The organism is Mesorhizobium sp. M0894, assembly GCF_040319725.1.
Taxonomy (GTDB): domain Bacteria; phylum Pseudomonadota; class Alphaproteobacteria; order Rhizobiales; family Rhizobiaceae; genus Mesorhizobium.
Genome location: NZ_JAMYOG010000001.1, coordinates 502630 through 556215 on the forward strand (window position 1 = coordinate 502630; position 53586 = coordinate 556215).

At 62.4% G+C, this 53586-nt stretch carries 64 protein-coding genes and 1 tRNA gene (2 of these 65 cut by a window edge); 40 read left to right on the forward strand and 25 right to left on the reverse strand.

Annotation, left to right across the window (positions count from 1 at the left end; genetic code table 11):
• Positions 1 to 304, reverse strand: the 5' portion of a protein-coding gene (locus tag NKH91_RS02460; protein ID WP_352845519.1) for an ABC transporter ATP-binding protein. Its footprint begins 1229 nt before the window's first position; the window shows 304 of its 1533 coding nt (coding positions 1-304); its start codon is at positions 302 to 304; its stop codon lies off the left edge, out of view.
• Positions 305 to 485: 181 nt separating this feature from the next.
• On the opposite strand from NKH91_RS02460, the gene NKH91_RS02465 reads away from it, so the two are divergent.
• The gene (locus NKH91_RS02465) at positions 486 to 695 is read left to right on the forward strand and encodes a SlyX family protein (protein WP_031194007.1); all 210 of its coding nucleotides are present in this window, start codon (positions 486 to 488) and stop codon (positions 693 to 695) included.
• A 67-nt stretch (positions 696 to 762) separates the two neighbouring features.
• Here the strand turns inward: NKH91_RS02465 and NKH91_RS02470 are convergent, their stop codons facing one another.
• The 3 genes from NKH91_RS02470 to NKH91_RS02480 all read right to left on the reverse strand — a co-directional run bounded on the left by NKH91_RS02470 (position 763) and on the right by NKH91_RS02480 (position 3026).
• Positions 763 to 1752: a BMP family lipoprotein gene (locus NKH91_RS02470; protein ID WP_023719004.1), complete on the reverse strand. Its 990-nt coding sequence runs from the start codon at positions 1750 to 1752 to the stop codon at positions 763 to 765.
• 215 nt (positions 1753 to 1967) lie between these two features.
• Complete coding sequence (msrA, locus tag NKH91_RS02475) at positions 1968 to 2630, reverse strand: peptide-methionine (S)-S-oxide reductase MsrA (RefSeq protein WP_023719003.1); 663 nt, start codon at positions 2628 to 2630, stop codon at positions 1968 to 1970.
• A 72-nt stretch (positions 2631 to 2702) separates the two neighbouring features.
• Entirely contained in the window at positions 2703 to 3026 is a 324-nt protein-coding gene (locus NKH91_RS02480; RefSeq protein ID WP_352847449.1) for a hypothetical protein, read from the reverse strand.
• A 420-nt stretch (positions 3027 to 3446) separates the two neighbouring features.
• Between NKH91_RS02480 and NKH91_RS02485 the strand changes: the two genes are divergently transcribed.
• The 3 genes from NKH91_RS02485 (at position 3447) to NKH91_RS02495 (ending at position 4208) form a co-directional block, all read left to right on the forward strand.
• Positions 3447 to 3536: transfer RNA gene (locus tag NKH91_RS02485), tRNA-Ser, on the forward strand.
• A gap of 183 nt (positions 3537 to 3719) precedes the next feature.
• A complete protein-coding gene (locus tag NKH91_RS02490) occupies positions 3720 to 3995 on the forward strand; it encodes a GNAT family N-acetyltransferase (RefSeq protein ID WP_352847446.1) in 276 nt (91 codons plus the stop codon).
• A gap of 57 nt (positions 3996 to 4052) precedes the next feature.
• On the forward strand, positions 4053 to 4208 hold the full coding sequence (locus NKH91_RS02495) for a hypothetical protein (protein WP_352950953.1): 156 nt from the start codon (positions 4053 to 4055) through the stop codon (positions 4206 to 4208).
• A gap of 414 nt (positions 4209 to 4622) precedes the next feature.
• Here NKH91_RS02495 and NKH91_RS02500 read toward each other — a convergent pair whose 3' ends face one another.
• From NKH91_RS02500 to NKH91_RS02515, 4 genes are all read right to left on the reverse strand, one after another.
• Positions 4623 to 5030 (reverse strand): heme-copper oxidase family protein, encoded by a 408-nt coding sequence (locus NKH91_RS02500; protein WP_023719001.1) that lies wholly within the window; start codon positions 5028 to 5030, stop codon positions 4623 to 4625.
• Between the two features lie 272 nt (positions 5031 to 5302).
• Positions 5303 to 5575, reverse strand: coding sequence for a hypothetical protein (locus NKH91_RS02505; protein ID WP_031194005.1), 273 nt, complete (start codon positions 5573 to 5575; stop codon positions 5303 to 5305).
• 442 nt (positions 5576 to 6017) lie between these two features.
• Positions 6018 to 6626 (reverse strand): YdeI/OmpD-associated family protein, encoded by a 609-nt coding sequence (locus NKH91_RS02510; RefSeq protein ID WP_352847440.1) that lies wholly within the window; start codon positions 6624 to 6626, stop codon positions 6018 to 6020.
• A 120-nt stretch (positions 6627 to 6746) separates the two neighbouring features.
• Positions 6747 to 7172: a cupin domain-containing protein gene (locus NKH91_RS02515; protein ID WP_031194003.1), complete on the reverse strand. Its 426-nt coding sequence runs from the start codon at positions 7170 to 7172 to the stop codon at positions 6747 to 6749.
• A gap of 319 nt (positions 7173 to 7491) precedes the next feature.
• Here NKH91_RS02515 and NKH91_RS02520 point away from each other — a divergent pair, with 319 nt between their 5' ends.
• The 13 genes from NKH91_RS02520 to NKH91_RS02580 all read left to right on the forward strand — a co-directional run bounded on the left by NKH91_RS02520 (position 7492) and on the right by NKH91_RS02580 (position 20453).
• On the forward strand, positions 7492 to 7926 hold the full coding sequence (locus NKH91_RS02520; protein WP_352483570.1) for a DUF3597 domain-containing protein: 435 nt from the start codon (positions 7492 to 7494) through the stop codon (positions 7924 to 7926).
• Between the two features lie 408 nt (positions 7927 to 8334).
• A complete protein-coding gene (locus NKH91_RS02525; protein WP_352847437.1) occupies positions 8335 to 8565 on the forward strand; it encodes a hypothetical protein in 231 nt (76 codons plus the stop codon).
• A gap of 255 nt (positions 8566 to 8820) precedes the next feature.
• Complete coding sequence (locus tag NKH91_RS02530; protein WP_023718995.1) at positions 8821 to 9009, forward strand: DUF3606 domain-containing protein; 189 nt, start codon at positions 8821 to 8823, stop codon at positions 9007 to 9009.
• Positions 9009 to 9191, forward strand: a complete 183-nt coding sequence (locus NKH91_RS02535) for a hypothetical protein (protein ID WP_036244723.1) — start codon at positions 9009 to 9011, stop codon at positions 9189 to 9191. The genes NKH91_RS02530 and NKH91_RS02535 overlap by 1 nt, the downstream gene beginning before the upstream one ends.
• Positions 9192 to 9352: 161 nt before the next feature.
• Complete coding sequence (locus tag NKH91_RS02540; protein ID WP_352847434.1) at positions 9353 to 10834, forward strand: hypothetical protein; 1482 nt, start codon at positions 9353 to 9355, stop codon at positions 10832 to 10834.
• Positions 10835 to 11168: 334 nt separating this feature from the next.
• Complete coding sequence (locus NKH91_RS02545) at positions 11169 to 11258, forward strand: K(+)-transporting ATPase subunit F (RefSeq protein ID WP_023675300.1); 90 nt, start codon at positions 11169 to 11171, stop codon at positions 11256 to 11258.
• 25 nt (positions 11259 to 11283) lie between these two features.
• Positions 11284 to 12987, forward strand: coding sequence for a potassium-transporting ATPase subunit KdpA (gene kdpA, locus NKH91_RS02550; protein WP_352847431.1), 1704 nt, complete (start codon positions 11284 to 11286; stop codon positions 12985 to 12987).
• A gap of 221 nt (positions 12988 to 13208) precedes the next feature.
• Positions 13209 to 15302: a potassium-transporting ATPase subunit KdpB gene (gene kdpB / locus NKH91_RS02555; protein ID WP_352483573.1), complete on the forward strand. Its 2094-nt coding sequence runs from the start codon at positions 13209 to 13211 to the stop codon at positions 15300 to 15302.
• A 12-nt stretch (positions 15303 to 15314) separates the two neighbouring features.
• A complete protein-coding gene (gene kdpC, locus NKH91_RS02560) occupies positions 15315 to 15884 on the forward strand; it encodes a potassium-transporting ATPase subunit KdpC (protein WP_023718989.1) in 570 nt (189 codons plus the stop codon).
• A gap of 52 nt (positions 15885 to 15936) precedes the next feature.
• On the forward strand, positions 15937 to 18675 hold the full coding sequence (locus NKH91_RS02565; RefSeq protein ID WP_352847427.1) for a DUF4118 domain-containing protein: 2739 nt from the start codon (positions 15937 to 15939) through the stop codon (positions 18673 to 18675).
• The gene (locus tag NKH91_RS02570; RefSeq protein WP_023718987.1) at positions 18672 to 19364 is read left to right on the forward strand and encodes a response regulator transcription factor; all 693 of its coding nucleotides are present in this window, start codon (positions 18672 to 18674) and stop codon (positions 19362 to 19364) included. The genes NKH91_RS02565 and NKH91_RS02570 overlap by 4 nt, the downstream gene beginning before the upstream one ends.
• Positions 19365 to 19511: 147 nt before the next feature.
• The gene (locus tag NKH91_RS02575) at positions 19512 to 19817 is read left to right on the forward strand and encodes a hypothetical protein (RefSeq protein WP_352847424.1); all 306 of its coding nucleotides are present in this window, start codon (positions 19512 to 19514) and stop codon (positions 19815 to 19817) included.
• A gap of 126 nt (positions 19818 to 19943) precedes the next feature.
• Positions 19944 to 20453, forward strand: a complete 510-nt coding sequence (locus NKH91_RS02580; protein WP_352483576.1) for an NUDIX hydrolase — start codon at positions 19944 to 19946, stop codon at positions 20451 to 20453.
• A 71-nt stretch (positions 20454 to 20524) separates the two neighbouring features.
• On the opposite strand, the gene NKH91_RS02585 is transcribed toward NKH91_RS02580, so the two are convergent.
• The 6 genes from NKH91_RS02585 to NKH91_RS02610 all read right to left on the reverse strand — a co-directional run bounded on the left by NKH91_RS02585 (position 20525) and on the right by NKH91_RS02610 (position 26534).
• Positions 20525 to 21376, reverse strand: coding sequence for a citryl-CoA lyase (locus tag NKH91_RS02585; RefSeq protein WP_023718984.1), 852 nt, complete (start codon positions 21374 to 21376; stop codon positions 20525 to 20527).
• A gap of 19 nt (positions 21377 to 21395) precedes the next feature.
• The gene (locus NKH91_RS02590; RefSeq protein ID WP_352847421.1) at positions 21396 to 22577 is read right to left on the reverse strand and encodes a CaiB/BaiF CoA transferase family protein; all 1182 of its coding nucleotides are present in this window, start codon (positions 22575 to 22577) and stop codon (positions 21396 to 21398) included.
• A 15-nt stretch (positions 22578 to 22592) separates the two neighbouring features.
• Entirely contained in the window at positions 22593 to 24116 is a 1524-nt protein-coding gene (locus tag NKH91_RS02595) for a tripartite tricarboxylate transporter permease (protein ID WP_352483579.1), read from the reverse strand.
• 4 nt (positions 24117 to 24120) lie between these two features.
• Positions 24121 to 24654, reverse strand: a complete 534-nt coding sequence (locus NKH91_RS02600; protein ID WP_352847418.1) for a tripartite tricarboxylate transporter TctB family protein — start codon at positions 24652 to 24654, stop codon at positions 24121 to 24123.
• Between the two features lie 155 nt (positions 24655 to 24809).
• The gene (locus NKH91_RS02605) at positions 24810 to 25787 is read right to left on the reverse strand and encodes a Bug family tripartite tricarboxylate transporter substrate binding protein (protein WP_352847415.1); all 978 of its coding nucleotides are present in this window, start codon (positions 25785 to 25787) and stop codon (positions 24810 to 24812) included.
• A 207-nt stretch (positions 25788 to 25994) separates the two neighbouring features.
• Positions 25995 to 26534 carry a GNAT family N-acetyltransferase gene (locus NKH91_RS02610; protein ID WP_352847412.1) on the reverse strand — a complete coding sequence of 180 codons (540 nt, stop codon included), beginning with the start codon at positions 26532 to 26534 and terminating at the stop codon, positions 25995 to 25997.
• A gap of 226 nt (positions 26535 to 26760) precedes the next feature.
• On the opposite strand from NKH91_RS02610, the gene NKH91_RS02615 reads away from it, so the two are divergent.
• From NKH91_RS02615 to NKH91_RS02630, 4 genes are all read left to right on the forward strand, one after another.
• Positions 26761 to 27216, forward strand: a complete 456-nt coding sequence (locus NKH91_RS02615; protein ID WP_023718978.1) for a DUF2214 family protein — start codon at positions 26761 to 26763, stop codon at positions 27214 to 27216.
• Between the two features lie 184 nt (positions 27217 to 27400).
• Positions 27401 to 28378, forward strand: coding sequence for a tripartite tricarboxylate transporter substrate-binding protein (locus NKH91_RS02620; protein WP_023718977.1), 978 nt, complete (start codon positions 27401 to 27403; stop codon positions 28376 to 28378).
• Between the two features lie 77 nt (positions 28379 to 28455).
• Positions 28456 to 28923 carry a tripartite tricarboxylate transporter TctB family protein gene (locus NKH91_RS02625; RefSeq protein WP_023718976.1) on the forward strand — a complete coding sequence of 156 codons (468 nt, stop codon included), beginning with the start codon at positions 28456 to 28458 and terminating at the stop codon, positions 28921 to 28923.
• 9 nt (positions 28924 to 28932) lie between these two features.
• Positions 28933 to 30444: a tripartite tricarboxylate transporter permease gene (locus NKH91_RS02630; protein ID WP_352847409.1), complete on the forward strand. Its 1512-nt coding sequence runs from the start codon at positions 28933 to 28935 to the stop codon at positions 30442 to 30444.
• 34 nt (positions 30445 to 30478) lie between these two features.
• Here NKH91_RS02630 and nth read toward each other — a convergent pair whose 3' ends face one another.
• Entirely contained in the window at positions 30479 to 31300 is an 822-nt protein-coding gene (gene nth / locus NKH91_RS02635; RefSeq protein WP_352847406.1) for an endonuclease III, read from the reverse strand.
• A 22-nt stretch (positions 31301 to 31322) separates the two neighbouring features.
• Between nth and NKH91_RS02640 the strand changes: the two genes are divergently transcribed.
• Positions 31323 to 31817 carry a DUF2244 domain-containing protein gene (locus tag NKH91_RS02640; RefSeq protein WP_023718973.1) on the forward strand — a complete coding sequence of 165 codons (495 nt, stop codon included), beginning with the start codon at positions 31323 to 31325 and terminating at the stop codon, positions 31815 to 31817.
• Between the two features lie 3 nt (positions 31818 to 31820).
• Here NKH91_RS02640 and NKH91_RS02645 read toward each other — a convergent pair whose 3' ends face one another.
• Positions 31821 to 32636 (reverse strand): class I SAM-dependent methyltransferase, encoded by an 816-nt coding sequence (locus NKH91_RS02645; RefSeq protein WP_352847403.1) that lies wholly within the window; start codon positions 32634 to 32636, stop codon positions 31821 to 31823.
• A gap of 114 nt (positions 32637 to 32750) precedes the next feature.
• Between NKH91_RS02645 and NKH91_RS02650 the strand changes: the two genes are divergently transcribed.
• The 6 genes from NKH91_RS02650 (at position 32751) to NKH91_RS02675 (ending at position 37755) form a co-directional block, all read left to right on the forward strand.
• The gene (locus tag NKH91_RS02650; RefSeq protein WP_352847400.1) at positions 32751 to 33644 is read left to right on the forward strand and encodes a methylated-DNA--[protein]-cysteine S-methyltransferase; all 894 of its coding nucleotides are present in this window, start codon (positions 32751 to 32753) and stop codon (positions 33642 to 33644) included.
• 112 nt (positions 33645 to 33756) lie between these two features.
• Positions 33757 to 34665, forward strand: coding sequence for a ribokinase (locus tag NKH91_RS02655; RefSeq protein ID WP_352847397.1), 909 nt, complete (start codon positions 33757 to 33759; stop codon positions 34663 to 34665).
• A gap of 6 nt (positions 34666 to 34671) precedes the next feature.
• Positions 34672 to 36132 (forward strand): amidase, encoded by a 1461-nt coding sequence (locus tag NKH91_RS02660; protein ID WP_352884543.1) that lies wholly within the window; start codon positions 34672 to 34674, stop codon positions 36130 to 36132.
• 103 nt (positions 36133 to 36235) lie between these two features.
• Entirely contained in the window at positions 36236 to 36850 is a 615-nt protein-coding gene (locus tag NKH91_RS02665) for a LysE family translocator (RefSeq protein ID WP_352847392.1), read from the forward strand.
• Positions 36851 to 37049: 199 nt separating this feature from the next.
• The gene (locus NKH91_RS02670; RefSeq protein ID WP_352950946.1) at positions 37050 to 37268 is read left to right on the forward strand and encodes a hypothetical protein; all 219 of its coding nucleotides are present in this window, start codon (positions 37050 to 37052) and stop codon (positions 37266 to 37268) included.
• A 250-nt stretch (positions 37269 to 37518) separates the two neighbouring features.
• Positions 37519 to 37755 carry a hypothetical protein gene (locus NKH91_RS02675; RefSeq protein ID WP_352847390.1) on the forward strand — a complete coding sequence of 79 codons (237 nt, stop codon included), beginning with the start codon at positions 37519 to 37521 and terminating at the stop codon, positions 37753 to 37755.
• 6 nt (positions 37756 to 37761) lie between these two features.
• Here the strand turns inward: NKH91_RS02675 and NKH91_RS02680 are convergent, their stop codons facing one another.
• Complete coding sequence (locus NKH91_RS02680) at positions 37762 to 38703, reverse strand: nucleoside hydrolase (RefSeq protein WP_352483583.1); 942 nt, start codon at positions 38701 to 38703, stop codon at positions 37762 to 37764.
• A 144-nt stretch (positions 38704 to 38847) separates the two neighbouring features.
• Between NKH91_RS02680 and NKH91_RS02685 the strand changes: the two genes are divergently transcribed.
• A complete protein-coding gene (locus NKH91_RS02685; RefSeq protein ID WP_023718964.1) occupies positions 38848 to 39273 on the forward strand; it encodes an Hsp20 family protein in 426 nt (141 codons plus the stop codon).
• A 63-nt stretch (positions 39274 to 39336) separates the two neighbouring features.
• Entirely contained in the window at positions 39337 to 39594 is a 258-nt protein-coding gene (locus NKH91_RS02690; protein ID WP_352483584.1) for a BQ00720 family protein, read from the forward strand.
• 71 nt (positions 39595 to 39665) lie between these two features.
• Here NKH91_RS02690 and ptsN read toward each other — a convergent pair whose 3' ends face one another.
• From ptsN to lptC, 6 genes are all read right to left on the reverse strand, one after another.
• Entirely contained in the window at positions 39666 to 40130 is a 465-nt protein-coding gene (gene ptsN / locus NKH91_RS02695) for a PTS IIA-like nitrogen regulatory protein PtsN (protein WP_023718962.1), read from the reverse strand.
• Positions 40131 to 40189: 59 nt separating this feature from the next.
• Positions 40190 to 40774 carry a ribosome hibernation-promoting factor, HPF/YfiA family gene (gene hpf, locus NKH91_RS02700; protein ID WP_352847389.1) on the reverse strand — a complete coding sequence of 195 codons (585 nt, stop codon included), beginning with the start codon at positions 40772 to 40774 and terminating at the stop codon, positions 40190 to 40192.
• 288 nt (positions 40775 to 41062) lie between these two features.
• Positions 41063 to 42589, reverse strand: coding sequence for an RNA polymerase factor sigma-54 (gene rpoN, locus NKH91_RS02705; RefSeq protein ID WP_352847386.1), 1527 nt, complete (start codon positions 42587 to 42589; stop codon positions 41063 to 41065).
• A gap of 197 nt (positions 42590 to 42786) precedes the next feature.
• Positions 42787 to 43605 carry an LPS export ABC transporter ATP-binding protein gene (gene lptB / locus NKH91_RS02710; RefSeq protein ID WP_023718959.1) on the reverse strand — a complete coding sequence of 273 codons (819 nt, stop codon included), beginning with the start codon at positions 43603 to 43605 and terminating at the stop codon, positions 42787 to 42789.
• Positions 43605 to 44216, reverse strand: coding sequence for an LptA/OstA family protein (locus NKH91_RS02715; RefSeq protein ID WP_352847384.1), 612 nt, complete (start codon positions 44214 to 44216; stop codon positions 43605 to 43607). Before NKH91_RS02715 ends, lptB begins: the two co-directional genes overlap by 1 nt.
• Entirely contained in the window at positions 44203 to 44916 is a 714-nt protein-coding gene (gene lptC / locus NKH91_RS02720; protein WP_023718957.1) for an LPS export ABC transporter periplasmic protein LptC, read from the reverse strand. Before lptC ends, NKH91_RS02715 begins: the two co-directional genes overlap by 14 nt.
• A 305-nt stretch (positions 44917 to 45221) precedes the next feature.
• Between lptC and sppA the strand changes: the two genes are divergently transcribed.
• From sppA to lhpI, 4 genes are all read left to right on the forward strand, one after another.
• Positions 45222 to 46178 (forward strand): signal peptide peptidase SppA, encoded by a 957-nt coding sequence (gene sppA / locus NKH91_RS02725; protein WP_023718956.1) that lies wholly within the window; start codon positions 45222 to 45224, stop codon positions 46176 to 46178.
• A 78-nt stretch (positions 46179 to 46256) separates the two neighbouring features.
• Complete coding sequence (locus tag NKH91_RS02730) at positions 46257 to 46541, forward strand: integration host factor subunit beta (protein WP_006200394.1); 285 nt, start codon at positions 46257 to 46259, stop codon at positions 46539 to 46541.
• A gap of 49 nt (positions 46542 to 46590) precedes the next feature.
• Entirely contained in the window at positions 46591 to 46923 is a 333-nt protein-coding gene (locus tag NKH91_RS02735; protein WP_352483587.1) for a DUF1049 domain-containing protein, read from the forward strand.
• A gap of 51 nt (positions 46924 to 46974) precedes the next feature.
• Positions 46975 to 47943, forward strand: coding sequence for a bifunctional Delta(1)-pyrroline-2-carboxylate/Delta(1)-piperideine-2-carboxylate reductase (gene lhpI, locus NKH91_RS02740; RefSeq protein WP_352847382.1), 969 nt, complete (start codon positions 46975 to 46977; stop codon positions 47941 to 47943).
• Between the two features lie 114 nt (positions 47944 to 48057).
• On the opposite strand, the gene NKH91_RS02745 is transcribed toward lhpI, so the two are convergent.
• Positions 48058 to 48426 (reverse strand): VOC family protein, encoded by a 369-nt coding sequence (locus NKH91_RS02745; protein ID WP_031193999.1) that lies wholly within the window; start codon positions 48424 to 48426, stop codon positions 48058 to 48060.
• An 86-nt stretch (positions 48427 to 48512) separates the two neighbouring features.
• The gene (locus NKH91_RS02750) at positions 48513 to 49196 is read right to left on the reverse strand and encodes a helix-turn-helix transcriptional regulator (protein ID WP_023718953.1); all 684 of its coding nucleotides are present in this window, start codon (positions 49194 to 49196) and stop codon (positions 48513 to 48515) included.
• Between the two features lie 124 nt (positions 49197 to 49320).
• Between NKH91_RS02750 and NKH91_RS02755 the strand changes: the two genes are divergently transcribed.
• The 6 genes from NKH91_RS02755 to NKH91_RS02780 form a co-directional block, all read left to right on the forward strand.
• Positions 49321 to 49806 (forward strand): DUF1772 domain-containing protein, encoded by a 486-nt coding sequence (locus tag NKH91_RS02755; protein ID WP_023718952.1) that lies wholly within the window; start codon positions 49321 to 49323, stop codon positions 49804 to 49806.
• An 89-nt stretch (positions 49807 to 49895) separates the two neighbouring features.
• Complete coding sequence (locus NKH91_RS02760; RefSeq protein WP_352847379.1) at positions 49896 to 50957, forward strand: RsmD family RNA methyltransferase; 1062 nt, start codon at positions 49896 to 49898, stop codon at positions 50955 to 50957.
• Positions 50958 to 51821: a TrmH family RNA methyltransferase gene (locus NKH91_RS02765; protein WP_023718950.1), complete on the forward strand. Its 864-nt coding sequence runs from the start codon at positions 50958 to 50960 to the stop codon at positions 51819 to 51821.
• Between the two features lie 26 nt (positions 51822 to 51847).
• Positions 51848 to 52324 (forward strand): signal peptidase II, encoded by a 477-nt coding sequence (gene lspA / locus NKH91_RS02770; RefSeq protein WP_023718949.1) that lies wholly within the window; start codon positions 51848 to 51850, stop codon positions 52322 to 52324.
• Between the two features lie 52 nt (positions 52325 to 52376).
• Positions 52377 to 53366: an acrylyl-CoA reductase (NADPH) gene (gene acuI, locus NKH91_RS02775; RefSeq protein WP_352847377.1), complete on the forward strand. Its 990-nt coding sequence runs from the start codon at positions 52377 to 52379 to the stop codon at positions 53364 to 53366.
• Positions 53367 to 53453: 87 nt separating this feature from the next.
• Positions 53454 to 53586, forward strand: the 5' portion of a protein-coding gene (locus NKH91_RS02780; protein ID WP_023718947.1) for a hybrid sensor histidine kinase/response regulator. It continues 2156 nt past the right edge of the window; the window shows 133 of its 2289 coding nt (coding positions 1-133); the start codon lies at positions 53454 to 53456; its stop codon lies beyond the right edge, outside the window.

A 53586-nucleotide genomic window follows, 5' to 3' on the forward strand; every position in this document is an offset into this window, starting at 1 on the left:
TGACATTTTCCAGCACCGAGAAATTGTCGACCAGCATGAAGTGCTGATGCACCATGCCGATGCCGAGCGCGATCGCATCGTTCGGTGTCTTGATCGATGCCGGCTGGCCGCCGACACGGATTTCGCCGCTGTCGGCCTGGTAGAAGCCGTAAAGGATCGACATCAGCGTCGACTTGCCGGCGCCGTTTTCGCCGACGATGCCATGGATGGTGCCGCGCGTAATTTCCAGATTGATGTCGCGGTTGGCGCGCACGGCGCCAAAGCTCTTGTCGATGCCGATCAGCTCGATTGCGGCTTGCGCCATGCAGCCTGTTCCCACTGTTATTTTTTTACCGCTTGGTCAAACGCCTAGCATGACGCCCAGTCTGTGCCAATTGGGTCTGTGCCAATTGGCCGGAGCACGGTTCACTCTCGACAAATCCCGTCATGCTTGTCAATTTCCAACGTGGCCGCACCCTGCACAATCGCCTGATCGAGGATTTCAAATGACCATGCCCGACGACCGGCTGACGACGCTGGAAATCCGCGCCGCCGAGCAGGAGAAGACCATCGAGGAACTGTCCGGCCAGATCGCCGAGCAGTGGAAGGTGATCGAGCGCATGCAGCGCAAGCTCGACGCGCTGGCCGAGCGCTTCCTGGCGCTGGAGGAACAGGCCGCACCCGACGTGCCGGTGACCAAGCCGCCGCACTGGTGAGCGGCCTGACAATGCAAAACCGCCGGGCTTTCACCCGGCGGCTCGTCAGCTCAGCAATGTCTGTCGATCAATACGGGCAGGCATTGTCCGACATGTAGTCGTGCACCTTGATGGTGCCGGCGATGATGTCGGCCTTGGCCTTTTCGACCGCTGCCTTCATCGCATCGTCGACAAGCGCCTTGTTGTTGTCGTCCATGGCGTAGTCGACGCCGCCTTCCTTGAGGCCGAGATCGTTGATGCCGGCCGTGAACTTGCCGTCCTTGGCATCCATGAAGGTGTTGTAGACGGCAACGTCGACACGCTTGACCATGGAGGTCAGCACCTTGCCGGGCTGCAAGCCGTTCTGGTTGGAATCGACACCGATGCCGAGCTTGCCCGCGTCGGCCGCCGCCTGCAGCACACCGACACCGGTGCCGCCAGCCGCAGCATAGATCACGTCGGCGCCCTGGTCGATCTGCGTCTTGGCGATCTCGCCGCCCTTGGCGGGATCGTTCCAGGCTGCGGGCGTATCGCCGGTCATGTTCTGGATGACGTCGGTGGCGCCGGCCGCTTTGGCGCCGCCGACAAAGCCGCAGCCGAATCTGCGGATCAGCGGAATATCCATGCCGCCGATAAAGCCGACCTTCTTCGACTTCGAAGCCATCGCCGCCATCACGCCGACGAGATAGGAGCCTTCCTGCTCTTTGTAGACGAGGGAGCGGACATTGGGCTTGTCGACGACCATGTCGATGATGGCGAATTTGGTCTCGGGGAATTCCGTGGCAATCTTGTCAAGCGCATCCGACCAGGAGAAGCCCGCCATGACGATCGGATTGCGGCCGTCCTCGGCGAAACGGCGCAGCGCCTGCTCGCGCTGGGTGGCGTTGCTGACCTCGAATTCCACATAGGGGATGCCGGTCTCGGTCTTGAACTTTTCGGCGCCGTGGAAGGACGCCTCGTTGAACGACTTGTCGAACTTGCCGCCGAGATCATAGAGAAGCGCGGGTTGAATGTCCGCGGCGAAGGCCGGAAGAACCATTGCAGCTGCGGCCATGAGGCCGAGTACGATACGTTTCATGTGATCCACACCCCTGTCGGTTATTTGTCCATTATGCACCGCATGCCGGCCCGGTTCTCCGGCAGGCATTCGGCGTCAGGCAGGAGTGTCTTCCTCCCGCTTCGGGCCAATCTGGCACGGCCCGAAACAAAATTCACGTGGAATTTTGACCCTTTGTAAAAGCGGGGCGCCGCATCGCGGCACCACAGCATATTCCTTGCGTCAGGGGCGCAAAATCAGGCGGAGACGGCGGCCGGAATGGCGCAGGAGACGCCGGTTCCGTGCAGGCCGCAATAGCCGTAGGGGTTCTTCGCCAGATATTGCTGGTGGTCTTCCTCGGCGAAGTAGAATTCCGGCGCCGGCGCGATCTCGGTGGTGATCTTGCCGCGTCCGGCACCGCGCAGCGAAGCCTCGTAAGCATCGCGCGAAGCGAGCGCCGCCTGGTGTTGCGCGTCGTTGAACGTGTAGATCGCCGAACGGTAGGTGGTGCCGACATCATTGCCCTGGCGCATGCCTTGCGTCGGGTCGTGGCTTTCCCAGAACAGCTTCAAAAGCTCGGCATAGGACACGATCTTCGGATCGTAGACGACGAGCACGACTTCGGCATGGCCGGTGAGCCCGGTGCAGGTTTCCTGATAGGTCGGGTTGGGCGTGACGCCGCCAGCATAGCCGGCCGCCGTGACCCAGACGCCATCGACCTGCCAGAACAGGCGCTCGGCACCCCAGAAACAGCCCAGCCCGAACATCGCCGTCTCAAGCCCTTCGGGATAGGGACCCTTGAGCGGCCTGTTCGAGACGAAATGCTTCGATGCCGTCGGGATCGGCCGGTCGCGGCCGGGCAACGCCTCGGAGGGCTTCGGCAGGTTGAGCTTCTTGTTCAGCATATCGCTGAGAAACATGTGCGATTTCCTTTTCTTCTTGCTTGAGCCTTCCCCGATCCGGGGAACGCTGGATCCGGGAACGCAGGAATTTTAGGTCGCGGCGAACCGCCCGCTGGGGCGCTGCCGCCTGTAGCCGATGGCATAAAGAACGAAGGCCAGCACCGCGAACACGGCAAAGCCGGGCTGGCTGAGCACCCAGGCGATGGCGCCGTCCCACAGCAGCGGATTGAGCTTGTCGCGGACGAAGCTTTCAAAGGCGCTGCGCGTGGCCGGTGAGACGGCGAGCCAGCTGGTGTTGAGCGGGGTCATCACCAGCGCCGAAGCCGCCACCGACCGGGTCGCGTCGAGCACGGCCATGATGACCGAAACCGAAAGCGCGACCATTGCAGCGAGACGAAAGACGAAGCGGAACATCCAGACCCTTCCTCCCCAGGAGTTTATCGGAATGTCGTGTCGGACTGTTAAATAGGATTTACCTGCTTCGTCTGCAATCGCGACACGCGAAGTTGAACTTACGCCGGCGGCTTGCACCTGGGCCGGCTGACGAGCCAGACGGCGAAGACGCCGCGGCCGACTGGTTTGTAGGCGCCCAACGAGCACACTGATGCCATGGGCTGAGCATCCCTGTCCGGCAAAGCGAATAGAGTGTCTTGGCATTCGGCACCGGATCGACTAGATGAGCCCCGCGCCTGTTGCTTGACGGCTCGGGTGCGGGGAAAGGGTATCCGCTGGTTGACGGCGCCCACGGCCGGAATTCCGGGCCGGAATCCCAAAGGAGATGCATCTCCCCAACCCGCACGGCGAAACCGGCCGCGTCGAAGATGCTAAAAGGACGGAGAGGTGGCCGAGTGGTTGAAGGCGCACGCCTGGAAAGTGTGTTTACGGGAGACCGTAACGCGGGTTCGAATCCCGCTCTCTCCGCCAGCTAATCCCGAGAAACCCTTTATTTTCCGGGCGTTTGGTAAGGTTCGGTTAGTAGCCTACTAACCAGCCTACTAATCACTAGGGTCAAAACTCCGCCAATGGCCGAGATGGGTGGAAGACCGACGTTCGCTGACAGAAAGACATCACCGTCGCAGCGTCGTCTACAAACGGGGAGGTGTCTCAATGTCAGTGGAAATCCGGGCTGCCTCGGAGGCAGACTTTGACGCGCTCGTTCGGCTCAATCAGGTGGTTCAGAGTCTCCATGCTGAATTGCATCCAGACGTTTTCAAACAGGCAGCCGATCCGTCTGCGGTGAGGACATTCTTCGCAGCGAGGCTGGCTGATCCGAAGAGCTCGATCGCGATTGCTGAGATTGATCGTGCTCCAGTCGGCTACGTCTGGTTTGAAATTCAGTCGCTGCCAGAAACGCCGTTCACTTTCCCTCGGCCCCTGATCTAGGTGCACCACATCTCGGTTATGCCGGAAGCTCGTCGTCGTGGAGTTGCCGCAGCTTTGATGTGCCATGTTGAACAGCGAGCTGCTTGCGAAGGTATCGACGAAATTGCTATGGGCATCTGGGCAGCCAATCTCGACGCGCGGCATTTCTTTGGGTCGCAAGGATGCGTTCCGTACAACATTGCACTTTGCAAGAAGCTTGTGAGAGTCAGCTAAGGGTCAGCAAGCGGACGTTTGAATTACGGTGACAGTGCACTTTGAATTACGGCGACAGAATTGACAGTGCACTATTTGTCATGTTTGCTCGGCTGTCGCTGTGCGTAAATTGAACGCATGGCTCGACTTGCATTACCGCTCCGCCGATGTCGCGCAACCGATGGGCAGCGAAGCACTTCTCGACCGTGATTGCCGAGCAAACCGGAAAGAGCAGTGAAATTGGGAAACGCGACAGGCGGGAAAAAGAAAATGGTGCACTGTCACCGTAATTCGTAATTTGCAGAGGGCGCGAAGGATCGCTACTGAGCGGCTCCATCTGCGCCGCACCCCTTACCCCAGATCAGCCCACAAGCCGAACGACCCGCGCTCCACCAGAGCGCGGGCTTCGACAGGCTCGTTAGTGTCGCTACGCGTCTAGCGCGGAACCGCTTGTATTCCCGAGACCGAGCGCTCTGTTTCGCCGGAGAAAACCACGAAGGCAAAGATCAGCACGGCGACAGCGACAATCATTGAGCCGGTGGCGACGATCGGCTCGAGCGCCGGATTTCCCTGCAGCATCAGGTAAAGCGCCGGCAGCATCACGACCAAGCCGAGATTGTACACGCCGTAGTGGATCATCGCCGTCCTGCGGGCAGCCTTCGCCGGGTTCAGCGCATAGTAGCCGCCGAATATTGCACTAGTGACCCATCCCAGCAGGTTGATGTGCGCGTGAGCCGGAAACGCGCCGTGATCGCCTGAAATTGCCATCTGCAGGCCAGCTGCAATTCCCAGAATAAGAAAGACGATGGCTGTCTTGAAAAAGAGCTCCGAAACCTTAGGCATGTCATTCTCCCAAACCCGTTTTGCCGCCGCATCATGCTTTGTTTCCGGCGACCTTGCCAAGGGGGGACCGTCGGGCCTGCCGAACCATTTGTTGGCGGCCTGACGGCCCGTTGGCGGCCGGCCGCCGGGCCTGGCCGGTTGCGAGTCCAGCCGGTAAAAAATATGCGCTCACGCTAATTTGATTGCAATATCACCCGCCAGGCTTCCACGTCGTTCTCACAAGGGAAGTGTCCTGCACGATGGTGGTGCCATACGCGCCAAAGGTCAGCCCGTCAGTGTTGCAGCAAGGCCTCGCCAAACTTCTCCCACAGCTGTGTGCAATCTGTTGCTCTGAGGCTGGGGGTTCCGAGTGGGCCATATCGGATGACGGCGGCGTGAACATCATAGCCAACGATAGGTGCATTGGCGACAAAGTGGATAGCCTCGCCCAATCGGCGAGAGCCAATTGGCGCATCGGTTTTGTTGGTGATGTCGAAGACACCACAAATATCCACTTCCTGATTTCTGGCTGCCAACGCAGCTTCCATTACCTGTTCGTGCATCATCGAAATCTCTCCTAACGGTCTAAGTCTAAGAACCGCGGCTTTTGCCGGTCCGGCAGCTGACAACCGCCAAGTCGAAGTGCCTTTTGCAGCATCTCGATTGGCTCTTGCTGCGAGCCACTCCGCCCGCTCCCGCGGCAAGCCGATAAGGCAACTGCCTGCGAAATCCGCAGGCACGTCCACGGTCGCATCAAACACGGCCCACGTGCCAGTCGGCTCCTGAACGGGCAAAAACCTCATAACAGCGCCTGCTAATATACCATACCGACTGTGAGGACGGAGCTTTGTTCCTGCATCGATCAAACGAATGAGAGATGTTGTCGAAATGTCAGGCGACGCTCGCCGAAAACAATCGTCGGCGACATCGCCAGGATCGAAGGCTGAGCAGCGATCCGGCCGCATTCGGGACAAGCACAAGATGCCGGAGACAAGCGCGGCCAAATGTTCAGCCAGAATCGCTTTTTCGTTGCGGATGGATGGTCTCGCCGCGCTTCAGCATCTCCACGAACGCCGCGATCTTCTTCTTGCGTCCGGCTTCGGTCTTCATGTTGTGGGTGCGGAAGGCGAGCGCGAAGCGGTTTTGCTCGCTGAGCTTTGCCAGCATCTCTTTCGCCCTGGGCTCGGCGTCTATTGCCGCCTGGAGGTCGTCGGGGATCTTCATCTCCTTGCCGCTCCTATAGGCGCGCGCCCAGCGGCCGTCGGCCTTGGCTGCCTCGGCCTGCCTCAGCCCATGCTCGGTCATCCGGCCCTCCTCGATCAGCCGGGCGACATTGTCGACGTTGATCTGGCTCCAGGTGCTCTTCTTGCCGCGCGGGGTATAACGCTGCAAATAGCTTTTGCCGTCCAGGGCCTTGCGCACCGCATCGATCCAGCCCCAGCATAACGCCACGTCGATGGCTTGCTTCGGCGTGATCGACGGCAGCCCCGAATCGCGCTTATAGATCTTGATCCAGACTTCGTCCTCGCTGTCGTGATGCTCGCCAAGCCAGGCATGGAAGCTTTCGGCATCCCTGAACTCGCGCACCTTGGCCGGGTCGACCTTGACGGGCGCCATCAGCCGGTCCGCCCGTGACACAGGCGCGTAACGACGCCGAACCGCTTGCCGGCCGCGCGCGCGCTCATCTCAGCTCCAAGTCCGCAATCCGCAGGCCGGATGATTCCCGCTGGCACGCGTTCAGCCTGCGCGATTGGGCGTGCCGAGGACATGGGATTTCGGCGGCAGCATGACGTCGTCGAATGTCTGCGTGAACATCGCCGCCGCAAAGAAAGCGACGGCGCGCAGGGTTTCGGTGCCGGTGTTGACGAGGTCGTGCCGGACCGGCGTCGGAAGTACCAGGACGCTGCCGGGCCTGACCGGGTGGATGCTGCCGCCCTCGATGTGCAGCTCGCCGGTGCCGGCGATGATGTATTGCGTCTCCTCGGTGGCGTCGGTGTGCCAGCCGAGCCGCTTGCCGGGCTCGATCTCGTAGACAATGACTGAGGACTGGGTGGTGCCGTGCCCGCCGTAAACCGCGAAAGCGCCGGCCCATTTGACCGACGGATCGTCCTCTGCCCAAACCAGCGAACGTTCGAGCCTGTCGGATGCGACGACTGCTGTCATGGCTTCGTTCCTCTCAGCGAATGGCGAACACGAATCTAGATGATTTTTCTGGTCTGCGTCAGCAAAACTGGCTGCCAACCGTTTCCTCGCCCATTGCGCGTAACTATTTGTCGTGCCGCGATCTGACCATTCTACTCTGGGATCGGATCACTGAGCCGATTTCACCATGCAACCAAGCCTTTACCTTTCAGCCAGTTTGGAGTTGCCCCTGCGTTGCGTTCGTGGTCCGGTACAACCAGGGCGCTCAATGCGAATTCGGCAACGGTCGCCTCACCGACCGTCAAGGCAACACACCGTGAAGGCAACCCAGGAGATAGCAATGGGCATTTTCGACAGTATCAAAGGTGCGATTTTCGGAAACGCGGTTGCGGCCGAAGCGCCGCCGGCGCAACCGTCTCCCGCGCCTGCTTCGAGCACGGCCACCCAGCCGACGGCGCCTACCCGACCCGACCCGGCTGCAACCCCGGCTCCGGCAACGCCATCCGCGCCGTCCTCTGCTCCTGACATCGCTGCCATTCTCGACAAGGCGGTGGCCGCGAAAGGGCAAAAGCTCAACTGGAAGAATTCGATCGTCGACCTGATGAAGGCTCTGAATATCGATAGCAGCCTCGGCGCCCGCAAGGAGCTTGCTCACGAGCTGAACTACACCGGCGACATGAACGACACCGTAACGATGAATCTGTGGCTGCATGATGCACTGATGAAAAAGCTGGTCGAGAATGGCGGCAAGCTTCCGAGCGATCTGGCCGCCTAGAGTCATAAGACAAGCAATTCCAGGAAAACGTGTGAACGGTTTTCCATCCGGAATTGCGTCAAACAAAAAAGACAGACCGGTTCGGCGTTCCGTGAAACGAAGAACCGTCCTGGTCCTGCCCGCACCGTGGTTCTTGCTGCGCTGACTTCGACCGCAACCGAGCAGACCCGACTGCCAAGCAATCAAACTGCCAAGTAAATAAATTGAGACCCATCCCGGCCGCCGGGATGGGTCTGTGGCGAAGTCGCATGGCACAAAAGTGCTGCCGCCTCGCGCCTGGATTGCCTCACGCAAAACCGACGATTTCGGTCGCTGCCCCGCGCGCTGGTAGGACCACCATTTCGCTGGCGAAACCCGACGTTCGGCGTATCATTCTCGCGGGAGAGGGTTCATGGTGGGAGGAAGCCAATGAACGTGGTGCAGAGGGTGACTGTCGCCGACTTGACGGCCCAAGAGCTTGTTTCATCTGCGCTTTCAAGATTCGGCACCGGCGACACCATATCGACGAGGGCGATGCTGGACATCGTTCGCCGGACGGCCCCGGCCTGCGGTGACAGTGACGACGATCTGGTCGAGATTATCGTCATGACGGCCGTTGGTAGGACCATGGGGGTCGTGTTCGACCATCGCTACCCTTAGCAATCCGCAACGAATACCAGGCTGCGCCCAGGAGCAGTGGCGGGCGGTTGGCAGCGCGCGGCGGAAATTTACTGGTGCGGCCAAGGAAGCGAGCCTTTTTGTGCGCGAAGGCCAGCCTGGCGCCGTGCCCTTGCTTTGAGCAAAAACCGCCGCTCATGTCGGGTCATGCCCGAGGGTAGGCAACTGGGCGACACGCTCGAAGGAACTCGCTGAAATCTTGCCCGTTATGCTCTCGTTGAGATGAGGAGAGCTGCCATGGCCGACGACAAAACCAGGACCGACAGTCGCGACCGCTCACGAGTGGCGGGCGGCGAAGACTATGAGGTACGCCATTTCGCCGAGGAAGCGGGCATTACCCCTGATCAGGCACGCACGCTGATCAAGCGCCACGGCACCGACCGCAAGGTGCTGAACGAAATCGCCGAGAGCATAAGAGCGTCGTAATGGCTAACAAGAAAACCGCAATGGCCGACCGCAAGACGCGCGATCCGGACGAAAAGAAGGCTCTGCACCTGGCCGAAACCACCGACGTTTCGCCGAAGCAGGCGAAGGATCTGATGCGCAAGCACGGCAAGGACAGCCCGAAAGTCGAGAAGGAAGCCAAGAACTTCAAGGCCGAGGGCTGAACGGCCGGAGGTCTGCCCCTCACCCGCAACTTAGTAGTCGCTGCTCAACGTGCCCAGCCGGTTAGACGCGCGGCACAGGGTTGTGGCCGCAATCCTGCAGCTTATCGGTTTTCTAACAAATTCGGGCTATCCCTTCCGCTATCGCGGCTCAGGGATGCCATATGCGCGGGATGTCTGGTGAGGCGAGGCCGTCGATAGACGACATACGGCATGTGAGGCTGGTGTTTTGCCTGCTGGCGGCCGTCGTGATGGCGACGGCGCTCCTCGCCTTTGCCACCTCCCTCCTGCAGGATCCCGATAGCTGGTGGCACATCAAGGTCGGCATGGATATGCTGGCAAGCCGCACATTCCCCTCCGTCGACATTTACTCCTACACTTTTGCCGGCCAGCCATGGATCGCCAAGGAATGGCTTAGCCAGGTTCTCCTTGCCCTTGCCTTCGAAGCCGGCGGCTGGAACGGCGTGGTACTGCTGGCGACTGCGGTAATCGCGCTGACGGCCTTCTTGACGTCGTGGTATCTCAGCGCGTCGTTGAAGCCGACGCTGGCGATAGCACTGACACTGGTGCTCGCGCTCTTGATCGGGCCAATCTATGTCGCCCGACCCCACATCTTTACCTTGCCCATTATCGTCGTCTGGACCGCCGGTCTTTTCCAAGCCGCACGCAACGAGAAAGCGCCGCCTCTATGGCTGCTGGCGCTGCTTTGCCTGTGGGCCAATCTCCATGCCACCTTCACCTTCGGTTTCATTATCGCCGCCTTCGCCGGCCTCGATCTCGTCATGCGCACGCGCTTGTCGAACTCCCGGCTGCTGGCCAAGTGGATCGCTTTCGGGCTGCTTTGCCCGCTGGTCAGCCTGCTCAATCCCTATGGCGTCAAGGCCATACTCGCCACATTCACCGTGGCCTATGGCAATGAGGCGGTGCCTTACATTGCGGAGTGGCAACCCTTCGACGCCTCGCGGCATACCCTCCAGGAGGTGGCCCTGCTGGTGGCGTTTTTCGGGCTGCTCGTGTCGAGATTGCGTATTGGCTGGGCCAAGGCGCTGTTCCTTGTCTTCACCTTGCACGTCTATCTCACCCACATACGGTTCATGTACCTGTTCTTTCTTCTTGTCCCGGTCGTCCTTGCCGTCGAGGTTGCGCAACAATATCCAGCGCTTTCAGCCCCTACATGGGCGGCGGAAAAGCGCGACGGACTTGAACAATTTTTCGCGCGCCAATTTTCCAGAATTTGCGCTGGACTTGCCGTTTTGCTGGTTTTGGCGGCCGCGGTCTTCCTGGCCTATCCGGTCGTGCCGAGCCAGAAGACTTCGGCGAGGGATGCGCTGGCCTTCGCCCAAACCCATAATCTGTCAGGCAATCTGCTGAATTCCTACAATTTCGGCGGCACGCTGATTTTCCATGGCATCAAGACGTTTATCGACGGCCGGGCGGATCAGCTCTTCCTGAACGGCTTTACGGAAACGGATGAGCAGACTGGGCACAGCCGGGGCAAGCCGATCCTGAAAGCCCAGCTCGAGAAATATGCGATAGGCTGGGCATTGTTGACCGCCGACGACAGCCGCATTCCGTTCTTCGACGAACTGGGCTGGAAGCGGGCCTATGCGGACGATTACGCTCTGATCTATACCCGCGCAGACTGATCCCCGGCAGCTTCGCGCGCCGGTGCGCACCTCCCCCTGAAGCTGTGGCCAGCGCCGAGGCGGCGAAATCCTTATGGGATTTTGATTTCTTTGCTCCGCGTCCCGTCTCGAACCTTTATGGCACTTTGATCCATATTCGGCAGAGCGATGTATCCGGCCGCCGATGTGAAGCGGTGAGCGGGCTTGGACAGTTTTGTCCAAGTTGAAAAGAACAAACTCAATATAGGAAATTGCACGATGGACATCATTGTTGTCGGGATAGGAATCTCGTTCTTTGCTCTATGCTTCGGTTACATCAAAGCCTGCGACGGGCTGTAAGTTTAGGGATCGAAACATGCTCTTCGACTATATCCTCGGCGGCGCCGTGACCCTGTTCCTTCTCGCTTACCTGACATACGCCCTCGTTCGCCCGGAACGCTTCTGATCTCCGCTGGCAAGGAGCCAACCCCATGACAATCAACGGATGGCTGCAGATCCTCGTCTATTGCGGGATCGTCGTTTTGCTGGCCAAGCCGCTCGGCGGCTACATGCATCGCGTTTTCAGCGGCGAGCGCACATTCCTGTCGCCAATTCTGGCCCCGCTCGAGCGCGGGCTCTACCGTATGTCCGGGACCAGCGAGCGCGAGGAGCAGCACTGGACCTCCTATGCGGCGGCCCTGCTGTTCGTTAACCTGGCCGGCTTCCTGGTGCTCTATTTCCTGCAGCGGCTGCAAGGCGGCCTGCCCTACAATCCGGCCGGCATGACCGCCGTCGAACCTGGGCTTGCCTTCAACACCGCCGCCAGCTTCATGACCAACACCAACTGGCAGAACTACGGCGGCGAAAGCACGATGTCCTATCTCGTGCAGATGGCCGGCTTGACCGTGCAGAACTTTCTGTCGGCCGCGACCGGCATCGCCATCGCGGTCGCACTGATCCGCGGTTTTGCTAGAGCCTCAGGCAAATCGATCGGCAATTTCTGGGTCGATATGACCCGCTGCACGCTCTATCTGCTTGTGCCGTTCTGCATCGTGTTGACGCTTGTCTATGTCTATCTCGGTATGCCGCAGACGGTTGGTGCTTACGTCAACGCGACGACGCTGGAAGGCGCGCAACAGACGATCGCGGTCGGGCCGGTCGCTTCGCAGGTTGCCATCAAGATGCTCGGCACCAATGGCGGCGGCTTCTTCAACGCCAATGCAGCGCATCCCTTCGAAAATCCCGACGCGATCTCGAACCTGATCCAGATGGTGACGATCTTCGCCTTCGGCGCGGCGCTAACCAATGTCTTCGGTCGCATGGTCGGCAACCAGCGCCAGGGCTGGGCAATTCTGTCGGCGATGGGCGTGCTGTTCATCGCCGGCGTTGCCGTCTGCTACTGGGCCGAGGCCGCCGGCAATCCGCTCGTCCATGCGCTGGGCATCGACGGCGGCAACATGGAGGGCAAGGAAAGCCGCTTCGGCATCGCTCTGTCGGCACTGTTTGCCGTCATCACCACCGCCGCGTCCTGCGGCGCGGTCAACGCCATGCATGACAGCTTCACCGCACTCGGCGGCATGATCCCCATCATCAACATGCAGCTCGGCGAGGTCATTGTCGGCGGCGTCGGGGCCGGCTTCTACGGTATCCTGATGTTCATCGTGATCGCCATCTTCGTTGCCGGGCTGATGGTCGGACGCACGCCCGAATATCTCGGCAAGAAGATCGAGGCCAAGGAGGTCAAGATGGCGATGCTTGCCGTCCTCTGCCTGCCGCTGGCAATGCTGATCTTCACCGCTATCGCGGTGGTGCTGCCGACCGGTGTTGCTTCCATCGCCAACACCGGCCCGCACGGTTTCTCCGAAGTCCTCTATGCCTACACCTCGGCCGCGGCGAACAATGGCTCCGCCTTTGGCGGCCTCAGCGGCAACACGCCCTGGTACAATATGACGCTCGGCATCGGCATGCTGATGGGCCGCTTCCTGGTCATTATTCCGGCGCTGGCGATTGCTGGCTCGCTGGTGGCGAAGAAGACCGTCCCTGCCTCCGCCGGCACCTTCCCGACCGACGGGCCGCTCTTCGTCGGGCTGCTGGTCGGTGTCATCCTGATCGTCGGTGGCCTGACTTTCTTCCCGGCCCTCGCGGTCGGACCGATCGTCGAGCACCTGGCCATGATCAACGGTCAGACCTTCTGAAACGCTGAAACGGCCATGCCCAGGTTCAAGATCATGTCTCGAAAGGTCCGGCATCGTTCCGAGCCGGAGGGGGAGAAAACGCCCCCTCCTTTCCCGACCCTGTCCACATTCCTCGCTATTGCGGCAGCCTTGATCATGATCTGGCTGCTGGCTTACGGGCCGCCGCACCTTCGTTCGGCACACGATCGACCGGTCAACAACATCGACACTGGAGCCACCAAATGAGCCAGTCGAAATCCGTGAGCATCATCGATACCCGCATCCTGTGGCCCGCTATCGGCGGTTCCTTCAGAAAACTGAACCCGCGCACCTTGGTGCGAAACCCGGTGATGTTCGTCGTCGCCGTCGTCTCGGCGCTCACCACCGTGCTGTTCGTCAAGGATCTCGTTACCGGCGGCGGTGATCTCGGCTTCACGCTGCAGATCATCATCTGGCTGTGGTTCACCGTGCTTTTCGCCAATTTCGCCGAAGCGGTGGCCGAAGGCCGCGGCAAGGCGCAAGCAGACTCGCTGCGCCGGGCGCGCACCGAGACGCAGGCCAAGCTGTTGACCGGCGGCGATCGGAGCAAGTTCAAGCTGGTGCCCGGCACCAGCCTGAAGGTCGGCGACATCGTGCTCGTCGAAGCCGGCGACATCATCCCCTCGGACGGCGAGGTGGTCGAAGGCGTGGCTTCGGTCAACGAGGCGGCGATCACCGGCGAATCCGCACCGGTCATCCGCGAATCCGGCGGTGACCGTTCGGCGGTGACCGGCGGCACGCAGGTCTTGTCCGACTGGATCCGCGTGCGCATCACCGCGGCTGCCGGCCATACGTTCCTCGACCGCATGATCTCGTTGGTCGAGGGCGCCGAGCGCCAGAAGACACCCAACGAGATCGCGCTCAACATCCTGCTCGTCGGCATGACTCTGATCTTCGTGCTGGCCACCGCTACAATCCCAAGCTTTGCCTCCTATTCGGGCGGCTATATCTCGGTGACGGTGCTGGTCGCCCTGTTCGTCACCTTGATCCCGACCACGATCGGCGCGCTGCTGTCGGCCATCGGCATTGCCGGCATGGACCGCCTGGTGCGCTTCAATGTACTGGCCATGTCGGGCCGCGCCGTCGAAGCGGCCGGCGACGTCGACACGCTGCTGCTCGACAAGACCGGAACCATCACGCTGGGCAACCGCCAGGCGACGGCGTTCCGTCCGGTGAGGGGCGTCACCGAACAGGAACTGGCCGACGCCGCCCAGCTTGCTTCGCTTGCCGACGAAACACCGGAAGGCCGCTCGATTGTCGTGCTGGCGAAGGAGAAATACGCCATCCGCGCCCGCGACATGGCAAGCTTGCACGCGACTTTCGTGCCCTTCACCGCGCAAACCCGCATGAGCGGCGTCGACCTGGAGAGCTCCTCGGTCCGCAAAGGCGCCGTCGATGCGGTGCTCGCCCACGTCAACCTCTCGACCGTTGCCACGGGCGGTACTCGGCCCGGCAGCGACACAGTCCGCGACCTCCAGGCGATCGCCGACGAGATCGCCAAATCCGGTGGCACACCGCTGGCGGTCGAGCGCGACGGGCGCCTGCTCGGCGTCGTCCATCTGAAGGACATCGTCAAGGGCGGCATCAGCGAGCGTTTTGCCGAATTGCGCCGCATGGGTATCCGCACGGTGATGATCACCGGCGACAATCCGATGACCGCGGCGGCGATCGCGGCGGAAGCCGGCGTCGACGATTTCCTTGCCCAGGCGACGCCCGAGGACAAGCTGAAGCTGATCCGCGACGAGCAGGCCAAGGGCAAGCTGGTCGCCATGTGCGGCGACGGCACCAACGACGCGCCGGCCCTTGCGCAGGCCGATGTCGGCGTCGCCATGAACACCGGTACGGTCGCGGCGCGCGAGGCCGGCAACATGGTTGATCTCGACAGCGATCCGACCAAGCTGATCGAGATCGTCGAAATCGGCAAGGCGCTGCTGATGACGCGTGGCTCGCTGACCACTTTCTCCATAGCCAACGACGTGGCCAAGTATTTTGCCATTATCCCGGCAATATTCGCCGTCTTCTACATCGCCCCGGGCCAGACCGCCGGGCCGCTGCAAGCGCTCAATGTCATGCATCTGGCGACGCCGCAGAGCGCTATCCTCTCGGCCATCATCTTCAACGCGCTGATCATCATTGCACTGATCCCGCTGTCGCTGAGGGGCGTCAAATACCGCGCGGTCGGCGCCGGTGCGCTGCTCAGCCGCAACCTTCTTGTCTACGGCCTTGGCGGCGTCATCGTCCCCTTCGTCGGCATCAAGGTGATCGACATGGCCATCACTGCTCTCGGTCTCGCATAAGGAACCACGTCGATGCTCAATCAAATCAGGCCCGCTATCGTCATGATCGTCTTCTTCTCCGTTCTGACGGGTTTGGTCTATCCGATCGGCATGACCGGCATTGCCCAGGCGCTGTTTCCGGGCCAGGCCAATGGCAGCCTGATCGAGAGGAACGGCAAGGTCATCGGTTCCGAGCTGATCGGCCAGACTTTCACCAGCGATCGCTACTTCCATGGCCGTCCGTCAGCTGCCGGCGACGGTTACAATGCCGCCGCCTCGGGCGGCTCAAATCTCGGCCCGACTAACCCGAAGCTGATCGACCGTATCAAGAGCGACGCCGAAAAGTTGAGGGCCGAAAACCCGAACCAGCCGGTGCCGATGGATCTGGTCACCACGTCCGGCAGCGGCCTCGATCCGCATATCAGCCCCGATGCGGCCTATTTTCAGGTCACCAGGGTGGCCAGGGCCAGGAACGTCGATGAATCCAGGATCAAATCGCTTGTCGACAGCCATGTCGAGGATCGCGAATTGGGCTTTATAGGCGAGCCGGTGGTCAATGTGCTGGCCCTCAACCTTGCGCTGGACGATGCCACGAAACAATGATGGCGGGCGCCGGGATCGACACCGAAGCCGGCGCCGTTCATGATTGATCCTAATGCCAGACGACAGCCGCACCGCCGAAACCAGGCCCTCTCCCGACGCGCTGCTTGAGCATGCCGAGCGGGAGGAGCGAGGTCGCCTGAGGATATTTCTCGGCGCCGCTCCCGGTGTCGGCAAGACCTACGAGATGCTGATGTCAGGCCGCGCCAGGCTGGCCGACGGGATCGACGTGGTGATCGGCATCGTCGAGACGCATGGTCGCAAGGAGACGCAGACGCTGGTCGAAGGCTACGAGGTCATTCCTCGCCTTGAGATCGACTACAAGGGGCGCATTCTCGAGGAGATGGATCTCGACGCCATCCTCGCCCGGCGCCCGGCGCTGGTTCTGGTCGACGAACTCGCCCACACCAACGTCGCCGGCAGCCGCCACCCCAAGCGCTACCTCGACGTCCAGGAAATCCTGACGCACGGGATCGATGTCTACACGACACTGAACATCCAGCACGTCGAAAGCCTGAACGACGTCGTGGCCCAGATCACACGCGTCAGGGTGCGTGAAACCGTCCCCGACTCCATCATCGATCAAGCCGACGATGTCGAGATCATCGACCTCACCCCCGACGACCTGATCAAGCGGCTGGAGGAAGGCAAGGTCTACTTCCCCAACACCGCCCAGCGCGCCATCGAGAACTATTTCTCGCCGGGCAATCTGACGGCGCTCAGGGAGTTGGCGCTTCGCCGCACCGCCCAGCGGGTCGATGAGCAGTTGCTCAACCATATGCAGGCACACGCGATCCCGGGACCGTGGGCGGCCGGAGAAAGGGTTCTCGTCTGCGTCGACGCGCGTCCTGGCGGAGCGGCTCGCATACGCTATGCGCGCAGGCTGGCCGACCGCCTCCGTGCCCCCTGGACGGCGCTTCATGTGGACACCCCTCGCTCAGCCGCCATGCCCGAGGAGGACAAGGATCGGCTGGCGACGCAGTTGCGCCTTGCCGAGCAGCTCGGTGCCGAGGTGACGACCATTCCGGGTCAGAATGTCGCGCAAGACATCGTTCGCCATGCGACGGCGAACAACTTCACCCATATCGTGATCGGCAGGCCGACCCGATCACGCTGGCGCGAATTGATCGAAGGCTCGCTCACCTATGATCTCATCCGCGACGCCGGCAACATCAGCGTCCATGTAATTTCGGGAACCGACCAGGGCACCGACGCACCCTCGAAAAATGTCAGCGCGGCAACCGAGCAGAAGCAGTTTCAGGTTAGGCCCTACCTGCTAGCTACAGCCTATGTCATGGGCTCGCTGGCCTTCAGCACTGTTCTCGACCAGTTTCTCGACGTTCGCAATCTGGCCATTGTCTTTCTGCTGGCGGTGCTCACATCGGCTGTAATGGGCGGGCTCTGGCCAGCGTTGTACGCCTGTGTCGTCAGCGCCCTTGCATTCAACTACTTTTTCCTAGAGCCGCGCTACACACTGACGATCAGGGATCCGGAGAGCATCGTTGCGCTTGCCGTCTTCCTTGTTGTCGCCGTTATCGCCAGCAATCTGACGGCGCGGGTGCAGCGTCAAGCGATCGCTGCCAGCTCACGGGCGCGCGCCACGGAAGACATCTATCAGTTTTCAAAGAAGCTCGCCGGCGCCGGTACCCTGGACGACGTGCTATGGGCCACTGCCTTCCAGATCGCCTTGATGCTGAAGCTGCGCGTAGTGCTGCTTTTGCCCGAGGACGGCACAATCGCGGTCAAAGCCGGCTACCCACCCGACGACACGCTGGCCGAGGCCGACATCGCAGCAGCCCGCTGGGCGTGGGAGCATAACCGCGCCGCCGGGCGCGGCGCCGACACGCTGCCCGGAGCAAAACGCCTCTATCTGCCCTTGCGGACCGGACGCACGGCGGTGGGCGTCGTCGGCCTCGACAACGACAAGCAAGGTCCGCTGCTGACACCCGAGCAGCAACGTCTGCTCGATGCGCTCGCCGACCAGGCGGCGGTCGCCATCGAGCGCATCCAGCTCGTCGCCGATGTTGACGGGGCCAAGCTTGCGGCCGAGGCAGACCGTCTGCGCTCGGCCTTGCTCACCTCCATTTCCCACGATTTGAAAACGCCGCTTGCCGCCATCATGGGCGCGGCCGGAACACTCAGGGACTTCGAGGCCGCACTGCCCGAGCAGGACCGGGCGGAACTGCTGTCGACCGTGCTTGATGAATCGGAAAGGCTGAACCGCTTCATCGCCAATCTGCTCGACATGACCAAGATAGAATCCGGCACGATGGAGCCGAATTATGCATTCCACTATGTCGGCGACATTGTCGGCTCAGCCCTGCATCGGGCCCGCAAAATCGTCGGCGAGCATAAGACCGAGACCGATATTCCATCGGATCTGCCGATGTTGCGGCTCGACCCCGTTCTGTTCGAGCAGGTGCTGTTCAATCTCCTCGACAATGCTGCAAAATACGCGCCGCCAGGTTCGACGATCCGCCTGCAGGCCTGGGCCGACAATGGCAGCGTCATCCTGCAGATCATGGATGAGGGACCAGGCATTCCGCCAGCGGACCTGGAGCGCGTTTTCGACACTTTCTACCGTGTGCGCAAGGGTGACCAGGTGCGTGCCGGCACCGGGCTCGGATTGTCGATTTGCCGCGGCTTCATCGAAGCGATGGGCGGGACGCTCTCGGCGGCGAACAGGACCGACCGCTCGGGCGCGGTTTTCACCATAAGAATGCCGGTGCCGGCAGAACTCCCCGATGTCGGTGAACCCGATGCTGACGATCGAAACATGGACCACCTGTCATGACGAATTTGGACGTCAGGATATTGGTGGTCGACGACGAGCCGCCGATCCGGAAACTGCTTCGCGTCGGGCTCGGCAGCCAAGGCTATGCGATCAGCGAGGCGCCGAACGCCAGCGCGGCGATTGAACTCATGGAGACGGAAAAGCCGGACCTGGTCCTCCTCGATCTCGGCCTGCCCGGCATGAGCGGGCATGAGCTGCTGCGCAAATGGCGGGATGATGGCCTGGACATTCCCGTGGTTATTCTTTCGAGCCGCACTGATGAGGCCGGCATCGTCTCGGCCCTCGAACTCGGCGCCGACGATTATGTCACCAAGCCGTTCGGTATGAACGAGCTTGTGGCACGCATCCGCGTGGCGCTGCGCCACAAGTTCCAGCAGCAGGGTGAGAAACCGGTGTTCCACACCGGCGACCTCTCCGTCGATCTGGTGAAGCGCATCGTCAAGGTCGAGGACAAGGAGATAAAGCTCTCGCCGAAGGAATACGACATCCTCCGCATCCTCGTACAGCACGCCGGCAAGGTTCTCACCCACCAATTCCTGCTGAAGCAGGTCTGGGGCGATTCCACCGACGTTCAATATCTCAGGGTCTATGTCCGGCAACTCAGGCAAAAGATCGAAAAGATGCCTGACCAGCCCCGTTATATCACCACCGAGACCGGCGTCGGATATCGGCTGCGCGAAGTCGAGTGAAATGGGAGAGCCAGCCTCGCGTACCGCAATGCCTCCTCAAAGCCGGCAGGACGACGTAGCAATTCGCCGCGAATCAGCGGCGGCCATGGCATCGCCGGGCAAAACCCCTATATTAATCTGAGGTCGGTTTTGTGCGGGAATTAATGAATGTCACAGCTTCGTCTATTGACGTTTTTAGGGTCGGCAATGCTGGCAACGATGATGCTGTCGGGCGTAAATCCTGCCGCATCGGCACAGATCGTCAGCCCCGCCGACCGCAACGCATTGATCCAGCAAAACCAGTTGCAGATGCTGGAGAACAGGCTGCAGCGGCAGCAATATCAGCAGCAGCAACAGCAATACCGTGCGCAGGACCGCCAAATCCCGGCGCCCCAACCGCAGGTGGTGCCGCAGATGAAGCCGACTTGTCAGTTGCTGCCGTCAGGGAGCGGCTTTGTCAGCACTTGCCGCTAACGTTTTCATTTATTTAGCCGACTTATTATGCTTGGATGCCGCCGCACCTGAGATAACATCGAAGGCGGTTTGGATTTAGCAATGCTGCCCTTCGTGCTTTGGGCACCGCTTCGACTGGATTTTTGAATGGCAGCCAGCAGAAAGAAGGTCGTCCGTAAGGCAAGGAAGGGCGCCCGGATTCGCCAGGTCGCGGCGATCCCCTTTCGGCTGAGCGAGCATGGCGATGTCGAGGTTATGCTCGTCACATCGCGAACGACGAGGCGCTTCATCGTGCCGAAAGGCTGGCCGATGAAGGGCAAGGGCGGTCGCAAGGCGGCCACCATCGAAGCACAGGAAGAAGCCGGCGTCCTCGGCAGGATATTGAAACAGCCGGCCGGCACCTATTGCTACTGGAAGCGGCTGGCGAACCGCTTCGTCCGCGTCGACGTCGTCGTCTATTTGCTGGAGGTAACCGAGGAACTTGCCGACTGGCAAGAAGCCAACAGGCGGCAGCGGGCATGGCTGGCACCGGCCGACGCGGCGCTGCTCATCGACGAGCCGGATCTTTCGACGCTGGTGAGGAACATCAGGAGTCCCGAGCTGGAGCATACCCCCAAAAAGCAGAATCCGGCTTTCGGAAAAGATCACGCTCAATAAAACATGGGGGTCTATCCCGACTCTATCGGGAATTGGCTCCAGCGCCCTCCGCTGTCGCTTGAACCGACATCTCACTGACTGCCTTCGTCTTCCTCGGGCAAAGGCCGCGCCGGCGTGCCGGTATAGGCCCACAGCCATTCGCGCGGCAGCGGCCCTTTGTTGCGGTCGCTTTCCTGCGACTGTTCCCATGCATGGGCCAGGATGCCGACCGAGCGCGACAGTACGAAAAGGCCTCGCGTCAGCGGCGGCGGGAAGCCGAGCTCTCCGTAGATGACGGCCGTGGCGCCGTCGATATTGAGCGGGATTTTTTTGCCCTTGCGCCGCGCAACCTCGGCCTCGATCGCCTCGGCGATGTCGGCGAAGCGCCCGCTGACAACGCCGAGCGCGGCAAAGTCGCGGGTCAGCTCGATGAGGCGGGGTGCCCGCGGGTCGACCGGATGGAAACGATGGCCGAGCCCCGGCACATAACCGTCTTCCCCAGCAAGGAAACGATCAACCCGCGCCGACACGGCGTCCGCGAGCGGCACGCCGGCGTCCAGTTCGGCGGCGATGTCTCCGTAGAAGGAAAGCGCCTGTTCGCCGGCGCCGCCATGCACGTCGCCAAGCACGTTGATGGCCGACGCCATGGCGCTGTTGATGCCGACGCCGCAAGTGATCGCCATACGGGCGATGGCGATCGACGGCGCCTGCGGTCCGTGGTCGACGGCGGCACCCAGCGCGATGCCAAGCAGCGTCGCCTGCTCCTCGCTTGGCAGTTCGCCGCGCATCATCAGCCAGATCATTGCCGGAAAGCTGACGCGGCCGATCAGATCCTGGATCTCATAGCCGCGCAGCCGGATGACGCCGGGCCGCATCTCGATGATGCCGGTCTGCCACCATTCCTCGCCGCGCGCGCGGCCAGTCTTGTTTTCCGTGTCGCTCATGCCTTCTTTTCCGTGCCGCTCATACCTTCGCTCTTTTCTTGGCGCGTGGCGGCAAACCGGCAAAAACCTCGTCCATATGCTCGCCGAGCCCCGGCGGCGGCCTGCTCGGCAAAGGTGCCTCGCCATCGACCATGAAGCCGCCGCGCACCACGGTCAGCGGCCGGTCCATCCCGGACACAGCCTGGAAGCGCGCCGTCATGCCGCGCTGGATCACCTGTTGCTCTTGCAGTACCTGCGGGATTGTCAGCACCCGGCCTGCCGGCACGCCGGCGCGATTGAACGTCTCCTCCCAGGCGGCAGAGCCGCTCGCCAAGGCATCCTCGATCAGCGCTTTCAATGCAATGCGGTTCTGCTTGCGCGTTTCGCGCTCGGCAAAGCGGACATCCGACGCCAGCTCCGGCCGATCGATCAACCGGCACAGTGTGACGAACTGCTCCTGCTTGTTGGCTGCGATGTTGAGCAAGCCGTCGCCGGTGCGAAACGCGCCAGACGGTGCGGCCGTCATGTTTTCATTGCCCATCGGCTGCGGCTCGACGTCCGCCGTCAGATAGTTCGACACCGGCCAGCCGAGCGCAGAAAGCGTGCATTCGAGCATAGAGACGTCGAGGAACGCACCCTCGCCTGTCGTCTTCTGCTTGACCAGCGCGGCGGTAATGGCGAACGCCCCGACCAGCCCGCCAAGCGTATCGGCGACGGGATAGCCGACACGCAGCGGCGCCGTTTCCGGTGTACCGGTGATGCTCATGATGCCGGAAAGACCCTGGATGATCTGGTCATAGGCTGGATTGTCGCGCATCGGCCCGGTCTGGCCGAAGCCCGATATCGCACAATAGACAAGGCTTGGCCGGACCTCCTTCAGCCTGGCATGGCCAAGCCCCAGCCGGTCCATGACGCCGGGGCGGAAATTCTCGACCAGCGCGTCGGCCGAAGCGACCAGATCGAGGAAGCGTTCGCGGTCGGCCTCCTGCTTGAGATCGAGCGCCACCGAGCGTTTGCCGGCATTCTGCGCCAGGAACGAAGCGCCCATGCCCACCCGGTTGAGCTCCGGCGAGGCGCCAAGCTGGCGCGCCAGATCACCGCCTTGCGGCGTCTCGACCTTGATGACGTCGGCCCCGAGCAATGCCAGCTGGTAGGCGCAATAGGGGCCGGCCAGCACATTGGTCAGGTCAAGGATGCGGATGCCGGAAAGCAGGTCTGTCATGACGTCACGAACAGCTCAGGCATCGCCCGGCACGTGCTCCGGTCCGCGCATGCGCCTGTGCTCGATGTAAGCCCAGATATGCGGTCCAACCAACCCGATGAAGGCCAGCGTCAGCAGCGTCAGCGACAGCGGATGCTTGTAGAACACCGTCCAATCGCCGTTCGAGATGGTCATCGCGCGGCGGAACTGCGTTTCGGCAAGCGGCCCGAGAATCATGCCGATGATGACTGGCGCGGTCGGGAAATCGAAACGCCGCATCAGGAAGCCGGCGGCACCGAGCAGATAGAGGATGATGAGGTCGATCGGCGATTGCGAAATGCCGTAGGTGCCGACCGTGGCGAACACCAGAATGCCGGCATAGAGCTGCGGCGCCGGAATCTTCAGTAATCGCACCCAGAGCCCGATCAGCGGCAGGTTGAGGACGACGAGGATGACATTGGCGATGAACAGGCTGGCGATCAGCCCCCACACCAGGTCGGCCTGCGTCGTCAGCAGCAGCGGCCCCGGATTGATGCCGTAGCTCTGAAATGCCGACAGCATGATCGCGGCCGTCGCCGAGGTCGGCAGGCCGAGCGTCAGCATCGGCACCAGCACGCCGGCGGCGGATGCATTATTGGCCGCTTCCGGCCCGGCAACGCCCTCGATGGCACCGACCGTGCCGAACTCCTCCTTGTGTCTGGAGAGTTTCTTCTCGATGGCATAGGAGAGGAAGGTCGGGATTTCGGCGCCGCCGGCCGGCATGGCGCCGATCGGGAAGCCGATCAGGGAGCCGCGCAGCCATGGCCTCCACGAGCGCGACCATTCAGCCGCGGTCATGTAGAGCGACCCTTTCAACGGCACGATGTCGTCCTTGCCGGCATAGCGGCGCGAGGCCATGTAAAGCGTCTCGCCAACGGCGAACAGGCCAACGGCGACGACGATGACGTCGACGCCGTCCAACAATTCGCTCATGCCGAAGGTGAAGCGCGGCTGCCCCGTCTGCAGATCGACGCCTATCATGCCGACGACGAAGCCGACGAACAGGCTGGTCAGGCCGCGCACCGACGACGAGCCGAGCACCGCCGAAACCGTGATGAAGGCCAGCACCATCAGCGAGAAATATTCGGCCGGACCGAAAGCCAGCGCGAATTTGACGACGATCGGCGCCAGGAAGGCAACGCCGATCGTGCCCAGCGTGCCGGCGACGAAGGAGCCGATCGCCGAGGTCGCCAGGGCCGCACCGCCACGGCCGGAGCGGGCCATCCTGTTGCCCTCGAGCGCGGTGACGATGGTGGCGCTTTCGCCAGGCGTGTTGAGCAGGATCGATGTCGTCGAGCCGCCATACATGGCGCCGTAATAGATGCCGGCAAACAGGATGAACGATGCCTCCGGCGCCACCTGATAGGTTATCGGCAACAGCAGCGCGATGGTCAGTGCCGGCCCGAGGCCGGGCAGCACGCCGATCGCAGTCCCCAGCGTGGTTCCGACCAGGCACCATATGAGATTGATCGGCGAGAAGGCGACCGAAAATCCGTGCGCGAGATGGCCGAGCGTTTCCATGGCGTCAGCCCCTCAGCATGGCAACGACCGAATCGACGATCGCGTTCAGCTGGTTTTCGATGAAGCCGGCGCCGATATTGACGCCGAGTGCCCTGGCAAAGCCGAAATAGGCGGCCAGCGCCAGGATCAGACCGAGCAGCACGTCACGCAGCGGACGCCGGCTGCCGAAACCGTGGCAGATGAGAACGAACATGATGACAGATGCGGCGGTAAAGCCGAGCGGCTGGATCAGCACGAGGTTGGCGATCAGTCCGAGGACGACGATGCCCATCGCCTTCCAGTCGGTCGGCGTCTCCTTTTCGTCCTCCGGCTGCCATCCGCCCCGCAAGGCGGCAATGATGAGCAGCAGCGACAGGATCACCATCCCCGTCATGGTGATGTAGGGAAAGACGGTCGGACCGACCTTGGAATAGAGCGGCGACACCGGGATTGCCAGCGTCTGCCAGGCAACCGCACCCGCACAGGCGAGGAGCCCAACGCCGATCAGCAGTTCGGGCACTGCAAGGCGCGGCGGCGCCTGCTGGTCGCTGGTGCTCATCATCGTCCTCCCAATGTCGGTCCCTTGGGGCCGGTTCTCCTTGGACCGGTCTCACTCGGCCGATCTCGGCGTAGTTTCACCTCCGGCGCCGCGTATGTCCATGCGGCTGGCGAAAGTCGGCAAGGGTTGGCGCAGGCCGCCCCTTGCCGAGAGCATCACGCCAGGCCGAGGTCCTTGAGGATCGTCCCGATGCGGGCCGTGTCTTCGGCGACGAATTTCGCATAGTCGTTACCGGTGAGCAGGATCTGCGTCCAGTTGCGGTTCTTGCATTCGGTGGCCCAGGCGTCGCTCTTGGCCATCGTCTCGATCAGCTTGATCATTGCTGCCTTGTCGGCGTCCGAGACGCCGGGCGGCGCGAAGACGCCGCGCCAGTTGAACAGCTCGACGTCGATGCCGGCTTCCTTCATGGTCGGAGCATCGATGCCCTCCTGGCGTTTGTCGGCAGATATCGCCAGCAGCCGCAGCGCGCCCGCCTTGACCTGTTCGGCGAACTCGCCATAGCCCGAGATGCCGGCCGCGACCTGGTTGCCGAGCAGCGCCGACAGCGCCTCGCCGCCGCCGGCGAACGGCACATAGGACAGGTTGGTTGCAGGAACACCGACGGTCTTGGCGATGAGGCCGAACAAGATGTGGTCCGAGCCGCCGGCCGAACCGCCGGCGACTGGAACCTGCGTCGGGTCGGCCTTGAGGGCGGCAACGAAGTCGGCCGCAGTCTTGAACGGCGAGGCGGCCGGCACCACAAGCGCCTCGAACTCGCCGGTAAGGCGGGCGATCGGCGTGACCTCGGTAAGGTTGTTGGCCGCCTTGTTGGCGATAATGGCGCCGACCATGACCATGCCCGCCACCATCAGTGCATTGCCCTTGCCCTTCCACTGGTTGACGAACTGCGGCAGGCCGACGGTGCCACCGGCGCCGCCGACATTGGTGATCTGCGAGCCGGAGATCAGCTTTTCACTGCGCAGCACCTGGTCCATGGCGCGCGCCGTCTGGTCCCAGCCGCCGCCCGGCGCCGCCGGCACGAAAATCTGCAGCTGCGGTGCGTCCTGCGCGAAAGCGGGGATAAAATGCGATGCCGCGAGCCCGGCAGCACCTGCCGCCGCGGTGCTCATCAAGAATCTGCGTCTGTTCAGCATGGGATTCCTCCAATCGCGACACCTCCTCCGGTGCCTGCCAGAAACGTAGCCTGAATTCAGACCCGCTCGATAAAATTCATGCAGACTTTGCGTCATCCTGTCAAAGACAGAACACGCTGCATGCGCCACAATCGGCCCGTGCGATGTTCAGGCTGGAGAACTCGACGCCCGACGACGATGTGGCAGGCAGTGCCCAGACAGCATCCGTCAGGGTTGCCGCTCGAGTAGAATGGTCGGCTTGTCTTGATAGACGGTTCGCAGCACTTCGCCATAACCGCATTTTGCCGCGACGTTCAGCGAGCCGGTGTTTTCCGGATCGATGATGCAGACGGTCTTCGCGGCTGCAAATGCCTCATCGCCCCAGGCAAGCACCCGTGCGACGACTTCGCTGGCCAACCCCTGGCCATGCACGCCCGAAACCAGAGCCCATCCGGCCTCCGGAATGCCCTCGATCGACGGCGTCATGTCGCGTTTCAGATCGTGGAAGCCGGCCTCGCCGATGAAGCGGCTGGTCGCCTTTTCCTCGACCGCCCAGAAGCCGTAGCCCAGAAGCGACCACAGGCCGGCATGGCGCAGGAAACGCATCCAGCTTTCCTCCCGCGTGCGCGGCTTGCCGCCGATAAAACGGGTGACGACGGGATCGGCCCACATTGCGACATAGGCGTCGAAATCGTCCAGCCGGTGCGGTCGCAGGACCGTGCGAGAGGTCTCAATCACTGGGGCGACAATTGTCTGCGGACTGGTCATGGTCATGCCTCGGTTGTGTTGCCGGTGCCTAATGCCGGTCATCCAACGGTTAGGACAGCGACATGCATGAAATGGGGAATCAAAATCCGTTGCGTAAAACAAGAACCAAGGCTGTGTAGATCATCTTCCAGGCTGATGTGAATCCCGCCAAGCGGTGTTAGTTTTTCGCCAGTATTTGGTTCACTGCGTTCGGTTTCGGCGCTGCCGTCCGACAGAGGGAAACAGCATGGACACCACCGACCTTGTGCTTGCCATCTTCCATCATCTGCTGGTGTTTTCGCTGGCAGGCATCATCGGCGCCGAATTCGTCCTGATCCGCAGCGACCTGTCCGCCGCGACGCTGAAGCGGCTTGTCGGTATCGATCGCCATTACGGCATCATTGCCATGCTGATCATCGTCGTCGGCATCGGCCGCGTCATCTATGGTCTCAAGGGCTGGGAATTCTACGTCTACAACTGGATGTTCTGGGCAAAGATGGCCGCTTTCGCAATTGTCGGCCTGTTGTCGATTATCCCGACCGTCCGATTCCTGTCCTGGAGCAGGCAGGCGAGCGCCAGTCCCGGCTTCCAGGTGCCTGCGGCGGAGCTAGCGTCCGTTCGCACCTATGTCCGCACCGAGGCATTCATCTTCCTGTTGATCCCGGTGTTCGCGGCGGCGATGGCGCGCGGCTACGGCTATTAAGATAGGTCGGAGGAAGGGCATCGCGCGGCCCGACCTTTCCACTCATTTGCGCGGACAAATGTGCAGTTTGCCGTTTGAGGCGATTGTCATTTGTCGGGTTGCGCTAGTTATTGCTCCATCTACATTCGGTTTGAGAGGAACTCCGCGCAGCGGTTGGTAATTCGTATTCTGGGAGGAAATCACGATGAGAAAATTCGTCGCCGCGCTGGCTGCCGTTGCGGTCGCCATGCTTTACCCGTTGGCCGCGGGCGCGCAGACGTACCCCGAACGCACCATCACCGTTGTCGTGCCGTTTTCGGCCGGCGGCCCAACCGACACCGTCACGCGTCTTGTCGCGGAAGCCATGTCGAAGGACCTCGGCCAGCAGGTCATCGTCGAGAATGTCGGCGGCGCCGGCGGCACGCTAGGCGCCGGCCGCGTCGCGAATGCCGATCCTGACGGCTATACGCTGCTCCTGCATCACATCGGCATGGCGACCAGCGCGACGCTGTATAGGAACCTCGCCTACGACACGCTGAACGCGTTCGAATATATCGGTCTCGTCACAGAAGTGCCGATGACCATCGTCGGCCGCAAGGATCTCGAGCCGACCGATCTGAAGGGACTGGTCGACTATGCCAAGGCCAACAAGGACACCGTCACCGTCGCCAATGCCGGGATAGGCGCGGCCTCGCATCTGTGCGGCATGCTGTTCATGAGCGCCATCGGCACGCCGCTGGTCACCGTTCCCTACAAAGGCACTGGCCCGGCCATGACCGACCTTCTCGGCGGCCAGGTCGACATCATGTGCGACCAGACGACCAACACCACCAAGCAGATCCAGGGCGGCACGATCAAGGGCTATGCCGTAACCTCGGCGCAACGCCTCGACGTGCTTCCGGACGTGCCGACAACGACGGAAGCCGGCCTTCCGCAGGTGCAGGTCGGCATCTGGCACGGAATCTATGCACCCAAGGGCACGCCGGCCGAGATCACCGAGCGCCTGTCGAAATCGCTGCAGGTGGCCCTGAAGGATCAGAACGTCGTCGCCCGCTTTGCCGAACTCGGCACCAAGCCGTCGCCCGAGGCCGACGCCACGCCGGCCGCGCTCAAGGCCAAGCTGGAAAGTGAGATCGCGCGGTGGAAGCCTATCATCGAAGCGGCCGGCCAGTACGCCGACTAAAGCTTGAACGGGGCGCCACCAGCGCCCCGTTTTTACACGGCATCGGCAAAGCCCGCGGCGCGGCCCGGGAGGACGTCATGAAACCGTTCGCAATCGACAGAACCAACGGCATTTGCGCAGCGCTGTTCATCTTCCTCGGCGCATTTTTCGCGCTGCAGTCGCTCGGCCTCGAAATCGGCACCGCCTTCCGTATGGGACCGGGCTATTTCCCGCTGGTGCTGGCGATCGTGCTGATCCTGCTTGGCGCCGTCATCCTCGTCCAAGCGGTGCGTTTCGAGAGCGACCCGATCGGCCACATCGCGTGGCGCGGCATGCTGTTCATTCTGCCCGCTCCGATCTTCTTCGGCCTGACGGTGCGCGGCCTCGGCTTTATCCCCTCGATCTTCCTGACGGCGCTAATCGCATCGTTCGGCAGCGGCCGTATGAAGCCGCTGACCGCGCTCGTGCTGTCGGCCGGCCTGACGCTGTTCGCATTCGTCGTCTTCAGCTACGCACTCGGCCTGCCGTTCCGGCGTTTCGGCCCGTGGCTGCCCCTATCATTGTGAGGAGATGAAATGGAACTCCTCAACAATCTCGCACTCGGCTTTTCGACGGCCACATCTTTGGCAAACCTCGGTTTCTGCCTGATCGGCGTCCTTCTCGGCACGCTGATTGGTGTCCTGCCCGGCATCGGCGCCACCGCAACCATTGCCATGCTGTTGCCGATCACCTTCCAGATCGGCGATCCGGTTTCCTCCCTCATCATGCTCGCCGGCATCTATTACGGCGCGCAGTATGGCGGTTCGACTACCGCCATCCTCATCAACATGCCCGGCGAATCCTCGTCGGCCGTCACCGCCATCGACGGCTACCAAATGGCCAGGAACGGTCGCGCCGGGGCGGCACTGGCGACCGCGGCGATAGGCTCGTTCTTTGCCGGCACGGTGTCGACCTTCCTCGTCGCCATCTTTGCCCCACCGCTGACGGCGATAGCGCTGAGATTCGGCGCAGCCGAGTATTTTTCGCTGATGATTGTCGGCCTGGTCTCGTCCGTCGCGCTCGCCCACGGCTCGATCGTCAAGGCACTGGCCATGGTCGTGCTCGGCCTGCTGCTCGGACTTGTCGGCACGGATATCTACACCGGCACGCCCCGCTTCACGCTCGGCATCCGCGAATATGCCGATGGGCTGAATTTCGTCGCAGTGGCGGTCGGTGTCTTCGGCGTCGCCGAGATACTGCGCAACCTCGAAAACGAGCATGAGCGTTCCGTGCTGATCCGAAAGATCTCCGGCCTTATGCCGACCCGCGAAGATTTTCGGCGCATGGCGGCCCCCATCGTGCGCGGAACAATCATCGGTTCGGCGCTCGGCATCCTGCCGGGAGGCGGCGCGATCCTTGCCGCCTTTGCCTCCTACACCGTCGAAAAACGTGTCTCGAAAAGTCCGGGGGAATTCGGCAAAGGCGCAATCGAAGGCGTCGCCGGACCGGAATCGGCCAACAATGCCGGCGCACAAACCTCCTTTATCCCGATGCTGACGCTCGGCATTCCGGCAAACCCGGTAATGGCGCTGATGATCGGCGCGATGATCATCCAGGGCATCGTACCCGGCCCCAATGTTGCGATCGAACAGCCTGCACTGTTTTGGGGTATCATCACCTCGATGTGGATCGGCAATCTGATGCTGATCGTCTTGAATCTGCCGCTAATCGGGCTTTGGGTGAAACTGCTTACGATCCCGTATTACGTGCTCTTCCCGATCATCATGGCGTTCTGCTCGATCGGCGTTTACAGCGTCAACACCAACGTCTACGACCTCTATGCAGTCGCACTCTTCGGCTTGCTTGGCTATCTCCTGACCAAGCTGCGCTGCGAACCCGCGCCGCTGCTGCTTGGCTTCGTGCTCGGCCCGCTGCTCGAGGAAAACCTGCGCCGCGCCATGATCCTCTCTCGCGGCGATCCGAGTACCTTCGTGACGAGACCGATCAGCGCCAGCCTGCTCCTCATCGCGCTCGCCGTGCTCGTCATCGTCTTTCTTCCCGCGGTCAAGAAGAAGCGCGAGGAGGTGTTCGTCGAGGAGAGTTCCTGAACGTGGATGGCGCCACATAGGAGGAACTTCAGAGTCACTTGGCTGGCACTGATTCAGTAGCCGCCTCTACTGGCCCGAGCGGCGCGATCTCGACCAGTGGTGCAGGCACGCTGGTCGTCTTTTCCTTGGCCTTGCAGATATCGGCGATGACGCAGGCAGGGCAATCCGGCTTGCGTGCCTTGCAAACATAGCGGCCGTGCAGGATCAGCCAATGATGCGCATGCCGCATATATTCATCCGGAATGATCTTCAAAAACCCTTGTTCGACCTGTTCCGGCGTCTTGCCCGGCGCCAGGCCGAGCCTGTTGCCGATGCGGAAGATGTGCGTGTCGACCGCCATCGTATGCTGGCCGAAGGCGACGTTGAGTACGACATTGGCGGTCTTGCGGCCGACACCCGGCAGCTCGACCAGTTGATCGCGATCATCGGGCACCTTGCCGCCGTGGTCGCGGATCAGGGCTTCCGACAACGCGATGACGTTCTTGGCCTTGGTGCGCCACAGCCCGATGGTGCGGATATGGTCGCCGAGCCTGGTCTCGCCCAGCGCCAGCATTTTCTGCGGCGTGTCGGCGATCTTGAACAGCGCCCGCGTCGCCTTGTTGACACCGGCGTCCGTCGCCTGCGCCGAAAGCACCACCGCCACCAGCAGCGTGAAGGCGTTGATATGTTCGAGTTCGCCTCTCGGTTCCGGCCGCTGAACGGAAAAGCGCCGGAAAATCTCATGCACCTCGGCCGGGCTGTAAAGCGCCCGCGACCTCGCCGGCCGCGGACGCGGCTTGGCGTTCGAGCCGTCGCGGCGGCCGGGCAACAGGTCTTTTTTTAGCGCCGAAGAGTTTTTGGACTTGGGGCTTGTCATTGCTTTCCTATAATATTCTGTAATGAGCGACACAAACGCCTCATTTCAGGCCGACGAGCCATTCTTCCAGGCGCTGCTGATACCGCACCGGTCGCTGGGCAAGACCGGCTTTGTCATCCTGATGGGCGCATTGCTGTTCGGGTGGCTGGTGACCGGAGCGTTTTTCCTGTCGCGCGGCGCCTGGCCGGTGTTCGGCTTCTTCGGCCTCGATGTTATTGCCATCTATATCGCCTTCCGCGCCAATTATCGTGCCGCTCGGGCTCGCGAGGAGGTGTCGGTGTCTCGCACCAGCCTCGATATCCGCAAGACTGCCCCGTCAGGCAAATCGGAAGCACATCGCTTCAATCCGTTCTGGGCACGCTTTTCGATCGCCCGCCACACCGAAATCGGCATCACCAGAATGGCGGTCGAGGCGCAAGGAAAAACAGTCTCGATCGGTGGCTTCCTCAACCCCGACGACCGCGAAAGTTTTGCCACCGCATTTTCGCGCGCTCTGGCGACCGCCAAGGCGCGCTGACGATCAAAACCGAAATCTCAACAGCCTGCCGACCCTCCGAAGAGCCGGAACGTGGCTCCAGAGGCGAAAGACCAGTCCGGCGAACCAGCTCACACGGGCGGCATGTTCGGGTTTGTACGCCATCGTTTCCTCGACCAACCGCAGGCCGGGCACTGACCGTTCCAAGTCGCGCGGATCGTTGATCGCCCAGTGGAGTTCGGCTCCGGTGGCGCGGAACGACGGGTTGAGGCGCACGAGCTTTAGACCCAGGTCGCTGTAGGCATCGCAGATAAATTCGCCGCTGGCCAGATGCGACACAAGCCGCGAAACGAGTCTTGGGCCCTCGTCAGCGGCAAGGTAGGGGGTCAGGCCCTCCGCCACGACCATCGCCGGGCGATCGCCGGGCACTTCATCCAACCAGCCAGGCTCGGTGACGGATGATCCGATCAGGTGGTAATGCTCGCGCATCGGGTAGAGCTTGCGCCTGAGCTCGATGACTTCGGCGTAGTCGACGTCGAACCAGTCGACGCCGGCTGGCGGGTCGATACGGAATATTCGTGTGTCCAGCCCGCAGCCGAGATGCAGCACAATGGCGTTCGGGTTGTTCGCCAGAAAAGCCGCAACCCAGTCGTCCAGCGTCTTGGCCCGGATCGCCAGACCGACGCCGAGATTGTTGTCGACCTTGAGCCGCGAGAAGTCGTAGTCGATGCGGCGAACCGCCTCGTCCGCGAAGCGGTCTTTCAGCAGCGAGTTGGGAAGCCGGCTTTCCAGCGCCTTGCCGTAGACGGTGATCAGCAGCGTTTCTCTTTCCTTGGTCAGCTGCACCTTCTCGCCGGCCATGATTGTCCTCCCCATTCAAAGCCAACTCTATCTGGGTACATGCTGCGGGAAAGCAAGTTTCGGGTGGTGATCGGCGCCGCGAAGGACGATATTCGCACTCAAGGAGATACTGCCATGAACGCCCAAATGCCTCTCAAAACGACAGCAATCCTTCAGAAAGACATCACGCCTGAAGGTGGCGACTACGAAATCGTCCGTCGTGCCATCGAAAAGATCAGCCTCGACTATCGCGATCAGCCTTCGTTGGAAGTGCTGGCCGAGGAGGTCGGCGAGACGCCGACCGGGCTGCAGAAGCTGTTCACCCGCTGGGCCGGCCTGTCGCCGAAGGCTTTTCTGCAGGCCGTCACCCTCGATCATGCGCGCAAACTGCTGGATTCCGGCATGCCGCTGCTGGAAACTTCGTTCGAACTCGGCATGTCCGGCCCAGGCCGGCTGCACGATCTGTTCGTCACCCATGAAGCGATGTCGCCGGGCGATTACAAGACCCGCGGCGCCGGGCTCACCATCCGCTACGGCTATCATATCTCGCCTTTCGGCATCGCTTTGATCATGGTGACGGACCGCGGCCTTGCCGGCCTCGCCTTCAACGACCCCGGCGGCGAGCGTGCGGCCTTTGCGGACATGTCCAGCCGTTGGCCGAATGCGACCTATGTCGAGGACATGGCGGCGACGGCGCCCTATGCCGCGCGCATTTTCGATCCGACGCTGTGGCGCGCCGACCAGCCGCTGCGCGTCGTCATGATCGGCACCGACTTCCAGGTCCGCGTCTGGGAGGCCTTGCTGCGCATTCCGATGGGCAAGGCCTGCACCTATTCCTCGATCGCCGCGCGCCTCGGCGCACCGAGTGCCAGCCGGGCTGTCGGTGCCGCAGTCGGCGCAAATCCGATGTCCTTCGTCGTGCCGTGCCACCGGGCTCTCGGCAAGTCCGGCGCGCTCACCGGCTACCATTGGGGCCTGACTCGCAAACGCGCCATCCTCGGCTGGGAGGCGGGACAAGTCTCTTCTTGAATAGCCAACGAATGGAACGATAGGAGCGAAGGGCCCCGAGGGTGACAAGCAGCGATCTTACGGAGTAGCTTCCCGCGCAATTAGAGTGACATGCGTTAGCGGGAGGCACTTCTTGATCGTCGTCATCGGTTCCATCAATCTCGACCTCATCGCCAGTGTCGACCGTTTGCCCGGTCCCGGCGAAACGGTGCGCGGCTCCGGTTTCGCCACCGCCCCCGGCGGCAAGGGAGCCAACCAGGCGCTGGCCGCCGCCCGCGCCGGCGCCAAGGTGCGCATGGTCGGCGCGGTCGGCAAGGACAGCTTCGCCGGCGAGGCTTTGGCGCTGCTGCGCGACGGCAAGATCGACCTGTCCGGCGTCGGCGAGACCTTTGCCTCGACGGGTACCGCGTTGATCATGGTCGGCGCCGACGGCGAGAACGTGATCGCCGTCGTGGCGGGCGCCAATGATTCGGTCGTGCCGGGTGACCTTTCCAAGGCTTTCCTGAAAAACAGCGATGTCGTGCTGCTGCAGTTGGAGGTCCCGTTGCAAACGGTCGAGACAGCGCTTGACGCGGCAAGGACGGCCAACGCGGTCACCGTGCTCAACACCGCACCTTTCCACGGCGACGCGGCCGGCTTCCTCGGCAAGGCCGACTATCTCGTCGCCAACGAGACCGAGTTCGACCTCTATGGTGAGGCGCTGTCGTTGAGTGGCCGCGACCGCCCGGCACGGATGCGCGACTATGCCTCGAGAACCGGCCGCACCATCGTCGTCACGCTTGGCCCAGACGGCGTTCTCGCCGCGACGCCGGACGATCTCCTGATGGTTCCGGCGCTGAAGATCACTCCGCTCGATACGGTCGGCGCCGGCGACACGTTCTGCGGCTATTTTGCTGCCGGACTGGCGGCAGGCCTGCCGCTCGACCAGGCGCTTGCCCGCGCTGCCGCAGCCGGTTCGCTGGCCTGCCTGAAAGCCGGCGCCCAGCCTGCCATCCCGCTGGCCAGGGATGTCGACGCCGCCATGCCGACATCTGCCGGCTGAAGCGCGATGACAGCCACGCGCCCGACCACCGGGCATGCCGTGCCGCCCGCCGGCGACATCTGCCGCCTGTCCGCCGTGGAACTGGCCGACAGGATCAGGCGCCGGCAGCTTTCGGTGCGCGAAGTGATCGCTGCATTCCTGGACCGGATCGAGGCGGTGAACCCACAGGTCAACGCCATCGTTTCATTGCGTGAGCGTGCCGACATCCTGCGCGAGGCCGACGAGGCAGACGCTCATTTGGCGCGAGGAGCAGATACCGGATCGCTGTTCGGTCTGCCGATCGCGATCAAGGATCTTGCGCTGACAAAAGGCCTGAGAACCACCTTCGGCTCGCCGATCTTCGCCGATTTCGTGCCTGAGGAAGACGACTTCTTCGTCGAGCGTGTTCGGCAGGCCGGCGCCATCATCATCGGCAAGACCAACGTTCCCGAATTCGGGCTCGGCTCCAACACCTACAATACCGTGTTTGGACAGACGCTCAACGCGTTCGACCCAGCGCTGACCGCCGGCGGCTCGAGCGGCGGCGCGGCGGTCGCGCTAGCGCTCGACATGGTTCCCATTGCCGATGGCAGCGATTTCGGCGGCTCGCTACGCAATCCCGCTGCTTACAACAATGTCTATGGCTTCCGCCCGTCGCAGGGATTGGTACCGGCCGGCCCTGATCTTGATGTGTTTCATGCGCAAATGGGCGTCGAAGGGCCGATGGGGCGTAACGTGCGCGACATCGCCCTGCTGCTCGACGTTCAGGCCGGCTATCATCCTCGCGCGCCGCTGTCGCATGATAAGCCAGGCTCGTTCCTCGAAGGGCTGGAATCGCGGGCGGCCGGCGGGCGCATCGCCTGGCTCGGCGATCTTGACGGTCATCTGCCGATTGAAGCAGGCATTCTACAGCTTTGCGAGGCAGCACTCGGCCGGTTAGCGGATCTATCCTTCGAGGCCGAGCCGCTGATGCCGGAATTCGAGTTCGAAGCGCTGTGGCAGGCCTTTGTAACGCTTCGCCAGGCGAGCAGCGGTTGTGCGCTCGAGGTGCATTACGACGATCCCTTGAAACGCCGCCTTCTCAAGCCGGAGGCCGTGTGGGAAGTGGAACATGCACTGGGCCTCACCGCGCCGCAGATCCACGCCGCCACGGTGAGGCGCTCGTCATGGCACAAAACCCTGCTGTCGCTCTTCGATCGATTCGATCTCATCGCGCTGCCGACCGCGCAGGTCTTCCCTTTCGAGGTCTCCACCCACTGGCCAAGGGAAGTGGCCGGGCGTGCCATGGACAGCTATCATCGCTGGATGCAGGTTTCAGCGTTCGCCACGCTCGGCGGCTGCCCGGCGATCAATGTGCCGGTGGGCTTCGACCCCAAGGGCAGGCCGATGGGCATGCAATTGATCGGGCGGCCACGCGCTGACCTCTCGGTGCTGGGGGCGGCTGCCGCCTATGAGGCAACGCTGCCATGGCAGGCCGGCGCCTGCTGAAATCAGCTCCGCATTGTCGGCGCCTCGCCGACTTGCACGCAACTCATCGCCATGCATTGATCGCGACAGCGCGCCGCACGAGCGGCATTCTGCGGAGGGAAAAATGTCGCTGGAACTCTACGCCACCTACGTCGTCGCTTGCATCGTCATCATTCTTGTGCCGGGGCCGACGGTCACGCTGATCATCGCCAACAGCATCCGCCACGGCTCGCGCGCCGGCCTCGCCAATGTCGCCGGCACCCAGGCCGGGCTGGCCATCATGATCGCCATCGTCGGCATCGGGCTGACCTCGCTTATCGCCGGCATGGGCCACTGGTTCGAATGGGTCCGGCTGATCGGCGCCGCCTACCTGATCTGGATGGGCGTGCAGATGTTCCGCTCGAAAGGCAAGCTGAACGCCGACGGATCGGCTAAAAAGCCGCGCGGCGGCTTCTTCCTGCAGGGCCTGCTGGTGGCGATCAGCAATCCGAAGACGCTGGTGTTCTTCGGCGCCTTCTTTCCGCAGTTCATCGCCCCCGAAGGCAATTACGCGTTACAGATCGGCGTCATGGGTCTCACCGCCATGATCTTCGCCGCCGTCTCGGATTCGACCTACGCGTTGGCCGCCGGCCACGCCGGACGCCTGCTCTCGGCCGGCCGCGTCAAGCTCTTGTCGCGAATCAGCGGCAGCTTCCTGGTGGGCGGCGGCCTGTGGCTGGCGTTTTCCAAGGCGAAGTAACAGCCGCGAGCCGGGACGCAAATAGCAATCTCCTGGAACAGGAAGGCCGATTGAAAGTCAGCCTTCTGTGCACCACATGAATCGATAGTTGGGGATTCATGCCGGTGCCATGGACTTTTGTGGATGTGAAAAGGCACGCGATCGGCGTGATCCTGGTTGTTGCTTTGTTTGCGGCGGTGTTGGCCCTCGATCCGCTCAAGTGGACGATAACGCCAGCCCGATCCGCTCGGTGGACCCAATCGATGCAGCCGTCAAAAGTGCCCATTGGGGCAAAGGCCGAAGTGTCTACATGCTGGTCCTTGAAGACGGTTCATCTGTTTTCATCGACGACGATCGTCCGCGCCTGATCGGCTCGCACGTCGGCATCGAGCGCGTCACGCGCGACAATGGCTTTGTCTTCTACCGATTTCCAAATTGAACGGCGATCGATCAATGAAGCTGTTTTCGAAGGTAAAACGAGTGACAGAGCTCTCTTCGAAGAAATCGCTCATGAACAACGCCCCTGCGCTACTCAACTCTAAGTGATGGGTCCGACAAATCTTTCTCTTAGAAACCGCCTTCTTCTGCTTCGGGAAGAGTTTCGCGATACAGTCATTGGCGTCGCTTTCTTTTGCTCATTCGCTCTTGTGGCCGCCGTGGCGATTGTAACAAGACAGAATAGCACGATCATGGGCACGCAACGCGTAGGAGGCATCGTCGAAGATGTTGCGACGATGCCTCTAAATCCGAAAGGTTCCGTCGGCCATGGACTTTATTATAGATACGAAGTCCGTCTCCATGACGGCAACGCACTGGTATTTATCGATGGTGAGGTGGAGACGCCCCACAAGATCGGATCGGAAGTCTCGATCGAACAACAGCACCGCAAGAACGGCACCAGCACCTACCGCCTGCTCAATGACTGAGCGGCACTAAAGCCGCCCCAGCCTTTCCAGCAACAGCGCGAAAAACGCATCATGATCGATGTCGCGCATCACCATGGCGTTCTTCGGCCGCTTGGTCACTCCCCACCAGTCGATCACCGTCATGCCCATGGTGAGCTCCGAGGCAGTTTCCACGCTGACATTGCAGTTGCGGCCCTTGAACAGCTTCGGCTTCAACAGATAGGCGATGACGCAAGGATCGTGCAGCGGGCCGCCATCGGTGCCGTATTTCTCTTCGTCGAAGCGTTCGAAGAATTCCAGCATGTCCGCCGTCGCCGTGCCGACCCTGGTGCCGAGCTTGCGGAAAGCCTTCGTGCGCTTGGCGGTGGTCAGCGCCTTGTGGGTGACGTCGAGCGGCATCATCACGATCGGAATGTCGGATTTGAACACGACATCGGCGGCATGCGGGTCGACATAGATGTTGAACTCGGCAGTCGGCGTGACGTTGCCGCCCTCGAAGAAGCCGCCGCCCATCAGCACGATCTCCTTGATGCGCGGCGCGATTTTCGGCTCGCGGATCAGCGCCAGCGCAACATTGGTGAGCGGCCCGAGCGCGCAAAGCGTGATCGTGCCGGTCTCCTCCTTCATCAGCGTCTCGACGATGAAATCGACCGCATACTGATCCTGCAGCTTCATCTTTGGCTCAGGCAGTTGCGGTCCGTTGAGGCCGGTCTTGCCATGCACTTCCTCGGCGGTGACGAGTTCACGCGCCAGCGGCCGGATGGCGCCCGCATAGACCTTGACATCCGGCCGGCCGGCCAACTCGCAGATCTTGCGTGCGTTTTTTTCGGTGAGTTTCAGCGGCACGTTGCCGGCCACCGCGGTGATGCCGACGATCTCCAGCTCGGCGCTGCCGAGCGCCAGCAATATGGCGACGGCATCGTCCTGGCCGGGGTCAGTGTCGATGATGATCCTGCGGGATTGGGGCATTTCAATTCCTTGTTTTGGCAAGTCTTTTTGGGCGGGACGTGTGACGGCTTGAAGTCTGCCGGGCGGCGGACCATATCAAGACCATCGGGAAAAATGCCATCCGGGTTTTTCCACTTTATGTCGCTCTTGAGAGGACACTGTAACATGAGCCGAATGACGCCTTTTTCCAGCCCGCTTCTCCTCGGTTTCGATTCCATGGAAAAGACACTGGAGCGCTTGGCGAAGTCGGGTGACAGCTATCCTCCGTACAACATCGAGCGCCTCAGCGGTGCCGACGGCAAAACCGAAAGGCTGCGTATCACGCTCGCCGTCGCCGGTTTCGCGGAAAGCGATCTCGATGTCTCCACGGAGGAGAACCAGTTGGTCGTGCGCGGCCGTCAGAACGACGACACCGAGCGCGAATTCCTCCACCGCGGCATCGCCGCACGCCAGTTCCAGCGCTGTTTCGTGCTGGCCGACGGCATGCGGGTGATTGCGGCGGAATTGAAGAACGGCCTTTTGTCGATCGATCTCGATCGGCCGGAGTCCGAACGGCTGGTACGAAAAATAAACATATCGGTGAAAGACTGAGTTTTGCCGATAGCTCTCATGCGGGATGGCCTTGAGCGGCGTCTCGCGGCAAGGAGGCTTGAAATGACCAGAACTGACGAAAATATCATCATGACCAGCGGCGAATTCGCTCATCTCGGCGAAGGCTCGGTCGCCTATCTCAGGAAAGTGTCGAGCGACGATCTGCGCGGCCGTTTCCCGGGCCTCGGCGAAATCGCGCCCGGGCTGGAACTGTGGGCCCTGTTTGCCGCCAACGGCCAGCCGATCCTGCTTTCGGACGCTCGCGACCGGGCGCTGGCCGGCGCCTTGGAAAACGATCTGACCCCCGTCGCTATCCACTAACAACACGGCGCGCCGATCTGGCTGAAACGGACAGGGCCGCTCACGGCGGCCCTTCAACGGGTCCAATCAACTCAGGCGGCGTGCGAGGCCTGTGTATCCGACAGCAGCGCGTGGATAGCCACGGCATCGCGCGTGCCCCTGATCTTGGCAACCGTGTCGGCATCGCGCAGCACCCGCGCGATGCGCGACAGCGCCTTGAGGTGGTCGGCGCCGGCGCCTTCGGGGGCCAAAAGCAGAAACACCAGGTCGACCGGCTGATCATCGAGGGCCTCGAAATCGACCGGTGTCTCCAGCCGGGCAAAAACCCCAGCGATCCGCTTCACCCCGGCCAGTTTGCCATGCGGAATGGCGATGCCGTTGCCGACGCCGGTCGAACCCAGCCGCTCGCGTTGCAGGATGGTGTCGAACACCTCCCGCTCCGGAATGCCGGAAATTGCCGCCGCCCTTTCAGACAGCAATTGCAGCAGCTGCTTTTTGGAGTTCGCCTTCAACGCCGGCATGATTGCCGGAACGTTGACGAGATCGCTCAGATCCATGCTTGAAATCCCTTGTTCGCCTGCCGTCGCCAGTCCCCACGCTTGCGTGCGGCTGGTTTTTACCCCTGCGCGACCTTGGCCGTAGACGGGTCGATCCAGCCGATATTCCCGTCCGGCCGGCGATAGACGATGTTGAGATGGTCGTTTCCGGCATTGCGGAAGACCAGGACCGGGCTGTCCTTGGTGTCGAGCTCGATCACGGCTGACGCCACCGACATGGTCCGCAGCGTCATGGTCGATTCGGCGACGATGGCCGGCGCGAAATTCTCCGGTATCTCCTCGTCGTCATCGGCAAGCGGGGCCATCACCGTATAGGCGACGTCGGTGAGTTCGCCATTGCTATTGCCTGAATTGTGCGACTTCAGCCGGCGCTTGTAGCGCCTGAGGCGGGTTTCCAGACGGTCCGCCGCGGCATCGAAGGCAAGCGTCGGATCCTGGGCATCGCCGGTCGCCTGCAGCGAAGCACCGGAATCCAGCCGGATCATGCAATCGGCCGTGTAGCGCGACCCCGATTTGACGACTACGACTTGCCCTGAAAAGCCCCGATCGAAATATTTCCCGATCACTTCCCCGACACGGTCGTTGATGCGCGTACGGAACGCATCGCCGATATCCATGTGTTTTCCCGATATGCGCAGTGTCATCTGAAAACTGACCTTCCTTGCTCAGGCTTCAAACTGTCCCGAGTTTATACTCGTGGTCCGTGCGCACAAGCTTTGCGGCGTCACTTGCGCCGATTTTAAATCCGAACTTTCCGGTTGATCACAAGCCGCCTTCTTGGCCGTCCGTGGCCTACGTCGTGACGGACCATCTCTCGTGCGGGCATCAGCGAACTCAAATCCACTCGCCAGCCCGTCTCATGCGGGCGGGCTTCTAGCCACTTCGTTGCCGCTTGTCAATGAACGCGAAAGCTGTGGAAATTCTGCCGGAGTTCAACGGCCGGCGCTGGCCAAAGCGCGTTTTTCGCGCCGCCGTTGCACCGAAGAGGGTATGTTCATGCCTTCCCGGTATTTGGCAACCGTGCGCCTGGCAATGTCGACGCCGCTTTCCCGCAGCATGTCCACGATGGCATCGTCGGAAAGCACATCGACGGCTTTCTCCTCGTCGATCAGCTGCTTTATGCGGTCGCGCACCGCTTCCGACGAATGCGCATCGCCGCCACCCGACGAAGCGATCGAGGCGGTAAAGAAATAGCGCAGCTCGAACACGCCGCGCGGCGTCAGCATGTATTTGTTTGCCGTGACCCGGCTGACCGTCGATTCGTGCATGCCGATAGCGTCTGCCACAGTGCGCAGGTTGAGCGGCTTCAGGTGCCGCACGCCGTGGACGAGAAAAGCGTCCTGCTGGCGCACGATCTCGGAGGCGACCTTCAGGATAGTCTTCGCCCGCTGGTCGAGGCTGCGCGTCAGCCAGTTGGCATTCTGCAGGCATTCGGCGAGGAAATCCTTTTCCGCCTGGTTTTTCGTATGCGGCGTGACCTGAGCGAAATAGATGTGATCGACCAGCACACGCGGTAGCGTCTCGGCATTGAGCTCGACCGTCCAGCTGCCGTCATTGGCTGCGCGCACCTCGACGTCGGCCACGATCACATCGCTGGCACCGCGCGAAAACGCCATTCCCGGCCGCGGGTCGAGCGCCCGGATCTCGGCCAGCATGTCGAGCAGATCCTCCTCGTCTACGCCGCAAATCCGCTTCAGCGTCTGGAAATCGCGCCGTGCCAGGAGTTCGAGATTGGCGATCAATTCCCTCATCGCCGGATCGAGCCGGTCGCGCACGCCAAGCTGCAGCGACAGGCATTCGGCGAGGTCGCGGGCGAAGATGCCGGCGGGCTCGAATGTCTGGCAAATCGCCAGCGCCCTTGCCACCGCCGGGGGGTCCGTGCCGAGGCGGGCCGCGATCTCGGCCATGTCCGCACGCATGTAGCCGGCCTCATCGACGCCGTCGGCAAGCTCGCTGGCGATCAGGCGCGCGGCCGGATCGGCGAAGGCGAGCGCCACCTGCTCGCCGACATGGTCGCGCAGCGTGATGGCAGCCGCCGCCATATCCGCGACATCGAAGCCGTCGGAGGAAGAGGCGGAACTATTGCCGGACGCCGATTTCCATTGCGCCGTCAGGTCGGGGCCGAGCCGCTCGCTCGTTCCAGGATCGTCGGGAAACAGGTTTTCCAGCGACGTATCGAGCTTTTCCGAGATCGCCTCGGCGCTCCACGCCGTCTCCGCTTCGAACCAGTCGCCGTCGGCGGCCGGTTCCGATGCGGCGTCGCTCTTCTGCGCCTGGTCGCTGGCGGCGTCGTCCTGCGGTTCGGCGCGTTCCAGCAGGGGATTGCGTTCGATCTCGTCGTCGATGAAGCGTTCCAGCTCGAGGTGGGTGAACTGCAGCAGGCGGATCGACTGCATCAGCTGCGGCGTCATCACCAGCGACTGCGACTGTCGTAGCTGTAGTTTTGCCGTCAACGCCATGGTTCGGTTTCAAACGCCCCGTCTACGCACCCGCACTGCCGGAAAGAATTTTCCAGGCCAGCATAGAAACTGGCCCGGCTTTTGCTTGTCAAGGCGAGGTGCGGAAAACTCGCCTGCCAGCGCGTTTTTCAGGCAGAAAATCGAAGAAAAAGTTGCCGGACTACGCCGGAAATCCCGTTCGAACCGGAATTTCGCATTTAGAGCGTAAATCCCTCGCCAAGATAAAGCCGCCGCACATCGGCATTTGCGACGATTTCGTCGGCTCGGCCATGGGTCAGCACCTGACCGGCATGGATGATGTAGGCGCGGTCGATCAGGCCAAGGGTCTCACGCACATTGTGGTCGGTGATCAGCACGCCGATGCCACGTGCCGTCAAGTGGCGCACGAGCTGCTGGATGTCGGCGACGGCGATCGGGTCGATGCCGGCGAACGGTTCGTCGAGCAGCATGTAGGCGGGGCGGGTTGCCAACGCACGGGCAATTTCGAGGCGCCGCCGCTCACCGCCGGAGAGCGACAGCGATGGAGCCTTGCGCAGATGGCTGATGTGGAATTCCTCGAGCAATTCGTCGAGCAGGCGCTCACGCTCCTTGCGGCTCTTTTCGACCACTTCGAGCACGGCCCGGATGTTTTGCTCGACGTTCAGGCCGCGAAAAATCGACGCTTCCTGCGGCAGATAGCCGATGCCGAGACGGGCCCGGCGATACATCGGCATCGACGTGACGTCGAAGCCGTCGATTTCGATGGTGCCTTCGTCGACCGGCACCAGCCCGGTCACCATGTAGAAACAGGTGGTCTTGCCGGCGCCATTGGGGCCGAGCAGCCCAACCGCCTCGCCGGCGCGCACGCCCAGCGTCACGCCGCTGACGACTTTGCGGCCCTTGTAGCTTTTGGTCAGCCCCTTGGCGATCAAGGTTCCCTTGAACTTTGCCGCTTCGACGGTGACCCTGGCCGGTGCCGCAAGTTTGCTGGCGGCGCGCCCTGGAAGACGCGCCAGCAGCGACGATATGCCGGTCATCAGGGTTTCGCTGCTCCAGACTTCGACTGCGGCGTGATCGACATCATGACGCGGCCGCCGCAGGCGTCGACCTGGGCAAGGCCGCTCTTCATCTGCACGGTAAGCTTGCAGCCGACAAGCACGTTGTCGCCTTGCGAGAGCACGACCTTGCTGCCCGAAAGCACCAGCACCTCGGTCTTCATGTCGAAGGTGCCGCGGTCGCCGGTGGCAACCTGATTGTCCGATTTGATGTAGACCTTATCGTCGACCACGAGATGGTCGATGTTGGCGGATCCGGTCATCGCCGCGGCACCCGCCGGCTCGGCGCCTTTGGCGGCGGCTGCATCCCTGACGTAATAGACCGTCATTTTGCCGGCCTTGAGTACGGTTGGACCCTGGACGACGTTGACGTTGCCGGTGAAGACGGCGACGCTTTCCGCCTGGCGCACCTCGAGCTTGTCGCTTTCGATCTGGATCGGCTTGTCGCCCGACAGCCTGAGGCCGGACATTTGGCTGGTGGCGCTGGACTGCGCCAGCGACGAAGCCGTCCCCAGGGTGAGCCCCAATGGCAGCCCGAGGGTCAGCAATGCCGAAACCGCGGCGAGGCGCCGTGCCGAACTACTGAACCGCATTGGTCTCTCCGCTCTTTGCCTCTGCCGCCTTCAAACTGGCGGGATCGATGTCGACGCGCACCTTGTTCTCGAAAACCAGGACCTTGCCATTGTCCTGGACCGACATCGAATCCGCCCTGATCCGCGACCCGCCGCGGCTGACATCGACGGGTTCGCTTGTCTTCATAGTGCCTTCGCCCATGTCGAGATAGACTGATTTGAATTTTGCCACCACGCCATCCGTGGTCGATACCGTCACGTCGCTGGTCAGGCTGAACGTGTTGCCGTCGCGATCATAGGTGCCGCGCGCGGCATCGATGGCGGCCGTGTTGTCGGCCGCAATCGGCAGCCTGGCCTTGATGCCTTCCAGATCGATGATGCCTTGTTTGCTGACGTCCTGTATGGCGCGCAGGGCCGTCATCGAATAGGGCAAGTTCTGCTTGGTGAAGCCGTTGAGCTTGGGATTGGCCATCACCAGCTTGCCATTGGCAAAGGAGCCGCCGTCGGCCTGCACCTCGATTGCAGCGGGAGCCATGAGATAGGAATAGACCGGAAACGCGACCGCGATCAGGGCGGCGACCAGCGGCACGGCCAGCTTGAGGATCCGCACCCGGCGCGAATGACGCTGCGCGATGTCAAAGGCGTCGACCCGCGCCCGGCCTGCGGCCTTGGGAGCCAACTCCGTCTCGGTGTTGGTCGGTTCGATTGGTCCCGCTAACATGACTGCTTCTTCTAAACCCCTGCCCGCCAGGCCGCCCTATAGGTGGGGTGCCGGCGCCCTCAAGCAAGCACAAGCCGAGGAAAACCGCAAAAATATGACAGCCGCCCCTATACAACGAAAATGGCCCCAGCGCAGCCTGAACCTCATACCAGATATGGGCGCACAGTGTTAGAGCCTGTGGAACGCGACAGGTTGAAGCTTGCCCGAACGCCGAAGACGGCTTTGGCGAAGGCCGTCAGGAAACGGTAGCCGGGCGCGAATGGTTGCTTTAAAAGCATCTGCTCCCACCGACTACGAGGCTGACCATGGCATTGAGAGCCGACGACCTGATCGACCGCCGCCGCTTGCGCCGCAAGCTGACATTCTGGCGTGTTGCGGCGATTCTTGTCGCCGCAGCCGGGCTGATCGCCTTTTCCGCGTGGATTTATGGTGACGAATTCACCGGCGCGGCTGTCGACCACATCGCTAAGGTCAAGATCGAAGGTACCATCACCGAAGACGAAGAACTGATCAAGCGGCTGGAAGCCATCCGTCAGTCGCCGCGCGTCAAGGCTGTGATCCTGTCGATCGATTCACCCGGCGGCACCACCGTCGGTGGCGAGTCGATCTACGAGGCAGTGCGCAAGCTCGCCGCCGACAAGCCGGTGGTGGCCGAGGTCGGCACGCTCGCGGCGTCGGCGGGTTACATGATAGCCACCGCGGCCGACCATATTGTCGCACGCAAATCCTCGATCGTCGGCTCGATCGGCGTTCTGATCCAGTACCCGGACGTCAGCGGCCTCATGGACAAGCTCGGCGTCAAGCTGGAGGAGGTGAAATCCTCGCCCTTGAAGGCCTCGCCTTCCCCCTTCAAGCCGACCAATGACGATGAACGCGCCATGGTCCGCAAACTCATTCTCGACAGCTACGACTGGTTCGTCGGCATCGTCGCCGAGCGCCGCAACATGACCAAGCCGGAGGCGCTGGCGCTCGCGGACGGGTCGATCTTCACCGGCCGGCAGGCGGTCACCAACAGATTGATCGACGCGGTCGGCGGCGAGGCCGAAGCGATCGACTGGCTTGCAGGCAAGGGTGTCGATGCCAAGCTCAAGGTGGTGGAATGGAAGGACACGGAAAAACGCGGTGGTTTCCTGTTCTCCAAGGCGATGGCGCAGACCGTCGGCGCTGCGCTTGGCCTGCCTGGCCATGGCGGCGACGTCCTTCACGAAATTGGAGCGGACCGCTTGTTTCTTGACGGTCTCGTTTCCGTCTGGCACCCTTGAGGAGCCGCTTGGGAGTGAAAAAGCAAATAAAATCATTCTGATAATTTCGGCGGCACTGCTTTCACGGGGAGCCTTTTCATGATCAAATCCGAACTTGTGCAGATCATCGCCACGCGCAATCCGCATCTTTTCCTGCGCGATGTCGAAAACATTGTCGGCGCCATCTTCGATGAAATCACCGACGCGCTTGCCGAGGGCAACCGGGTCGAGTTGCGCGGCTTCGGCGCGTTTTCGGTGAAAAACCGCCCTGCCCGCACCGGCCGCAATCCGCGCACCGGCGAATCCGTAGAGGTCGAGGAGAAATGGGTGCCGTTCTTCAAGACCGGCAAGGAATTGCGTGAAAGGCTGAACGGAGGCAAATAGGCGCGGCGCCCGCCGACCCGTTGCTGCCTTTTCTTCCGAACGGAAAAACATGTTCAATCGCTTCATCCTCATCGTGGTTTTCGTGCCGCTGGCCGTCATCCTGATTGCGCTGGCCGTCGCCAACCGCGAACCGGTGGCCTTCACGCTCGATCCGTTCAATCCCGGCAATCCGGCGCTGACGCTGACCGTGCCGCTGTTCATTTTCCTGTTCCTGGCGCTGGCCATCGGCATGATCGTCGGCAGCCTGGCGACCTGGATCAAGCAGGGCCGCTACCGCAAGCTGGCGCGCCAGCGCGGCGCCGAGGCCGAGAACCTGCGTCTGGCAGTCAGCCGCGCGCCCACAGCGGCGCAGGGCCCGGCCTTGCCGAAGCCGATGAACTGAGCCGCGGCTCGGGCAGGAAGCGCAACCGGCCTATTTCTCCACGGAGCCATCATGCTGACCATTTCCGCCGCCGAGGTCGACCGCGCGCTGACCTTTCCCGGGCTGGTCGAGACATTGCGCGCCGCTTTTCGCGACGGCGCCGTGCAGCCGGTCAGGCATCATCACACGGTCGAGCGGCCCGACGGTGCCGCCTCGACGCTGCTTCTGATGCCGGCCTGGACCGACTTCAACGCCGCCGGCACCTCGGTCGATGGCCATATCGGCGTCAAGATCGTCACCGTGTCGCCCGACAACAACGCCGTCGGCAAGCCTGCGGTGATGGGCCTCTACCTGTTGCTGGACGGCGCCACCGGCGAGCCGCAGGCCTTGATCGATGGCCAGAGGCTGACGCAGTGGCGCACCGCCTGCGCCTCGGCGCTGGCCGCCTCCTATCTGGCCCGCGAGGACGCATCACGGCTGCTGGTGGTCGGCGCCGGCGCGCTGTCGCCATTCCTTGCAAAGGCGCATTCGGCGGTACGGCCAATCAAGAACATCCGCATCTGGAACCGCACGCCGGCCAATGCCGAAAAGGTCGCGGCAAATTTGCGTGCCGAGGGTTTTGCGGCCGAAGCAGCAGGCGATCTCGACGTCGAACTCGGCCAAGCCGATATCGTGTCATCGGCGACCATCACCACCGCGCCACTGATCAAGGGGGCACTCTTGAAGCCGGGAACCCATGTCGATCTGGTTGGCGGCTTCACGCCGGCGATGCGCGAAAGCGACGACGACGCGATTGCACGCGCCCGCGTCTATGTCGACACCCGCGCCGGCGCCACCAAGGAAGCCGGCGACATCGTCCAGCCGCTGGCCTCCGGCGTGCTGAAGCCGCAAGCCATCGTCGCCGACCTCTATGAACTGGCGCGCAGCCGGAAAAAAGGCCGGCAGGGCAATGACGAGATCACGCTGTTCAAGTCGGTCGGCGCGGCCCTCGAGGACCTGGCCGCCGGCATTGCCGTGTATCGCGCAAGCGTAGGGCAGTAGGGCAGTAGGGCAGTAGGGCAGTAGGGCAGTAGGGCAGTAGGGCAGTAGGAAACCGTGCTAATCGTGCGGCGCCGCGCCTAGTGCTACTTTGCTCTCGCCTACTGCCCTACTGCCTTACTCCTTTTGCCAATAAACCCGCAGCCGGTGGTTGTCCGGATCGAGCGCGACGAAGGTGCGGCCGAAATCCATGTCGGTCGGGCTCTGCAGGATGGTCAGCCCACGGTCGGCCCACTCGGCATGGGTGGTGTCGACAGCGCCAGGCGTATCCAGCGCAAAGACGACCTCGGCGCCGCCGCCTGCGGCCGCCGCGGCCGGCTCTACGGTATGACGCGACCAGAGGCCGAGTTTGAAGCCGTTGTCGAGCACGAACAACACGAAGGTCGGCGAGGTGTCGACCGGCTCGCGTCCGAGCAGCGCGCTGTAGAAGGCGCCGCTTTGCTCAGGCTTGTCGACATAGAGGATGACGAAATTGGGCGGTGTCATGAATTGCTCTCCAGATGGTTTCGACTGGAGCAGCATAGCGCAAGCTACTGCCAGATTCTGGCAGCAGTCTTAAGTGAGCAGCAGCCTTAGCTTGGCTTGTCGAGCGTCGCCCGCCATTCTTTGAGCAGCACCTGGCGACGGCGCGGATAACGCGTCTCGGTGGCGTTGAGGCCGGATATCCGATCGGCGCGAAAGTGCCTGAAATCCTGGCGCATCTCGCACCACGCCGCGACGACGCGCACCTTGTCGAAGAAGCCGAGTGCAAACGGCCAGACGGTGCGCTCGGAGGCAGCGCCGCCGGCATCGCGATAGACAAAGCTCAACTTGTGCTCCTCGCGGATGGCTTGCCGCACCACGCCGAGATCGATGCCTTCGGTGACCTCGGTGCGCGACCCGACCAGCAGCGTCGAGGCATCGAGCTCTTCGCGCAAATCGTCCGGCAGCACGGCGGCGATCTTGGCCAGCGCGTCGGTGGCAGCGTTGGCAAGCCGCCAGTCCGGCTGCTTGGCCACCCAGCGCGAACCGAGCACGATCGCCTCGATCTCCTCGTCGGTGAACATCAAGGGCGGCAGCATGAAACCTGGCCTGAGCACGTAACCCAGCCCCGCCTCGCCCTCGATCGGTGCGCCCTGCCCCTGCAACGTGGCGATATCGCGATAGAGCGTGCGGATCGACACACCCATTTCGCCGGCAAGGCTGCGGCCGCTGACTGGCCGGCGATGCCGGCGCAGGATCTGGATCAAGTCGAGCAGGCGTTCGGCGCGGGACATGGATCGCAACCCGGTTTGGATGGATGCCCAATTTGGATGGACGATAGTGCGCCTGCGCTTTCGGCGGCAAGCAGGATGATCGCCGACCGGAACGTATGCGGCCTGACGCCGTTGTCTGGCCATTATGGATATACGCGGTCTTCTGTTGTTCTGGTCTGTTTTGACCGCCACCGTTGCTGCCCTAAGCCTCGGACCATCCTTCGCCCACGTACTGGAATCGGTGCCGCGGCTGACCAGATGGCCGCCTTCGCTCTGGCGAGAAACCACGGTCTTCAATGCTCAGTTCCAGTTCTTTTTGACTGTCGGCGCACCGCTGGACGTGGCGGCCGTCGCCTGTCCGGGGCTCCTCGCATGGATGCTGCGCGGCGACCGCCCGGCATTCTGGTGGGTGTTGGCCGCCACCATGCTTTATCTGATGGCGCTTGTCGCGTGGGTTGCGCTCGTCAAACCGGCAAACGATGTCCTGGCCACCTGGGTGCCTGGACCGATCCCGGGCAATTTCGAAGCTATCCGGAGCCGCTGGGAAGCCGGCCATATGGTCGTCACCGGCTTCAAGGCCGTCGGTTTCATCGCGCTCGCAGTCGGGCTGCTGTCGATCAGGCGTGGCTGATCCGTTCGCAAACGCCTGCAGCCCTTTTGTTGCGCCGGTCAATTCGCTGTGGCAGAAGCGGCGCAGCCGCCGTCCGGAGATGCGCCTTCTTGAAACCTTTTCGCGACAAACGCCGCGACAGCCGCTCGCCCTCGAAAGGCGGGATGGAGCAGCCACGGCGGCGCGACGCCAATCCAACCGCTGGTCCGGAGACGAAACCGCAGGACCGGTCCGAGCAGAAAGCAGCGCCGCGCCCTCTTTCGCGCCGCGATGGCGCGCTGCCTGCCGAACATCTGCCGCTGATCCTCGAAGTCGGCGCCAATCAGGACTACGCGCTGCTCGACAGCGGCACCGGAGAAAAGCTCGAGCAATACGGCCCCTACCGCATCGTTCGGCCGGAGGGCCAGGCGATCTGGCAAAAGGCTTTGCCGGCCAGGGACTGGGAGCGCGCCGACGCCATTTTCACCGGCGATACTGACGAGGAAGGCATCGGCCGCTGGCGCTTTCCGAAGACGCCGCTCGGCGAGATCTGGCCGATGAAGCATGACGGCATCGACTATCTCGGCCGCTTCACTTCGTTTCGCCATGTCGGCGTGTTTCCCGAGCAGGCCTCGCACTGGGACCACATGGCCGGGCTGATTGCGGCGGCAAAACGGCCGGTGAAGGTGCTGAACCTGTTCGGTTATACCGGCCTTGCCTCGCTGGTGGCAGCGCGTGCCGGCGCCGAGGTCACCCATGTCGATGCTTCCAAGAAGGCGATCGGCTGGGCACGCGAAAACCAGGAGATGGCGGGCCTGTCGCAAAAGCCGATCCGCTGGATCGTCGACGATGCCGTGAAATTCGCCGAGCGCGAGGAGCGCCGCGGCAGCCGCTACGACATCATCCTGTTCGACCCGCCCGCCTATGGCCGCGGACCGAAGGGCGAGGTCTGGCAGCTGTTCGAGGATTTGCCGGCGCTGACCGACATCTGCCGTGGGATCCTGACGCCGAAGCCGCTCGCTGTGGTGCTGACCGCCTACTCGATCCGCGCCTCTTTCTTCGCCATCCACGCCTTGATGCGCGACACCTTCGCCGGCATGGGCGGCACGGTCGAATCCGGCGAATTGATCATCCGCGAGAAATCCGCCGGCCGGGCGCTTTCGACCTCGCTGTTCTCGCGCTGGGTGGCCTGAATGAGTGCGTACGAACGGCACGCGGGCGCGCCAGGGCAGGTGAAGGAAGTCACCAGCCTCGCCAATCCGCTGGTCAAGGACATCAAGGCGCTCGCGCAGAAGAAATTCCGCGACCAGCAGAATGCCTTCATGGCCGAAGGCCTGAAGCTGGTCATCGACGCGCTCGATCTCGGCTGGTCTATCAGGACATTGGTTTTCGCCAAGGCCGGACGTGGCAATGCGGCGGTTGAAAAAGTTGCGGCGCGCACGGTTGCCGCCGGCGGCACCGTACTTGAAGTTTCGGAAAACGTGCTGGTCGCCATCACCCGCCGCGACAATCCGCAAATGGTCGTCGGCGTGTTCTCGCAGAAATTGCTGCCGCTGAAGGACATTCGCGCCCATGATGGCGACGTCTGGGTGGTGCTCGACCGCGTCCGCGACCCCGGCAACCTCGGCACCGTCATCCGCACGGTCGACGCCGTCGGCGCCAAAGGCGTCATCCTGGTCGGCGAGACCACCGATCCCTTTTCGGTCGAGACGGTACGCGCCACCATGGGCTCGATCTTCGCCGTGCCGGTCGCCAAGGCGTCGGCCGAGGCTTTTCTCGCCTGGCGAAAGAGCTTTCCCGGCCTCGTCGCCGGCACCCATCTTAAGGGTGCGGTCGATTACCGCTCGGTCGATTTTTCAAAAGGCCCGGTGCTTTTGATGATGGGCAACGAGCAGCAAGGCCTGCCTGACGAGCTTGCCGCAAGCTGCGACAAGCTGCTGCGGATACCGCAGGCAGGCCGCGCCGATTCGCTCAACCTTGCGGTGGCCACCGGCGTCATGCTGTTCGAGATCCGGCGCGGCGCGCTGAAGCTCGGCCCGGAGGATGCCCGATCGTGACATCCCAAACCGTGAAACTGCAAACCATGAAGTCCTGGAGCCCCTACGCTTTTCTGGTTGTCGCCGCGATAGCGCTCGACCAGTGGCTGAAATATCTGGTCGAGACCGGCCTTGCCTTCCAGGAAAGGCTCGATCTCCTGCCGTTCCTGGCGCTGTACCGCACCTACAACACCGGCATCGCGTTTTCGCTGTTTTCGTCCTTCGGCGACACCGGCCTGGTGGTCGTCGCGGTTCTGGTGGTCGCTTTCGTTCTCTATCTTGCGGCCCGCACGCCGCCCGGCCACCTGCTTGCCCGCGTCGGCTTCGCGCTGATCGTCGGCGGCGCGCTCGGCAATCTGATCGACCGCGCTGCCTATGGCCATGTCATCGACTATATTCTGTTTCACACGCCGGTCTGGTCCTTCGCGATCTTCAACCTCGCCGATGCCTTCATTTCGGTCGGTGCCGTGCTGGTCGTCTTCGATGAGCTCATTGGCTGGTGGCGCGGAACATCGAGCGATTGACCTCACTCGCCCGGCACCGCACATTTCTTATTTGCAAGCCCGAGGAGAAAAAATGCCCGAAACCTTCAAAGCCATCCTCGTTTCGCGCGACGCCGAGAAAAACCAGTCGGTCGCGGTGACCGAGCTCACCGAGGCAGACCTGATGGAAGGCGACGTCACCGTCGCGGTGGAGGCGACGACGGTGAACTACAAGGACGGCCTTGCAATCACCGGCAAGGCGCCGGTGATCCGCCGCTGGCCGCTGGTGCCGGGCGTCGATTTCGCCGGCACCGTCATCTCGTCTTCCAATCCCGACTGGCGCGAGGGTGACAAGGTCATATTGAACGGCTGGGGCGTCGGCGAGACGCATTTCGGCGCCTTTGCCGGACGCGCCCGCGTCAAGGGCGACTGGCTGGTACCGCTGCCGGACGGCATGAGCCCGCATGATGCGATGGCGGTCGGCACCGCCGGCTACACCGCCATGCTTTGCGTCATCGCGCTGGAGCGCCACGGCATCGTGCCCGACCGCGGCCCTGTGGTGGTGACGGGCGCTGCCGGTGGCGTCGGGTCGGTCGCGGTCTCGATCCTGTCCAGCCTCGGCTATCACGTCATCGCCTCGACCGGCCGCAGTGCCGAAAGCCCCTATCTGACCGACCTCGGTGCCGCGGAAGTGATTTCACGCGACGAGCTTGCGCAGCCTGCAAAACCGCTAGCCAAGGAACGCTGGGCCGGCGGCATCGACGCTGTCGGCAGCCACACGCTGGCCAACGTCCTGTCGATGACCTCCTATGGCGGCGCCGTTGCCGCTTGCGGCCTCGCCGGCGGCATGGACCTGCCGGCAAGCGTCGCCCCGTTCATCCTGCGCGGCGTCTCGCTGCTCGGCATCGATTCGGTGATGGCGCCCAAGGCGGTCCGCATCGAGGCCTGGCGCCGCATCGGCACCGATCTCGATCACGGAAAGCTTGCCAGCCTGTCGACGAGCATCGGGTTCGACGGCATCATCGGCGCCGCGCATGACATCGTCGAGGGCAAGATCCGCGGCCGCGTGGTGGTGGACATGTGAGGCTCCAAAGGGAAAAAAGAGCGCGACCGCTAAAATTCGAACGATCAACCACAACCTTCAATAAGCTCTGTCTGGCAGGAATTCCGTATGATTGCGGAACCCGGCATCAGAGAGGCGGAACCAGCCGAACGGGCCGACCGGGCGGCCCCCGAGGCGTCAGGGCGGCAGCTTGTCGCCGCGCCGCCGCTGGCGCCGGAATTGCCGGACGCCAACCGCCACG

Bases quoted from the DNA above. Each gene is read 5' to 3' on its own strand.
- rpoN (WP_352847386.1), bottom strand. From the start codon at position 42,589: ATGGCGTTGACGGCAAAACTACAGCTACGACAGTCGCAGTCGCTGGTG.
- nth (WP_352847406.1), bottom strand. From the start codon at position 31,300: ATGACAAGCCCCAAGTCCAAAAACTCTTCGGCGCTAAAAAAAGACCTG.
- NKH91_RS02580 (WP_352483576.1), top strand. From the start codon at position 19,944: ATGGCAGCCAGCAGAAAGAAGGTCGTCCGTAAGGCAAGGAAGGGCGCC.
- NKH91_RS02605 (WP_352847415.1), bottom strand. From the start codon at position 25,787: ATGCTGAACAGACGCAGATTCTTGATGAGCACCGCGGCGGCAGGTGCT.
- msrA (WP_023719003.1), bottom strand. From the start codon at position 2,630: ATGTTTCTCAGCGATATGCTGAACAAGAAGCTCAACCTGCCGAAGCCC.
- NKH91_RS02465 (WP_031194007.1), top strand. From the start codon at position 486: ATGACCATGCCCGACGACCGGCTGACGACGCTGGAAATCCGCGCCGCC.
- NKH91_RS02665 (WP_352847392.1), top strand. From the start codon at position 36,236: ATGTCGCTGGAACTCTACGCCACCTACGTCGTCGCTTGCATCGTCATC.
- NKH91_RS02525 (WP_352847437.1), top strand. From the start codon at position 8,335: ATGAACGTGGTGCAGAGGGTGACTGTCGCCGACTTGACGGCCCAAGAG.
- NKH91_RS02505 (WP_031194005.1), bottom strand. From the start codon at position 5,575: ATGATGCACGAACAGGTAATGGAAGCTGCGTTGGCAGCCAGAAATCAG.
- NKH91_RS02615 (WP_023718978.1), top strand. From the start codon at position 26,761: ATGGACACCACCGACCTTGTGCTTGCCATCTTCCATCATCTGCTGGTG.
- NKH91_RS02675 (WP_352847390.1), top strand. From the start codon at position 37,519: ATGGGCACGCAACGCGTAGGAGGCATCGTCGAAGATGTTGCGACGATG.
- NKH91_RS02730 (WP_006200394.1), top strand. From the start codon at position 46,257: ATGATCAAATCCGAACTTGTGCAGATCATCGCCACGCGCAATCCGCAT.
- NKH91_RS02495 (WP_352950953.1), top strand. From the start codon at position 4,053: ATGTGCCATGTTGAACAGCGAGCTGCTTGCGAAGGTATCGACGAAATT.
- lspA (WP_023718949.1), top strand. From the start codon at position 51,848: ATGAAGTCCTGGAGCCCCTACGCTTTTCTGGTTGTCGCCGCGATAGCG.
- NKH91_RS02575 (WP_352847424.1), top strand. From the start codon at position 19,512: ATGTCACAGCTTCGTCTATTGACGTTTTTAGGGTCGGCAATGCTGGCA.
- NKH91_RS02630 (WP_352847409.1), top strand. From the start codon at position 28,933: ATGGAACTCCTCAACAATCTCGCACTCGGCTTTTCGACGGCCACATCT.
- kdpB (WP_352483573.1), top strand. From the start codon at position 13,209: ATGAGCCAGTCGAAATCCGTGAGCATCATCGATACCCGCATCCTGTGG.
- lhpI (WP_352847382.1), top strand. From the start codon at position 46,975: ATGCTGACCATTTCCGCCGCCGAGGTCGACCGCGCGCTGACCTTTCCC.
- NKH91_RS02590 (WP_352847421.1), bottom strand. From the start codon at position 22,577: ATGACAGACCTGCTTTCCGGCATCCGCATCCTTGACCTGACCAATGTG.
- NKH91_RS02515 (WP_031194003.1), bottom strand. From the start codon at position 7,172: ATGACAGCAGTCGTCGCATCCGACAGGCTCGAACGTTCGCTGGTTTGG.
- NKH91_RS02600 (WP_352847418.1), bottom strand. From the start codon at position 24,654: ATGAGCACCAGCGACCAGCAGGCGCCGCCGCGCCTTGCAGTGCCCGAA.
- NKH91_RS02470 (WP_023719004.1), bottom strand. From the start codon at position 1,752: ATGAAACGTATCGTACTCGGCCTCATGGCCGCAGCTGCAATGGTTCTT.
- NKH91_RS02500 (WP_023719001.1), bottom strand. From the start codon at position 5,030: ATGCCTAAGGTTTCGGAGCTCTTTTTCAAGACAGCCATCGTCTTTCTT.
- NKH91_RS02585 (WP_023718984.1), bottom strand. From the start codon at position 21,376: ATGAGCGACACGGAAAACAAGACTGGCCGCGCGCGCGGCGAGGAATGG.
- NKH91_RS02595 (WP_352483579.1), bottom strand. From the start codon at position 24,116: ATGGAAACGCTCGGCCATCTCGCGCACGGATTTTCGGTCGCCTTCTCG.
- NKH91_RS02745 (WP_031193999.1), bottom strand. From the start codon at position 48,426: ATGACACCGCCCAATTTCGTCATCCTCTATGTCGACAAGCCTGAGCAA.
- NKH91_RS02650 (WP_352847400.1), top strand. From the start codon at position 32,751: ATGAACGCCCAAATGCCTCTCAAAACGACAGCAATCCTTCAGAAAGAC.
- ptsN (WP_023718962.1), bottom strand. From the start codon at position 40,130: ATGGATCTGAGCGATCTCGTCAACGTTCCGGCAATCATGCCGGCGTTG.
- acuI (WP_352847377.1), top strand. From the start codon at position 52,377: ATGCCCGAAACCTTCAAAGCCATCCTCGTTTCGCGCGACGCCGAGAAA.
- NKH91_RS02625 (WP_023718976.1), top strand. From the start codon at position 28,456: ATGAAACCGTTCGCAATCGACAGAACCAACGGCATTTGCGCAGCGCTG.
- NKH91_RS02750 (WP_023718953.1), bottom strand. From the start codon at position 49,196: ATGTCCCGCGCCGAACGCCTGCTCGACTTGATCCAGATCCTGCGCCGG.
- NKH91_RS02690 (WP_352483584.1), top strand. From the start codon at position 39,337: ATGACCAGAACTGACGAAAATATCATCATGACCAGCGGCGAATTCGCT.
- lptC (WP_023718957.1), bottom strand. From the start codon at position 44,916: ATGTTAGCGGGACCAATCGAACCGACCAACACCGAGACGGAGTTGGCT.
- NKH91_RS02620 (WP_023718977.1), top strand. From the start codon at position 27,401: ATGAGAAAATTCGTCGCCGCGCTGGCTGCCGTTGCGGTCGCCATGCTT.
- NKH91_RS02645 (WP_352847403.1), bottom strand. From the start codon at position 32,636: ATGGCCGGCGAGAAGGTGCAGCTGACCAAGGAAAGAGAAACGCTGCTG.
- NKH91_RS02540 (WP_352847434.1), top strand. From the start codon at position 9,353: ATGCGCGGGATGTCTGGTGAGGCGAGGCCGTCGATAGACGACATACGG.
- NKH91_RS02530 (WP_023718995.1), top strand. From the start codon at position 8,821: ATGGCCGACGACAAAACCAGGACCGACAGTCGCGACCGCTCACGAGTG.
- hpf (WP_352847389.1), bottom strand. From the start codon at position 40,774: ATGACACTGCGCATATCGGGAAAACACATGGATATCGGCGATGCGTTC.
- NKH91_RS02735 (WP_352483587.1), top strand. From the start codon at position 46,591: ATGTTCAATCGCTTCATCCTCATCGTGGTTTTCGTGCCGCTGGCCGTC.
- NKH91_RS02480 (WP_352847449.1), bottom strand. From the start codon at position 3,026: ATGTTCCGCTTCGTCTTTCGTCTCGCTGCAATGGTCGCGCTTTCGGTT.
- NKH91_RS02545 (WP_023675300.1), top strand. From the start codon at position 11,169: ATGCTCTTCGACTATATCCTCGGCGGCGCCGTGACCCTGTTCCTTCTC.
- NKH91_RS02535 (WP_036244723.1), top strand. From the start codon at position 9,009: ATGGCTAACAAGAAAACCGCAATGGCCGACCGCAAGACGCGCGATCCG.
- sppA (WP_023718956.1), top strand. From the start codon at position 45,222: ATGGCATTGAGAGCCGACGACCTGATCGACCGCCGCCGCTTGCGCCGC.
- NKH91_RS02755 (WP_023718952.1), top strand. From the start codon at position 49,321: ATGGATATACGCGGTCTTCTGTTGTTCTGGTCTGTTTTGACCGCCACC.
- kdpA (WP_352847431.1), top strand. From the start codon at position 11,284: ATGACAATCAACGGATGGCTGCAGATCCTCGTCTATTGCGGGATCGTC.
- NKH91_RS02565 (WP_352847427.1), top strand. From the start codon at position 15,937: ATGCCAGACGACAGCCGCACCGCCGAAACCAGGCCCTCTCCCGACGCG.
- NKH91_RS02510 (WP_352847440.1), bottom strand. From the start codon at position 6,626: ATGGCGCCCGTCAAGGTCGACCCGGCCAAGGTGCGCGAGTTCAGGGAT.
- NKH91_RS02680 (WP_352483583.1), bottom strand. From the start codon at position 38,703: ATGCCCCAATCCCGCAGGATCATCATCGACACTGACCCCGGCCAGGAC.
- NKH91_RS02640 (WP_023718973.1), top strand. From the start codon at position 31,323: ATGAGCGACACAAACGCCTCATTTCAGGCCGACGAGCCATTCTTCCAG.
- NKH91_RS02660 (WP_352884543.1), top strand. From the start codon at position 34,672: ATGACAGCCACGCGCCCGACCACCGGGCATGCCGTGCCGCCCGCCGGC.
- NKH91_RS02715 (WP_352847384.1), bottom strand. From the start codon at position 44,216: ATGCGGTTCAGTAGTTCGGCACGGCGCCTCGCCGCGGTTTCGGCATTG.
- NKH91_RS02610 (WP_352847412.1), bottom strand. From the start codon at position 26,534: ATGACCAGTCCGCAGACAATTGTCGCCCCAGTGATTGAGACCTCTCGC.
- lptB (WP_023718959.1), bottom strand. From the start codon at position 43,605: ATGACCGGCATATCGTCGCTGCTGGCGCGTCTTCCAGGGCGCGCCGCC.
- kdpC (WP_023718989.1), top strand. From the start codon at position 15,315: ATGCTCAATCAAATCAGGCCCGCTATCGTCATGATCGTCTTCTTCTCC.
- NKH91_RS02520 (WP_352483570.1), top strand. From the start codon at position 7,492: ATGGGCATTTTCGACAGTATCAAAGGTGCGATTTTCGGAAACGCGGTT.
- NKH91_RS02570 (WP_023718987.1), top strand. From the start codon at position 18,672: ATGACGAATTTGGACGTCAGGATATTGGTGGTCGACGACGAGCCGCCG.
- NKH91_RS02685 (WP_023718964.1), top strand. From the start codon at position 38,848: ATGAGCCGAATGACGCCTTTTTCCAGCCCGCTTCTCCTCGGTTTCGAT.
- NKH91_RS02765 (WP_023718950.1), top strand. From the start codon at position 50,958: ATGAGTGCGTACGAACGGCACGCGGGCGCGCCAGGGCAGGTGAAGGAA.
- NKH91_RS02490 (WP_352847446.1), top strand. From the start codon at position 3,720: ATGTCAGTGGAAATCCGGGCTGCCTCGGAGGCAGACTTTGACGCGCTC.